The 43,811-nt window shown below is 53.3% G+C and carries 36 protein-coding genes and 1 tRNA gene; 21 read left to right on the forward strand and 16 right to left on the reverse strand.

What is annotated here, in order from left to right:
• The 5 genes from IKB43_09815 to IKB43_09835 all read left to right on the forward strand — a co-directional run.
• Window positions 1-1,843, forward strand: a 1,843-nt coding sequence (locus IKB43_09815; GenBank protein ID MBR2470420.1) for a HAMP domain-containing histidine kinase, incomplete at its 5' end; no start/stop codon positions are given.
• A 1-nt stretch (window position 1,844) separates the two neighbouring features.
• Window positions 1,845-2,552: a response regulator transcription factor gene (locus IKB43_09820; GenBank protein MBR2470421.1), complete on the forward strand. Its 708-nt coding sequence runs from the start codon at window positions 1,845-1,847 to the stop codon at window positions 2,550-2,552.
• A gap of 41 nt (window positions 2,553-2,593) precedes the next feature.
• On the forward strand, window positions 2,594-5,131 hold the full coding sequence (locus IKB43_09825; protein MBR2470422.1) for a PQQ-like beta-propeller repeat protein: 2,538 nt from the start codon (window positions 2,594-2,596) through the stop codon (window positions 5,129-5,131).
• Window positions 5,132-5,245: 114 nt separating this feature from the next.
• Window positions 5,246-7,015 (forward strand): ABC transporter substrate-binding protein, encoded by a 1,770-nt coding sequence (locus IKB43_09830; GenBank protein ID MBR2470423.1) that lies wholly within the window; start codon window positions 5,246-5,248, stop codon window positions 7,013-7,015.
• An 80-nt stretch (window positions 7,016-7,095) separates the two neighbouring features.
• Window positions 7,096-7,899, forward strand: coding sequence for a CDP-alcohol phosphatidyltransferase family protein (locus IKB43_09835; GenBank protein ID MBR2470424.1), 804 nt, complete (start codon window positions 7,096-7,098; stop codon window positions 7,897-7,899).
• Window positions 7,900-7,918: 19 nt separating this feature from the next.
• On the opposite strand, the gene mpaA is transcribed toward IKB43_09835, so the two are convergent.
• The 3 genes from mpaA to ruvC form a co-directional block, all read right to left on the reverse strand.
• A complete protein-coding gene (gene mpaA / locus IKB43_09840) occupies window positions 7,919-8,611 on the reverse strand; it encodes a murein tripeptide amidase MpaA (protein ID MBR2470425.1) in 693 nt (230 codons plus the stop codon).
• A gap of 212 nt (window positions 8,612-8,823) precedes the next feature.
• Window positions 8,824-9,495, reverse strand: a complete 672-nt coding sequence (locus IKB43_09845) for a M15 family metallopeptidase (protein ID MBR2470426.1) — start codon at window positions 9,493-9,495, stop codon at window positions 8,824-8,826.
• Window positions 9,495-10,061, reverse strand: a complete 567-nt coding sequence (gene ruvC / locus IKB43_09850; protein ID MBR2470427.1) for a crossover junction endodeoxyribonuclease RuvC — start codon at window positions 10,059-10,061, stop codon at window positions 9,495-9,497. Before ruvC ends, IKB43_09845 begins: the two co-directional genes overlap by 1 nt.
• 79 nt (window positions 10,062-10,140) lie before the next feature.
• On the opposite strand from ruvC, the gene IKB43_09855 reads away from it, so the two are divergent.
• From IKB43_09855 to nth, 8 genes are read left to right on the forward strand one after another with little or no spacing between them, the layout of a single operon-like run.
• Window positions 10,141-12,024, forward strand: a complete 1,884-nt coding sequence (locus IKB43_09855; protein ID MBR2470428.1) for a DNA primase — start codon at window positions 10,141-10,143, stop codon at window positions 12,022-12,024.
• 10 nt (window positions 12,025-12,034) lie between these two features.
• Window positions 12,035-13,234, forward strand: a complete 1,200-nt coding sequence (locus tag IKB43_09860) for a glycosyltransferase (protein MBR2470429.1) — start codon at window positions 12,035-12,037, stop codon at window positions 13,232-13,234.
• Window positions 13,231-13,548 (forward strand): Dabb family protein, encoded by a 318-nt coding sequence (locus IKB43_09865; protein ID MBR2470430.1) that lies wholly within the window; start codon window positions 13,231-13,233, stop codon window positions 13,546-13,548. The genes IKB43_09860 and IKB43_09865 overlap by 4 nt, the downstream gene beginning before the upstream one ends.
• Before the next feature lie 31 nt (window positions 13,549-13,579).
• Window positions 13,580-14,074, forward strand: a complete 495-nt coding sequence (locus tag IKB43_09870; GenBank protein MBR2470431.1) for a hypothetical protein — start codon at window positions 13,580-13,582, stop codon at window positions 14,072-14,074.
• Between the two features lie 24 nt (window positions 14,075-14,098).
• A complete protein-coding gene (locus tag IKB43_09875) occupies window positions 14,099-15,934 on the forward strand; it encodes a UbiD family decarboxylase (protein ID MBR2470432.1) in 1,836 nt (611 codons plus the stop codon).
• An 8-nt stretch (window positions 15,935-15,942) separates the two neighbouring features.
• Window positions 15,943-17,583, forward strand: a complete 1,641-nt coding sequence (locus IKB43_09880) for a hypothetical protein (GenBank protein MBR2470433.1) — start codon at window positions 15,943-15,945, stop codon at window positions 17,581-17,583.
• A 25-nt stretch (window positions 17,584-17,608) separates the two neighbouring features.
• Complete coding sequence (cysE, locus tag IKB43_09885) at window positions 17,609-18,397, forward strand: serine O-acetyltransferase (GenBank protein MBR2470434.1); 789 nt, start codon at window positions 17,609-17,611, stop codon at window positions 18,395-18,397.
• The gene (gene nth / locus IKB43_09890) at window positions 18,397-19,056 is read left to right on the forward strand and encodes an endonuclease III (GenBank protein MBR2470435.1); all 660 of its coding nucleotides are present in this window, start codon (window positions 18,397-18,399) and stop codon (window positions 19,054-19,056) included. The genes cysE and nth overlap by 1 nt, the downstream gene beginning before the upstream one ends.
• On the opposite strand, the gene IKB43_09895 is transcribed toward nth, so the two are convergent.
• Window positions 19,046-19,549, reverse strand: coding sequence for a hypothetical protein (locus tag IKB43_09895; GenBank protein ID MBR2470436.1), 504 nt, complete (start codon window positions 19,547-19,549; stop codon window positions 19,046-19,048). The genes nth and IKB43_09895 overlap by 11 nt on opposite strands.
• Before the next feature lie 175 nt (window positions 19,550-19,724).
• Here IKB43_09895 and IKB43_09900 point away from each other — a divergent pair, with 175 nt between their 5' ends.
• Complete coding sequence (locus IKB43_09900) at window positions 19,725-20,279, forward strand: pseudouridine synthase (protein MBR2470437.1); 555 nt, start codon at window positions 19,725-19,727, stop codon at window positions 20,277-20,279.
• On the opposite strand, the gene IKB43_09905 is transcribed toward IKB43_09900, so the two are convergent.
• The gene (locus IKB43_09905; GenBank protein ID MBR2470438.1) at window positions 20,266-21,570 is read right to left on the reverse strand and encodes a PAS domain S-box protein; all 1,305 of its coding nucleotides are present in this window, start codon (window positions 21,568-21,570) and stop codon (window positions 20,266-20,268) included. The two genes, IKB43_09900 and IKB43_09905, sit on opposite strands and share 14 nt — an antisense overlap.
• Before the next feature lie 23 nt (window positions 21,571-21,593).
• A complete protein-coding gene (locus IKB43_09910) occupies window positions 21,594-22,181 on the reverse strand; it encodes a hypothetical protein (GenBank protein ID MBR2470439.1) in 588 nt (195 codons plus the stop codon).
• A gap of 124 nt (window positions 22,182-22,305) precedes the next feature.
• On the opposite strand from IKB43_09910, the gene IKB43_09915 reads away from it, so the two are divergent.
• The gene (locus IKB43_09915; protein MBR2470440.1) at window positions 22,306-24,468 is read left to right on the forward strand and encodes a glycoside hydrolase family 9 protein; all 2,163 of its coding nucleotides are present in this window, start codon (window positions 22,306-22,308) and stop codon (window positions 24,466-24,468) included.
• Window positions 24,469-24,727: 259 nt separating this feature from the next.
• On the opposite strand, the gene IKB43_09920 is transcribed toward IKB43_09915, so the two are convergent.
• A complete protein-coding gene (locus IKB43_09920) occupies window positions 24,728-26,365 on the reverse strand; it encodes a fumarate hydratase (GenBank protein MBR2470441.1) in 1,638 nt (545 codons plus the stop codon).
• A 327-nt stretch (window positions 26,366-26,692) separates the two neighbouring features.
• On the opposite strand from IKB43_09920, the gene IKB43_09925 reads away from it, so the two are divergent.
• Window positions 26,693-27,355, forward strand: a complete 663-nt coding sequence (locus tag IKB43_09925) for a hypothetical protein (protein MBR2470442.1) — start codon at window positions 26,693-26,695, stop codon at window positions 27,353-27,355.
• A gap of 369 nt (window positions 27,356-27,724) precedes the next feature.
• On the opposite strand, the gene IKB43_09930 is transcribed toward IKB43_09925, so the two are convergent.
• Both IKB43_09930 and IKB43_09935 read right to left on the reverse strand, forming a co-directional pair.
• Entirely contained in the window at window positions 27,725-30,130 is a 2,406-nt protein-coding gene (locus IKB43_09930; GenBank protein MBR2470443.1) for an RNA-binding transcriptional accessory protein, read from the reverse strand.
• 138 nt (window positions 30,131-30,268) lie between these two features.
• A complete protein-coding gene (locus IKB43_09935; GenBank protein ID MBR2470444.1) occupies window positions 30,269-31,411 on the reverse strand; it encodes a DUF3300 domain-containing protein in 1,143 nt (380 codons plus the stop codon).
• Window positions 31,412-31,784: 373 nt separating this feature from the next.
• Between IKB43_09935 and IKB43_09940 the strand changes: the two genes are divergently transcribed.
• Together IKB43_09940 and IKB43_09945 are read left to right on the forward strand one after the other, a co-directional pair.
• The gene (locus tag IKB43_09940) at window positions 31,785-32,573 is read left to right on the forward strand and encodes a PD-(D/E)XK nuclease family transposase (GenBank protein MBR2470445.1); all 789 of its coding nucleotides are present in this window, start codon (window positions 31,785-31,787) and stop codon (window positions 32,571-32,573) included.
• On the forward strand, window positions 32,554-32,823 hold the full coding sequence (locus tag IKB43_09945; GenBank protein ID MBR2470446.1) for a hypothetical protein: 270 nt from the start codon (window positions 32,554-32,556) through the stop codon (window positions 32,821-32,823). Before IKB43_09940 ends, IKB43_09945 begins: the two co-directional genes overlap by 20 nt.
• 486 nt (window positions 32,824-33,309) lie before the next feature.
• Here IKB43_09945 and IKB43_09950 read toward each other — a convergent pair whose 3' ends face one another.
• Entirely contained in the window at window positions 33,310-33,744 is a 435-nt protein-coding gene (locus tag IKB43_09950; GenBank protein MBR2470447.1) for an acyl-CoA thioesterase, read from the reverse strand.
• A gap of 181 nt (window positions 33,745-33,925) precedes the next feature.
• Between IKB43_09950 and glgB the strand changes: the two genes are divergently transcribed.
• Complete coding sequence (gene glgB, locus IKB43_09955) at window positions 33,926-36,142, forward strand: 1,4-alpha-glucan branching protein GlgB (protein MBR2470448.1); 2,217 nt, start codon at window positions 33,926-33,928, stop codon at window positions 36,140-36,142.
• Between the two features lie 143 nt (window positions 36,143-36,285).
• Here glgB and IKB43_09960 read toward each other — a convergent pair whose 3' ends face one another.
• Both IKB43_09960 and IKB43_09965 read right to left on the reverse strand, forming a co-directional pair.
• Window positions 36,286-37,209, reverse strand: coding sequence for an NTP transferase domain-containing protein (locus IKB43_09960; GenBank protein ID MBR2470449.1), 924 nt, complete (start codon window positions 37,207-37,209; stop codon window positions 36,286-36,288).
• A 216-nt stretch (window positions 37,210-37,425) separates the two neighbouring features.
• Window positions 37,426-37,498 (reverse strand) — tRNA-Lys (locus IKB43_09965).
• Between the two features lie 309 nt (window positions 37,499-37,807).
• Here IKB43_09965 and IKB43_09970 point away from each other — a divergent pair.
• Both IKB43_09970 and leuB read left to right on the forward strand, forming a co-directional pair.
• The gene (locus IKB43_09970; GenBank protein MBR2470450.1) at window positions 37,808-38,701 is read left to right on the forward strand and encodes a tyrosine recombinase; all 894 of its coding nucleotides are present in this window, start codon (window positions 37,808-37,810) and stop codon (window positions 38,699-38,701) included.
• A 248-nt stretch (window positions 38,702-38,949) separates the two neighbouring features.
• Window positions 38,950-40,041: a 3-isopropylmalate dehydrogenase gene (leuB, locus tag IKB43_09975; protein MBR2470451.1), complete on the forward strand. Its 1,092-nt coding sequence runs from the start codon at window positions 38,950-38,952 to the stop codon at window positions 40,039-40,041.
• A 176-nt stretch (window positions 40,042-40,217) separates the two neighbouring features.
• Here the strand turns inward: leuB and IKB43_09980 are convergent, their stop codons facing one another.
• The 4 genes from IKB43_09980 to IKB43_09995 all read right to left on the reverse strand — a co-directional run.
• On the reverse strand, window positions 40,218-40,955 hold the full coding sequence (locus IKB43_09980) for an SDR family oxidoreductase (protein ID MBR2470452.1): 738 nt from the start codon (window positions 40,953-40,955) through the stop codon (window positions 40,218-40,220).
• 118 nt (window positions 40,956-41,073) lie between these two features.
• Window positions 41,074-42,402: a TldD/PmbA family protein gene (locus IKB43_09985; protein ID MBR2470453.1), complete on the reverse strand. Its 1,329-nt coding sequence runs from the start codon at window positions 42,400-42,402 to the stop codon at window positions 41,074-41,076.
• A gap of 44 nt (window positions 42,403-42,446) precedes the next feature.
• Window positions 42,447-42,683: an XRE family transcriptional regulator gene (locus IKB43_09990; GenBank protein MBR2470454.1), complete on the reverse strand. Its 237-nt coding sequence runs from the start codon at window positions 42,681-42,683 to the stop codon at window positions 42,447-42,449.
• A gap of 66 nt (window positions 42,684-42,749) precedes the next feature.
• Window positions 42,750-43,811 (reverse strand): pyridoxal phosphate-dependent aminotransferase (locus tag IKB43_09995; GenBank protein MBR2470455.1); only part of this gene is annotated, 1,062 nt, incomplete at its 5' end.

Below are 43,811 nucleotides of genomic sequence, written 5' to 3' on the forward strand. Positions count from 1 at the left end.
CCAGGAAACCAAGAACGCCTCCCTGTTCTTATATGAACGTCCCAAGAGCCTGCTGGAGTACGGAAACGCAGCAAGTTTCAAAGACGTAAACGGTATCGAAGCCATATTCTTGTACAACAACGGCACACTGGTCTATCCGGACATTTCATCGAAGCTACTTGCTCACACAGAGCAGTTCTCCGATGCTAAGCCCACCCCTGCCGAAGGAACTCTGTACCAGGCCGAACAGGACAGCCGCAATTTACAAGAAGTTTTATTCTCCCGAGAAATGCTTGCAAGAAATCCTTTGCTTTCGCCAAAAGAACAGGCTCAGAACATTCTTGGAATCATCCGCATAGCCTACAAGAACAAAGATTACAACGAAGCCCTGCGACTTTTGAAAATTCTTGAAACAAGACCCAAATTGCAGGGATACCTACATTCGGACCTTACCCGTTCCATAAACTTACTTCACTTTGACATCTTGGTAAAGATGAAAAACCACCAAGAAGCTGAAGACTACTGCCTATCCGTCCTGAACCAATTTCTGCAAGAAAAGACCATCGAGGATATTCCCTCCACGAGATTCTTCTTCGAGACTGCCTTCACCCAGATTCTTTCTTTCGAAAACCTCAAGCAAGAAAAGCGTGAAGCCTTCTGGAATTTGAGAGGAAACTTCAACCGGCAGCTTAGCTATACGGAAATCCTGATGCACAACCAGGAACTTTTCCAAAATACCCTGCATAGCGAAAGCTCTGCCAAAACAGGGATCCTGTTCAAGTCCGACAGAAACGTTGACTTAATTAGGATGTCCTACCCCATGCTCTCCGGAAACCAAGTTGTCATTGCCAAGGTAGACGAAAGCGCCTACCGAAGTCGACTTATAGACAAACTGAAGGATGTTGCCCAACGATGGAAAAATGTCCCCTTCTCTATTACTGACGCAAACGATTCCGTTCTGTTGGGATCCATTCCCGACAGCGCAAGCATTATTTCGCAAACCACCTTCAGTACGGCGCAATCCTGGCAACTGAGCCTTTACGAAAAAGATGTAGGCGAAATCCGAAAAGAATCCAGGCATCGAATGCTCCTGATGTATGGCCTTTTGTTTTTCTCCCTCATTACGGTGATATTTGGCTCCTTCTTTATGCTACGTTTCTTTATTCAGGAACACAAGCTTTTGGCCATGAAGGCAAACTTCCTTTCTAGCGTTTCTCACGAATTGAAAACGCCCCTCACCTCTATCAAGATGTTCGCCGAAATGATGGCTAGAGGGCGTGTCATGAAAGTCGAAAAAGTCCAGGAATACTCTGGACTCATCAACAAGGAAGCCTCCCGACTAGAAAACCTGATTGGAGCCATCCTGAACTACACCCGCATGGAACACGGTACAGGAGCATTCAAGTGGGAAAAATTGGATTTTTCTGTATGCGCCAAGAAAGTCTTTGAAGCGGTAGAAGATATTGGCGTCGAAAAGGGACTTTCTTTCAAAACCCATTTTGACCCCAACGTATATGTCATGGGCGATTACACGGCACTTTATAGCCTAGCGCAGAATCTAATAGAAAATGCGATTAAATACACCAACGCTCCCGGCGATATTGAAATCAAGGTCTACAACGAAGACGACCGCGCCGTATTTTCAGTAATTGACACGGGCGTAGGCATTCCTTCTTCGGAACAAAAAAATATATTTAATGATTTTTACAGGGTTGGCGACGAAATGACTCGTAGCACAAAGGGCTCAGGACTTGGACTTGCCATTGTGAAACGGGTCGCAGAAACCCACAGGGCAACCATATCCCTGGTAAGTAAGCCCGGCAAGGGCTCCAACTTTACGGTAAGATTTAGAAAGGTGGATTAACATGCAACACAAAATCCTCATCGTAGAAGACGAAGAAATCATCCGGCTCGGTCTGCAAGACAATTTTGAGTTGGAAAATTACATCGTTGAGACAGCTGCCGACGGCGAAGAGGCCATTGCCAAGGCGGATTCCTTTATGCCGCACCTGGTAATCCTCGACTTGATGATTCCCAAGAAAAGCGGGTTCGAGGTCTGCCGAGTCATCCGTAAAAAGCACCCTCAAACATTCATTATCATGCTGACTGCCAAGACCGAAGAAACCAGCAAGGTGGCTGGTCTTGAAATGGGAGCTGATGACTATGTGACCAAGCCATTCTCCATCTTAGAGCTCTTGGCCCGAGTCAAAGCATTCCTCCGTAGAGTTGACACAGACGCCCCCCCTACACAAACAGCAGCGCCTTCTGATGTAGTAGATTTTGCAGACATCCACCTAGATTTCAAAAAATACGAAGCTACCAAGGGTGGAGTCCCCCTAGAAATGTCCGCCAGGGAATTTCAGATTCTCAAATACTTCTGGCTACACAAGGGCGAGGTTGTCCTCCGCGAAGATCTGTTGCAGGAAATATGGGGGTATACCACAGAGAACATGCCCTCCACGCGAACCATTGACAATCACATCGTGAACCTTCGCAAAAAACTGGAAGACGACCAAGCCAACCCCAAAATCATCCTTTCTATCAGAGGAGCAGGGTATAAGTTTGATGTGTGACGAGTAGTGAGTTATGAGTTGTGAGATACGACTGAAAACTGATGACCGAAAAAATGCTGAACCCTAGATTGGACAAAGGAAATTTCGCAATACGCATGGCAATAATGCTTGTGTGGTTGTGCGGCATTGTATCGTTTGCAAATGCTGAGAAGATGGAAGCCTCCATACAAGAGGCTTTATACCGCTTTGAAATGAAAGGGGAATTTCAAAAAGCCATTGGCATTCTGGAAAAAGTTGTCAGCGAAGGAGACCACGAAGATAAGGAGCAAGCTAGCTTTTACCTTGGAAAAATTCAAGAACTAGCGGGAAACAGGCAATCTGCCAACCTTTACTACAAGCAAAGTCTTCAAAATACGAAAGAAACAAGCAAGGCCTATTGGCTCGCCGAAAGAATTGGAGCAACTGCAAACAAACCAGAAACCATTCAAAAGAATATTCTCCGGTTAAAATCTCCCGTACAAAAAATCTTCAATGGGAACCCAACATACATTCATCTTCAAAACGGAGAGATCTATAAAATAGCAAACGATTCACTTATCAAAATTCCGACTAACATCGCAAGCGGCGCTGAAATCCTGAAAGTTAACAACGCCGGATTATGGTACGCCACACCAGAAAAAGACAGTATTCGATTTAAACCTTTCAATAACGTGCGCAAGGTCAAATCCATTGCTCTACGAAATCCAAAAGACATCGCTATTAGCGAAAATAAAGCCCTTATTCAAGGAGATTACGCCGTTGTACTCGTCAATAAAAGAGGCGAACAAGAGTTGTCCAACGATAACTTCAACGAATGTCAGATAGAAATGTACTATACCCCCACCGAACATTTTATCTTGAATTGTCCCGACAACGCACTTCATTTTTTATCAAGCGATAATCTTTCAGAATCTTTTATTATAAGCCAATATGACGCCATACAGAAAACCATCTCTATAAAAAACAACATAGTTTTCTATTCCGGAGGAAATCTTTTTTGCTACAACATTCAAAAAAGCATCGATCCCATTTGGAAAGCCGCGTTTAATTCTGTAGAAAGTATTATTCCTTTTGAGAACAATATTGTCGTGCTCGAAGCCTCTGGTCGATTATCCCTTTTAAGTATCAACACAGGCGACACTATCGCAGTATTGCGAAGTGACGCAGACCGAATTCATCCACTGGCAAAGGGGACACTCGGACTATTTACTAACGAGGGAGCCCTCATCGTAGTGGACACCTTACTTCGCCCTCTATGGAATTTTAATTTTGCCAGGCCCATCACGCAGGCCCCTATTCTTACTGACGGGAATACCTATCTAAGTTTTGACAATCAAAATTTGCAAGGAATCGCACCCTATTATTATGGGAAGTCCCCCCTAGCATCATCAATTCTTTCACAACAGGCTGCAATTCTTGCAGAAACATCCCAATGGGACAAACTCACCGCTGTACTAGATTCTCTGCTGAAACTAGAACCGGGCAATGCTGAAGGTTGGTTATTCAGGGCCCTTCAATTAGAAAATAACCAGAGTAAGGAGCAAGAAAGGCAAAAAGCCTGGTCTGAGGCCGTTAGACTTTCTGTTAGCAATCCCCAAGTAACACCTTTGATTCTCAATCGTTACAGTAAAGCCATCGGCGCAAAGTTCGTAAGCTTATTAAATGTATCTCCCAAAACAAGATACCCTCAATTTTTCGGGAGCAAAAAGAACCTATATACCATTGACCCGGCCGCAAACAGGCTTATCTGCATCAACGCCGAAAATGGAGAACTCCGTTGGACAAAGGCTTTGTCAAAAATGGACAATAGCCTCGTCATCAACAATGATGAAAAAATTCTTGTTCTTGCATCAGGCTTCAACCTAAACATTTATGAACTGAGCAAAGACGGGAAGAGGACCTCTATCCAGCTACCGGGTAAAGCCTTCAATATCTCATTGGAAAACGAAGCCATCTATATTTCAACTTGGAACGGTTTCATGATTAAGCTTACAAGACCCGATGGTAGACTTGCCTGGTCCCGAAAAATATTTGACCTACCATTTCTTTTTGCAAGAGACGATTTCCAAATTGTCGCCTCTAGCCTGGAAGGAAACATATCTCATCTTTGGGAAGGATCCGGGCAAATCAAGCTAGGTTTAGTAAAAATGCCATCAGGGATTTCTCAAATGACACATATCGATTCCACCATGATTTTCGCAACTACCAATAACAGACTACTTATCTACGATGCAAGAAATCCCAGTAACGACCCTCTGCAAATTCTAATGGAATCTCCCATTGCTTCGTTACAAGCTTTCCCCTACAAGGGGACAAATTGCGTCCTAGTGGGGCTTGCAAACCAAAGTCTACTTCTGTATACCATCTCTGGAACGCCCCTATGGAAATTCCAGGGGAAAAGTTCCATCTTTTCAAAACCTTTTGTGGAAGATGGCCTAGCCTGGCTAGACCAGGGTAACGAAGTTGTCGCCATATCCCTTTCTGATGGGAAAATAGTCCACCGTTTCAGCACGCCCGGTGGAGCAGGAACCCCCTTTATCCTGAACAAGACTCTCTTTAGCGCCTCCTCTAAAAGGTTGTTGTATGGATTTTCCCTCTAAATGGCAAAATTCAACCATTTTTACTCCGATTTAGACTGCTTTTAGCCTCAAAATAGTGGTTTTTCCTTTGAAAAAACATTACATTTCTATATGTTGTAATTGTCTTTTAGAAGGATGAAGATTTTGACATTTTTCAAGGTTTTAAGCGTCTTTGCCCTTACAGGCGTTCTGATTACTTTCTCCGGTTGCAAGACCGAAGAAAATTCAGAGGTTGTCCAGAGCCAGCAAGAATACCCAAGAAGTGAGACCCTCTATATTGGAGGGTTCGACTGGGCACCTCCGGCAACGTTCAACCCTCTGGACTACGACCCCAATTTCCCTATCGACGGGAACGTCCGCCTTATGTACGAGACCCTGGTTACCTACAACCAGCTTAATGGCGAACTGGAACCCATGCTTGCCGACAGTTTCAAGCAGACTGACGACGCCGTCATCGTTCATCTAGACGAACGGGCCAAATGGAATAACGGCGAACCGGTGTCCGTGGATGACGTTATTTTTTCCTTCTTCATTGATTCAATCCTGCCCACCCCAAGGCATGGCAACTGGAACTATATCAAGAAGATTTCTGCAGACAGCAACAACAACATTACATTCTCCTTAAATCAAGAGAATCGGAACCCCCTGATCCTTCTAAATGCCATAGCGGAAACCTCCATTCTCCCCAAAAAAGTCTTTGGTCCCATTGTCCTAAGTGCCGTAAGCAATAAAACATACGACATGGCCAAGGTTACAGCATTTAAAAACGACTCCAATCCCGTAGTTTCCGGACCATACGACTTAAAAACATTCTCCCCCGACAAGATTGTCCTGGAAAGGAATGACAATTACTGGGGCAATGTAAAGCACGGCGGCAAGAAGCCCGCCCCCAAATACATCATCCACTCCTTGTACAACGGCAACAACCACTTCAACAGTGCTATGGTCAAGGGTAACCTAGACGTATCTTCCATTTTCCTTCCCCGTATTTGGGACAAGGTTAAGGACAGTATTCGCGCCTGGAGCAGGAACGAACCGTACCACCAGCCCGGGTCCATTACTACGTTATTGATAGCCCATCATCAAAAGCCCTTTAGTGATGTTGCTTTCCGCAGAGCTCTTGCACATAGCATCAACTTCGAAAAAGTCAAGGCGCGTGCTATATCCAACTATACACCGGCCATGCAATCTGGATTTATTCTGCCCTTTGGTACAGAAAGCAAGTTCTTCAATAAAGAAGATGCCGAGAAATATGGTTACGAATTCGATTTGGACAAGGCTCGTAGCATTTTGAAGGATGCGGGCTACTCCTGGAATGCCGAAGGCGCTCTTCTAGACCCCGATGGCAGCCCCGTCCGCACCATCAAGTTGGAATGCCCCCAGGGCTGGACCGACTGGGAAGACGCCATCAAGGTCATTGCCGGAACCTTCCAGGAAATCGGCATTCCTGCCGAAGAATATTTCGTGGACTACGGCGTGTGGGACAAGGACCTGCGCTTGGGAACCTTCGACCTCGCCATGAAGACCCAGACGGCTGAGCTCTCCGCTGCAACACCCTGGACAAGATTCTCCCAGATTATGGGTCCCATCGGGCTCAAACCTGTGGGCGAGGATGCCTTTTCCAACCAGGGTCGTTTCAGCAACGACGAGGCAAATAAACTGTTGGACAAGATCCCCACTATCCGCGACGAAGCCGAACTGACACTCGCCTACCGCGAACTGAACAAAATTTTTATGGAAACCATACCGGTGCTTCCGGTCATGTACAGGCCAACCCAGTACTACCAGTTCTCCACCAAGCACTGGACCAATTTCCCCACCGAAGAGAACCCCTACGCACCGCCGCAGCACTTGATTGTTGCCGCCGGAGTGAAGGCGCTGTGGGAAATTCAGGCCGTAAAATGATTTCGGATTTCGGTTTTCGGAACTAGGATCTGTCCTGAATTAAATTTTTAGATTTGTGTTGTAAAAACAAGGAGTTGATCGTGGGAAAGTCTCGTTTTATTTTGCCGAACGCATTTACCAGCATGAATTTTTTATTGGGCGTTTTTGCCATCTGCTGGGTTACGGGAGCCTTTGATTCCTTCACCTCTACCGACACGCTCCGCATGGGCGCCTATTTCGTAATGCTCAGCATGCTTTTGGACAAGTTGGACGGCTTTGCCGCACGCCTGGTAAACGCCAGCTCTGAATTCGGCGCCCAGTTTGATAGCCTTGCCGACCTGATTGCTTTTGGGCTTGCTCCCGCCTTTTGCGTATTCTTTACCTACAAGATTTGCGCTCCCCAGTTCTTTGAGCAGAACGCGGCCCTGCTGGTGGTGACCTTCTCTATCTATGTTCTCTGTGCCGCCATGCGCCTGGCCAAGTACAACGCCTGCGATTCCGACACCTACCACCATCATTTTTCAGGACTCCCTTCCACCTTTGCTGGCGCCATCAACGCCACCCTGGTCGTGTTCCTGAAATCCAAGGGAATCTTTACCGACCCCAACTCTGCGCTGGTGTTTATCCCCGTTGTGGTGATGCTTGCCACAGGCATCCTGATGGTGAGCCCCCTGTTCTTGCCCAAGCTTCAGCCCCGCAAGAACAAAGCCTTCAACATTTTCCAAGGCGTGCTGATCGTACTCACCTACATTGCCGGATTCATGTTCATTTCCGAAAAGGTCCCCTACGTGTTGGAATACCTGCTTGTTCTCGGCGGATGCTACCTGGTCATCGGCTTTAGCGTAGGCCTTATCAACCGCAGCAAGATTATTGAAGAAGCAAAGGCTTCAAAAAGTAATGACTAGGGCTTAGGATTTTTTGATGTCACCCCGGCTGCGTGCCGGGGTATTTTTTTAGAAATTCCGCAAAGCTTAACCCGTAGCGTTCGTACAAAAGCTCCGGAGCAAGGCGTGGAAGCTCCACCGTAACGCATTCAAGATTACGTTCCTTGCACCAGGTACCAAAGCTGCCTGGAGTTTTATATCCGATATCCTTGACGTATGGAACATTGAACACCGCCTGGAGATTTTTCACAAGAGGCGTTTCTTCGGGAGCGTCAATGCAGCCGATGGGACTGTGGAGAGCCACCACCGCCTGTGGCACAAGAGTATCCACCAGTTGGATTAAAGCACTGGTTTCCGGCTCGCTTGCAGGAGCTGTCCCTGTGGAAAGTTCCATGTCCCGTTCCGCCTCCAAGATGGAGCGGGAATGCACCGGTGCAACACTCCAGTTTTCTGTCGGGAAGTTCCGGTTCAGGTCAACGCCGTTGGCGTTTCCGCGGGTTCCAAGAGTCACCCCATCGGGGTTCGCGCACAGGATAAACGCTATCGATTCCAGGTTGTCACCAAAGGCGCGCAAGGCTCTGCTCAAGAGGAATGTGGTCTCCGGTTCTTCGCCGTGGATACCCGCCATTACAAGTAAACGGCAAGCTCCCTTGCAGGGAAAATACAGGAGCGGTGCACCGAGAACGCTGGTGCCGTAGGGCTTGAATTTCAATTTGATGGAACCGGAAAGCATGGGGAGTAGTTGTGAGTTGTGAGTTGTGAGTTATGAGGTGTGAGTTGTGAGTTATGAGGTGTGGGACGTGAGGTGTGGGGTGTGAGTCGTCATCCTCACGCAGGTGAGGATCCGCTTACTGCAATCTAGCAGATCCTCGCCTTCGCGAGGATGACATCCCTCAAAGCGAAGCGACCTCAAACCCCTAGCCCCTAAATCCTAGCCCCTATCCCCTAGACAAAATACGGATAGATATATTCCTCCGCCAGTTGAGGGAGACGGGCAAGAACCACCCGCTTACAAGCCATGTCCGAACCTTCGTAAATCTTGCGGAGCGTGTCCAGCGAGAAATGCCCCAGACGCTTGCGGGAGGTAGGCAGGTGGGCGATGTGCCAGCCTTCGGGCCGAATTTTTCCGCGGCCTGGGACGAACACCCGGTCAAAGCCGAAAGCTCCGTCGGTGGCAAAACGTTCATCCAAAAACTTGTGGAAGGCGGCGAACATTCCGGAGCACTCCTCCGGCGTAAGCTGGACTTCGTAACCTTCTGGGCAGGCTCGCCCATCTACCACGTCCAGGTCTGTCCCAAGATGATGACGGCTCGCCCCCGGAAGGGCCGACCAGGTGAGAATGGCATACATCAGTTCTTCTTCGTCTTGAGGCCGTTCCATGGGAACACCTTCTGCCGAAAACAGGGGCAGTTCCCCACGGGCCTTGCGGTTCCAGATGGAAAGCTGCCGTTCAAAAGGGCGGTAGGCCGATTCTATCCGAAGTTCAAATCCTTCCGCCGCAGCCGCATCTTTTAATTTGTTCAAAAAAGGCAGGATTTCGGCATCCACAAGGTAACCGGGAGCCGCCTCTACAAGGTTCGGCTTTCCAAGTCCGTAGGGCAACAAATCTTCGGTCATTAAATTTCCACTCCCATCTTCTTGATCAGGTCTTTCCACTGCTGGACAGAGGCCTTTTTCTTGCGGACCGTAGGCCGTTTTTTCAGAGCCGCAGTCAAGGGCGGCGGATTTCCGTGGGTCCAGGCGATGGCCAGGGCGTCCGAAGCGTCCAGCGGAAGGTCGGAGCCCTGTATCCCGAGCTGTGCAAAGACCATGTGGGCCACCTGTTCCTTAGAGGCGGCACCATCGCCGGTAACGGACAGCTTGACTACCTTGGGCGGATATTCGTCAAAGGACATGCCCCGCTTGCGGCAGGCCACAAGAACCGCCCCGCGGATATGTCCGAGCACCAGGGCACTCTTGGCATTTTTGGCAAAGAACACCCCTTCCATGGCCAGGGCGTCTGGCCGGTACTGGTCCAGCAGGGATTCCAGCTTGGTGATAATCTGTAATAGACGGTCCTCCAACGACTTAGACGCCGGTGAATGGATGGTGCCGTATTCCAGCACCGAAAACCCCTTCGGATTCTTTTCTAGAAAGGCGTATCCTGTCGTAATAGAGCCCGGGTCGATGCCGAGAATAACCATAGCCAAAAAGTAGATAAAATGACCTAAAAAGTGTTCCATTCCGGGTATTTTTTATTAGATTCCTATATGGAGGCTCCCTATGCTTATCGACCAGGAAAACTCAGGCTTTGTACATGTAAAGACCCACCCCCGTCAGTTGGGAATTCCCCTCAGCCGGTGGGGCCGGAACCTGATTTCCAGTTGTCCGTTCCACGCTCCCGAAGAGACCTCCCTGTTCTTCTACGACGCCCTGGGTTACTGGCGTTACCGCTGCCTCCAGTGCGGTAGCGAAGGCGACCTGGTGGAATTCGTGATGCGGAGCCGCTTCAACGGCATGGATGAACCCGCCGCTCGGGCAGAAGCCCTGGAATTCCTGGGCGGACTCGAACAGGAACAGGACTCCAAGAAAGACGACCACCTTTTGCTCAAGGAAGTAGGTGGCGAAAAGTCCAAGGTGCTGGAATGTTTTGTCCGTTATTGCCACTGGGCCGCCTGCAAGAGCCCATCTTCCGAAGAATTTCTACAGTCCAGGGGCTGGAACATCGGTCAGGCCCAGCTCTACGGCCTGGGCTACTACAGTGGCGACCCGGAGCCCTTCTTTAGTTATTGCATGCTTTCCGGGCTGGAACGCCACCAGGTCAGTTTCTATCTGGACAACCTGGAAGCCTACCACGAACCGAGAATTACTATTCCCGCACGCAATTCCAAGGGGCTCATCCATTCTGTGTATGGCCGCCTCATGGAAGATGACGGCAAGCCCCACCCCTACGTTTCTTTTGCCTCGGGCCCAAGCGATATTCCCTTCAATATCCAACCCGAAAACAGCAACCCCATTATCGTAGAAGGTTTCTTCGATGCCCTGACTGCAGACCTGGCGGGGATTCCCGGCGTGGTTTCCACCATGTACCAGGAATTGACCCTGAGCCACCTGCTCAAGCTCAAGGCCTGCGGCGCCGATTCCGCCACCGTCATTCTCAGGCGTGAAAACAACAGGCGCGAACAGGAATACCGTATCCAGGGTTACCTGAAAATGGCCGAAGAACTGGACATGCGTTTCAAGTCCATCGTGCTGTCCAAGGACGAAACGGTAGATGTACTGGTCCGCGACAAGGGCGCCGATTACCTGCTTGACCTTATCGACAAGACCGAAGAAGACACGGTTCACACCCACCGCCGTTCCATGCTGCTCCAGGACATCAAGGAGAACTACGATGCCGCCATGGGTTGCCCTCCAGACACCTGCGTAGGCTACGCCTTGAACAATTTCCCGAAACTCACCAAGGAAATCGACGGCATCCAGTCCGGCTGTTTCTTCGTTTCGTCCAAGCCCTTTGGCCTCAAGACATCGCTCCTGTCTAGCCTTGCCCTGGACCTTATAGACAGCAACCCCATCTTGAAGATTATCTATATCGCCCTGGAAACGCCCCGCCGGCAGATTTTTGACCGCATGGTGGCCATGGAAACAGGCGAATCAATCCTTACGGTGCGTAAGCAAAACGAAGACGATGCGATTAACGGCAAGATTCTCGAAGCCACCAAAAAACTCATGAATCTGGTCCGTACCAACCGTCTAGAAATCTGGGAAGACTACCCCACCTTCGACAACAACGAGATGATGAGCATTTTGAAAGAAGAGCGGAAACAGAATTCCGACCTCATCGTGATGATTGACGGTCTGGACCACTTGAAGATAGACGGACGACTTGAGCTTGACGACATTCACGAGCGCAGGTCCTTCGTGATGCTGGACCTGTACAAGAGCCTGGACATTCCCCTGTTCCTTGGCGGAGAACTGATACCCACCGAAGAAGGCTTTGAAGGCCCGAGGCCCTACCTGCGTGATTCCGACGCCATCTACTGGCTGGATTCCCAGAACAAGACCCTCACCCTGTCCGTGAATTCCAACAGGCTGGGCGTAAGCCACAAGTACAACTGCCCCATCTTCATCGACCCCATGTCCAACAAGATGCAAGAAGCGGAATAGTCTGCGTTCCATGCCGCAAGCGCCCTTCACCATCGTCGATTTCAACAACTTCTGGAGTCCGTCTGGAGGCGGTGTTCGGCGTTATCACCTGCAAAAGATGGCGTTCTACGAAAACCGCCAGGATGTACTGAGCGTATTCGTGATGCCCGACAGCCGCACCTTCACCGAAAAAAGAGGAACGGGGCTCATTATCGAGCATGTTGATGCCTACCGATTCCCCGGAAACTGGGAATACCGCTTTATCTGGAAGCAAAAGCAGATTCGCCCAATCCTGAAAAAGTACATGCCCCAGGTCATCGAGGTGGGTTCTCCCTACATTTTGCCAACTGTAGTCCGCAGGGCTGCCAAGAGGATTTGCCCTGAAGCCATACTCCTCAGTTTCTGGCACGCCGACTTCCCTGTCACCTATGTGGGTCGCCCTGTTGCAAACAAACTAGGCCGTTTTTTCGGTAGCATTGCCGAGCGGGTCGCCTTCTGGTACGCCCGACAGGAATTCAGGAAGTTCGACGGAATTCAGGTCTCTTGCAAGGAGGTGATGGACCGACTGGAAAAGCGCCACCTCCCCCACAGCCACTGGATTCCCCTGGGTTGCGACATCCAGATGTTTTCGCCCTCCAAGCGGGACGAGGCCCTGGTGGCCGACTTCAAGAGCGGAAACCCCGACAGGCTTACCATATTTTTCCCTCACCGGTTTTGCGAAGAAAAAGGCATTGAACTTTTGCTTGGAGCCTACGACGAACTGACGGAGCGGCTAGGCGTCGAGCCGGAAATCATCTTGGCGGGCACGGGGCCGTATCTGCCCCAAGTTAAAGAGGCTGTACAAAAGTACAAGCACATCCGCTATGTAGGCTTTATCAAGTCCATCGACGAAATGGCCCGTCACTACGCCAGCGTAGACATGGGGCTTGCCCTTTCGGGCTGGGAAACCTTCGGGCTTTCTATCCTGGAAAGCATGGCCAGCGGAAATGCCCAGATTGGAGCCTCTACCGGAGCCGCCTTTGAACACGTGACGGAATCGGGAGCGGGCAAAATTCTTCAGGAGCGCACCCCACATGCCCTGGCAGAGGCCATCGTGGAGCTGTACCGCTCCGATATGCAGGCCATGAAACAAAAGGCCCGAGCCTACGCCGAGAAATTCAGCTGGAACGACTGTTTTGGGCGTCAGCTCGACCTATACCGAAAACTTTATCAAGCAAAGAGGAACTCATGATCAGACACATCGTATTCTGGAAACTGAAGGCCGAAGCCGAAGGCGCCACCGCCAAGGAAAACGGCCAAAAGATGGTGGACGCCTTCCACGCCCTGGAAGGTAAAATTCCCGGTCTCGTGAGCATCGAATCTGGACTGAACTTCGGCAAGGCCGAACTCGGTAATGGCGACGTGGAATACGACATTGCCCTGGACACCACCTTCCGCACCAAGGAAGCCCTCGATTTCTATCAAGGCCACCCGGAACACCAAGCTATCGTCGCCTTCGTGAAGAAGGTAGTCACCGAACGCCGGGCGGTAGATTTCGAGTTCTAGAGAGTCGTTCTTTTTACTACATTTTTCACGTATGGTCCAACTGAGTCAAACATCCTGGCAAGAGTTCTCCCTGAAGAACGTTCTGGAGACGCTGCAATACGCCCCGATGAACCTGACCATAGGTAAGAACCCCCAGTTGCACTACACCTTCCCCAAAAATCTTGAACCGGGCGCCACGGTGCGCTACAACCTCCAGTGGGGGTTCAAGACCTTGAAGTGGACCGGCATTGTCAGTTCCGTCAAAGAAAACAAGATTACCGTGCGTCTTGGCGAAGGTCCCTTCCGTGGGTTCACCGCAAAGCACAGCTTTGTTGACGAAGGGAATATGACCGCCTGCTACGACGAGATGAGTTTCCAGGGGTTCACGGATATTCCCGAAGAAGTTTTCGCCGAGATTATCGACAAGGCAAACATCGTGTACGGCATCTATTCCCGCAAGGACACCCGCGACGTGATGCTGGCCTACGAAGCCCAGAAAAAGACCCAGTCCATCGAGGCCCTGGACCAGAGCGCTACTGCAGGTTAAGGCCCTCAAAACCTGGGGATTTCCATGTACGCCACTCTAGAACAAGCCCTGCTTGATTTGGAAAGAGCAGGGCTTTTGAAACGCATCCACGACGAGGTGGATCCGAACCTGGAAATGGCCGAAATGGCACGAATCGCCTTTGAAAAGGGCGGGCCAGCCCTGCTGTTTGAGAATGTGAAAGGCAGCAAGTTCCCGGCGGTGGCAAACCTTTACGGCACGCAGCAGCGCATGGACTTCCTGTTCCGGGACACCCTGGAATGTACCAAGGCCGCCGTGCTGTTCAAGTCGAATCCCGTAGATTTTTTCAAGCACCCCCACCTCGGGAACCTGATACTGGCGGCAAAAGCCGGACTCCACAGTTTGCCCGTTCAAAACGGAAGCTTGGCCGACTTCGAAGAATGCTCCCTGCAAGACTTGCCGCAAATCAAGTGCGCCCCCGATGACGGCGGAGCATTCCTTACATTACCCCAAGTGGCAAGCCGCCCAGGCAAAAGCGCAAGCGTCATGACCACGAACTTGGGCATGTACCGTATCCAGATTTCCGGCAACGAATACAGCCCCGACGAATGCGGACTCCATTACCAGATCAAGCGGGACATCGCCAGGCATCACCAGAAAGCGATAGAAGAAGGCCGCCCGCTAAAGGTCAGCATTTTCTTGGGAGGGCCGCCGGCACACACCATCGCCGCCATCATGCCCATGCCCGAGAACCTGTCGGAACTGCTTTTCGCTGGGATGCTCTCCGGCCGAAGGTTCCGCTATTTTGTCCATAACGGTTACTTCGTTTCTAGCGACGCGGACTTCTGCATCTTGGGAGAGATGGCGCCGGACTTGAAACCGGAAGGCCCCTTCGCAGACCATGTGGGTTATTACTCCGGAAAGCACCTGTTCCCCTATCTGAAGGTAAAGAAGGTCCTCTGCAAAAAGAACGCCATCTACCCCTTTACCGTAGTAGGCCGCCCGCCGCAAGAAGACACCCTTTTCGGGAATTTCATCCACAAGGTGACAAAGCCCATGGTGCCTGCCTCTTTGCCGGGAGTCCACGCCGTACATGCCGTAGATGCGGCGGGCGTGCACCCGCTTTGCCTCGCCCTTGGCTCGGAAAGTTTCAGGCCTTACGTAAAGCCCGAAGAACGGGAGCCCATGGAGCTTTTGAAGACGGCAAACGCCCTGCTAGGATTTAACCAGGTGAGCCTTACCAAGTACCTGATGATTGCCGCCAAAGAGGACAATCCAAAGCTGGACGTGAACAAGATCCCGGAGTTTTTCGGCCACGTTCTAGAACGAATGCGCACGGACAGGGATTTGCACTTTCAGACAGAAACTACCACGGACACGCTGGACTACACGGGCAGCTCCTTAAATCACGGCTCCAAGCTGGTCATTGCCGCCGCAGGGCCCAAGATTCGCGACCTGCGAAACGATACCGCCGACCTGCAGAGCCTACATCTGCCAGCTGCCTTTACCGATGCCAAAATTGTAATGCCTGGAGTCGTTGTGCTGAAATGGAACAGCGGCATGGCGGAATCCTTCAAGAGCGGACTTGCCGCTTTGCGGGATTCCCTTGCGAAATGGAATTTCCGCGAGAACTACCCATGGGTAAGCGTCGTAGATGACACCTCTACATTGGGCATAGATAATCCGCAAGCCAACCTTCAAGATTTCTTGTGGCTGACCTTTACCCGGTCAGATCCGGCCCGAGATTTATACGGTCTGAACGAGCGTTACGTCCACAAGCACTGGGCCTGCGAGGCCCCCCTGATCGTGGACGCCCGAATCAAGCCCCACCACCAGAAAGCCATTACCTTCGACAAAGCCGTCAGGGAATCGGCCCTAAAAAAACTGCAGGGCATTTTGTAGGAGCAACCGTGTCCAGGACTTTGCGCAACATTTTGAATGTTTGGACAATCCTAGCAACGACGCTGGCCGTTTCTGCCTTTGCCCACGGGCGGTGCGGCACCATGCAGGCAGTAGAAAGTTGGATAGAGAACAAGGGAAAGGTCACGACTGCAGCAACAACCACGCAGGGTTCCTGCGAAGTCGAGGATTACTACGACTCCGTCTATTCCAAGACCACCTCCCATTTCCAGATTTTCTATGTACTGAACGGGCCTCATGCCGCTACGGAAAAATTCGTAGACAGCCTGGCCGTCAACCTGGAAAAAGCCTGGAACCTGCATGTTACAAAAAATAAAATGTTGGTTCCAAAAGGCAGGGACACCACCGTCCATTACCAAAAGCCCGTTAAGTCCGGACTCTACGGAGTCGAAGTCTTGGAGCTGAACCTTGTCCGCAATCCCAAAACCATTCACGGCAGCTCCGGTTTTTGCGAAGAATGCTTTGCCGTCACGAATTTCTCCGGCAGAAACAACTGGCAGACTTCGGAGCTTATGATTGACAACGATTTTATGGTCGTTGACTTGTTCAATCCCGAATACGCCAGCCTGGATGTAGGCGGAAAGAAATGCAAATACTGGAAATCCACAAAGCCGATTATCCATGCCACCGAAAAATATTCCTACGCCGAAAAATGGGACAAGGCCATCCGCGTCACGGCATTCCACGAACTGTACCACGCCATCCAGGTCCGCTACCTGAGCCCTTACGAGCACATGAATTTCTGGTTCGAGGCGTCTGCCACTGGCATGGAAGAGGTGGGGGCCCCCGAAGTGAACGACTATGTCCGTTATATTCCAGAGTTCCTGGATCAGACCGGAACCCCGATTGACCAAAATACGGCCATCTACGGAGCCTCCCTCTTTTTCCTGTACCTTCACAACCGTGTAGATTCCCTCTTTGACAAATCCATCTGGGAAAACTTCTCCAAAAATCCTGAAGGTTCTTTCCGGCAACAGTACGCAAGCGCTGTCGAGGCCCGCAAGAAGAATCCGCAAGACGTTTTTCAAGACTTTGCGGAGCGCCTCGCCTATTCCGGCAAGAACAGCAAGGCCGTAGATTCCAGCGCCTGGTTTTCTGCGGATCAGCCTCTCTGGAAAACGGTTCCCTACATTTATAGCACCGAAGGATTCAGGCCCGATTCCTCCATATTCTCCTACAATTACTACGGAGCCGGTTTCCCGAATCTTGAAAACTATGCCGGCAAGGCTTCTGTGCTGCTGTTCAAGGACGGCCATGCCAGCCTGCGGAAAATCTCTAGCATAAACACCCTGGATTCACTGCGAACCGAAAGCTTCGCCGCCGATTCCATCATCTGGATTTTCAGCCGTTTCGAGAATCCCTCTCCCCTGCCCGGGAAGCTTGCCTCAAAACCCCTGCGGGCCTACCCCACCCCCTGGCGGCACGGGAACCTTTGTTTTGCTCCACTGCCTCTGGACAAGAAATTCATCGAAATCCGTAACCGCAGGGGCGACCTGATTTTCCGGGAAAAATATAACAGCGAGACCCACTGCCTAGACGAAAGCTTTATAAAATCAAAGATGGTTCCCGGTGTTTACCGCTATAGGGCGGGCTCCAGCGGCAAAACCAAGGATTTAATGATTATCTATTAATGCCTAATTTCTAAATTTGAACGCGATGACTATAGACGAAATCGAAAAGGAACTGCGGAAAGACGCACAGGAACTTGTAAAGCGGGAACCCCTTTCCCGCCTGATGCTAGAAGAACAAATCCTGAGCCGCAAGAATTTTGCGGAAATGCTTTCGGTAACGCTTGCCTGTCAGCTGGCAGGAGAAGTCATTGACCGGGCTGAACTGGAAAAGATTTTCAACGAACTGTACGTCAAGCATCCGGAACTTTTGGACGATGCCGTACACGATTTGCGGGCCACCGTACTTCGCGACCCCGCCTGCACCGGATATCTGGAACCGCTTCTTCTTTTCAAGGGTTTTCAGGGTCTACAAGCCTACCGCGTAGCACATGTGCTCTGGGAAGAAGACCGGCAGTTCCCGGCCAAGATGCTCCAGAACATCATCAGCCGCAAGTTCGGTATGGATTTTCACCCGGCGGCAAAGATTGGCCACGGAATTCTCGTGGACCACGCCACCAATATCGTCATCGGTGAAACCGCTGTAGTCGGGAACAACGTGAGCTTTTTGCATGGAGTGACCCTGGGCGGAACCGGCAACGAAGTCGGAGACCGACACCCGAAAATCGGGAACGGCGTGATGCTTGGAGCCCACGCACAGCTTTTAGGGAACATCCACATCGGCGACTGCGCAAAGATTGGCGCCGGAGCGGTAGTGCTGACCGACGTGCCGCCTCACACCACTTACGCAGGGGTCCCTGCCGTAGAAGTAGGCCACCCCGACGACGAAACGCCCAGCTTCAACATGCAGCAGGACTTTACCCGGGACTGCAGGTAGTGGCCAGAACAAAGTCGGACAAGATCAAGTTTATCGGGGAAAAGCTGGACGAACTTTTCCCGAACCCGCCCATTCCGCTGGATTTCAAAAGCCCATACACGTTACTGGTGGCGGTAGTGCTCAGCGCCCAGTGTACCGACGTACGGGTAAACCAGGTAACCAAGGTTCTTTTCAAGGAAGCCAGCACTCCTTCCGCCATGGTCAAGCTGGGCGTAAAACGCATCGCCGAAATCATCAAGCCCTGCGGATTTTTCAACACCAAGAGCGTAAACATTTTCAACCTGTCCAAGACCCTGGTAGAAAAATACAAGGGGAAAGTCCCCTGCACCTTCGAAGAACTGGAAGCCCTGCCCGGCGTAGGCCACAAGACCGCAAGCGTGGTCATGAGCCACGCCTACAAGATTCCCGCATTCCCGGTGGATACGCATATCCACCGTCTGGCAGAGCGCTGGGGACTAAGCGACGGCAGTAGCGTTGAACAAACCGAAAAAGACCTGAAGAAAATCTTCCCCGAAAACGAATGGGAAAAACGCCACCTGCAGATTATCTACTACGGACGAACCTATTGCAAGGCCCGTGGCCACAAGGTGGAAAACTGCCCTATATGTGCGACCATTCGTGCTAAATTCGGAAACAGTGTCGCAAAAGCTAAAACTTGAAGTTTCTAATCCATTCTCGCTGGTGGAATACGGACACACCTGCCTGAGCTAGCTTGCGGGCGATTTTTTTGCCGGCGTCGGTGGCCATCTTTTCTTCCATGGGATAAATCCCGACACGGCCCAAGTCCAGACGGTCTGCGTCAAAGCAGGTATCTACGGTAATATCTCCGGTTTGCCGCTCCGTGGTATGGAGACGACAAGCCCTGCGGAGTTTTTCTAGTCGATCAGCGTCTAGTTCAAGCCTTTTTTCTGCAATACAACGGTCTATAAACTCCACCGCACGAGGGCCATGTTCTCCATCGTAGGCATCGTCCATTCGCCTGCAGTCATGGAACAGGGCAAAAAGCCGAACCACCGTAATGTCCGCCCCCGTCTTGGAAGCCAGCAACAGCCCATTGAACTCCACCTGATGCCAATGTTCCAGCCCATGGTAAGCGGAATCGTACAGGCGTTCCGCAAAGGCGTAGTCAAGAAGTCCGGTAAAGTCAAGCATGGGTTAGGGGTTAGGATTTAGGGGCTAGGATCTAGGGGTTAGAATCTAGGGGCTAGGATCTAGGGAGATGTAAAGTGTGAGATTAGTAATGAGTTTTCAGTTATGAGTTGTGAGGCTTAGGGTTCGGGGTTCGAGGCTTGTGTAGGTTCCATAAATTTACCTACATTTCTGTCAAATGTCCACCGTTATCCTTTTCAACAAGCCCTACGGAGTGCTGAGCCAGTTCACTCCCGAGGCCGGCCACCCCGCCCTGGACACCTTCGGATTCCCGGCCGGTGTTTATGCGGCTGGCAGGCTGGACCACGACAGCGAAGGGGCCCTGCTCCTGACGGACAACGGCAAACTCATCAAGAAACTTCTAGATCCGGAATTCGAACACCCCCGGACCTACCTAGCCCAGGTCGACGGGCAAATTACCGAAGAGGCCATCGGGCAACTACAAAAGGGCGTCACCATCAAGGGATACCGTACCAAGCCCTGCAAGGCCGAAATTGCCACCGAGCCGGACTGGCTCTGGCCTCGCAACCCGCCGGTGCGGTTTCGGGCAAACATACCCACCAGCTGGGTGCAGCTGACTCTTATCGAGGGCAAGAACCGTCAGGTGCGGCATATGACCGCCGACGTCGGGTTTCCGACGCTCCGATTAATCCGTATAAAAATCGGAAACATCGCCCTTGGTGATTTACAACCCGGACAGTGGCGAAAAATCACGACTCCTATTCTAAGGTAACCTTTTCCCAGGCCTTACTTTCCTTGAAAAGTCCAAGGATTTCCCCGTCCAAGTCACCCGCTTTCACCATGCTTTCCAAAATGGAAAATGCCTTTTCTATAGGCATTGGCCTCTTGTAAGGGCGGTCCTTTGCCGTCAGGGCTTCAAAAATATCCAAGATGGTCAATAGGCGGACTTCTTTTGGAATCTGCTCGCCGCTCAAATGGTACGGATAGCCCCGTCCACTTAAAAGTTCATGATGTTCAGAGGCCCATATCGGCACGTGACAATATTCGTTAGGGAACTGAATTTGGTCAAGGATTCTCCCGGTCACAACCGCATGGCTCTGGATAACGGCACGTTCCCTGTCATTCAGCGTTCCTTTTCGGATAGAAAGATTTTCAATTTCTTCTTCCGTTAAAATAGGCTTTTCTTCGCCGCTTTCATCACGGTACTTTTCCACCATGATTTTTTTCAGAAGTTCCAGTTTTTCATCGGGAACAAACTCTGCACGATTGATGCGACGAATTTCGTCCAAAGCAACATCCCGATCCTTCTTGCGGGCTTCCTTTTCTTCGGCGGTAATTTCTCCGCGGTATACGGCAATTTCATCCAGCAGGGAAATCTTGACAAACCGGTCCTCGATTACCTTCATCTGGGCGCCCAGTTTACTTTCTTTGTCCATGATTTCTAGAGGCACGGCAAGCTTACCTACATCGTGAAGCCAGACACTCATGAGAAAACTGCGGCGACGAGATTCCTCAAATTTCCAAGGATGGTCCGTCTTGTCCAACCAGTCCAAAAAACTTTCAGCAATCTGGACCATGTTACGGGTATGGTTTGCCGTATAAGAAGATCGTTCGTCGATAGCCTGAGAAAGAGTCCGGACTACGGAGTCCAACAACCGTTGGGTCTGTTCTGCGGCGCGAGCCCTCTGCTCTACAAATTCCGTCACATCTCCAATCACCACAATGACCCCAACCTTCTTCCCATTTTCACGAAGAATGGAGGCAATCATGTGCAATTGGATGATTTTTCCATTGGCACAGTATGGAACAAGGCCTTCATGTACAGCGCCATCCTTGTCATAAATAGCATCCATAATGGTCTGGTTGAACTCGTCATTGAGTTCAGACTCAAAGAAGGCGGACACCACGGACTTGCCTTCTAGCTGGTCCCTTGTTTTTTTGAGAATCATCTCTGTGGCGTTGTTCACATAGCTGATGACACCTTCGCAATTGACGGCAATCACCCCTTCCATCATGTCCTTGACGATGATGTCACTAATTTGTGAATGAATTTTTCCTTCCATAACCAGACCCGACTCACTTTAAGCTAAAAGGCCTTTTTTACCACGATGTCTACTAGTCCACCCTGCAGGGCCACCACCACGTCATCGGCCAGATTTGCCACAATGGACTTTTCCAGTTCGTCCCAAGTTTCACCCTTAGCCTTTTTAGCGCCTTCACGGTAAGCATTCAGGGTCCACAGAGGGTCGGCAAGGCTGACCACCGAGGGTGTTCCCGGGATATAGAAAGTTTCGGACATACTGGCGCTTCTTTCGTAATCAACCAACATAAACTCAGCAGCCAGGCGAATTTTGGCCATAATACCTACGGCAGCGGCATTGGTCTTGGATGTCGAAACATCCAACAACTTTTCACGGCGTTCCGCGGTCAGGAGTTGGTTCGGGCGCAAGGTCACATGAAGTTCAAAACTCTTACCTTCGCTTTCTACCCAGAACTTGCCTTCTGAAAAACGAAGCAGTGCCGGAAGCATTTCCACTAACTCTTCGGCCAGCAGGCGAAGACGGTAGGTTTCCTTCTTGTCCAGTTCCCTATAGGCGGCAGACTTGGCCGTTTCTTTTAGTATGGTTTTAAGGTCGGTGGCATTGACGGAAAGCTCGCAAACATCGGATTTCATGGGAACCCTCTCTAATATAAAACAACACCTTAAAAATAACATTCCTCAAAAGAAAAACAATTCATTTTTCATACACAACGGGCAAATCGGGAATTTTTGTTTATATTCCCTTATGGAGGTGTATATGGGTTTTTCAAAAAACAGCTACTTTAGTCGCTTTTGGCGTTACTTTATCCTGGCCGGGGTTTCTTTTTCCTTTGCCCAAGATGTTTTCATCACGGTGGACCAGTTCGGTTACCGCCCCTCGGCAAAGAAGGTTGCCGTGCTCCGGTCCCCAGAAAAAGGCTTTGACGCCTCCCTTTCCTACACCCCCGGATCCACCATGGAAGTGGTAGATTCTGCTACATCGAAGGTGGTATTTTCAGGCGCCCCCGTCGCCTTTCAAGAAGGAGCCATCGACACGGCCTCGGGCGACAAAATCTGGTGGTTCGACTTTTCCAGTGTCACTACGCCCGGCACCTACTATGTGCGGGACAAGTCAGACAACCTTAAGCAATCCTTCTATTTTCGTATCAAGGAAGACGTTTACAACGACATTTTGAAGGCCGCCATGCGCATGATGTTCTACCAGCGGGTCGGCATGGCAAAAGAGGCCAAGTACGCAGGCAAGGAATGGGCAGATGCCATCAACCACGATCAGGACAAGCACGCCCGCCTGTTTACAGATAGCACGAATGCCTCTACCGAACGAGATGTAAGCGGAGGCTGGTTCGATGCTGGCGACTTCAACAAGTACACCATCTGGAACGGCAACTATATCGAGATGCTCTTGCGAGCCTATCTAGAAAAACCAAGGGCCTTTACCGACGACTACAACATCCCCGAATCCGGGAACGGCATCCCCGATATCCTGGACGAGGTCAAGTGGGGCATGGATCACCTGCTCCGCATGCAGAATACAGACGGTTCCGTCCTCTCTGTCGTCGACGAAGATCACGTCTCGCCGCCCTCGGCCGCAAAAGGGCGAAGCTACTACGGAGCGCCCAACGCCATGTCGGCCTACTCCGCCGCCAAGGCTTTCGCCCTGGGTTCAATCGTTGCCGACAAGCGTGGGAATACCACCTATGCTGCCACACTGAAAGATGCCGCCCAACGCGCATTCAAATGGGCAGAGGCTCACCCGGATTCCATGTTCTACAACAACAAAGCCGAATATGGAACCAAGGACCTGGCTGCAGGCCAACAAGAAATCGACACCAACTATGTAACAGGAGCACGCTTCGTAGTAAAAGTAGCCGCAGACTTTGCCATGTACGAAATGACCGAAGACCCCAAGTACCTAAAGCGTTTCGAAGGCGCAACCGACAGTCTACCCCTAATGCGCCAGTACGGCAGCTGGGCCCTGGACCAATACCGCATCGCCCACGACCTACTCTACCTGCTTTACCTGGGGTATAAAGACGCCAACGCAGAAACAAAGAGTCTTGTACAAGAGCGTTTCGTGTCGGTATTCAAGGCTAGCAACTACATCGTCGATGGATTAGGCAAGGACGGTTACCGGGCCTACATTCGGGACTACAACTGGGGTTCCAACTCTGCCAAGGCATCGAGCGGACTTCTCTACGAAAAAATGGAGAACCACGATGCCGCCGAAGACTACCTGCACTACCTGCACGGCGTAAACCCCTTCGGCATGGTGTACCTTTCCAACATGGGCATCTATGGGGCAGAAAAAAGCGTCACCGCCTTTTACCATGGCTGGTTTAATGACGAAAATCCTGCGCCCGGATACCTGGTAGGAGGCGCCAACTCCCGCTACACCTGGGCGGATTGCTGCAAGCAATACGATGCCGACCATACGGCAAAAGGCTGTGGAAGCGCAAGCAACAACGCCCTCTGCTATGCGATTTCTATCCCTGTAGGGGAACCCCACGAAAAGATGTACAGCAACATCAACAGTGGCTGGCCCATCGACTCCTGGGAACTCACGGAACCGAGTCTCGGCTACCAGACCTACTACATCCGCTTGATTTCCCATTTCGTTCAAGAAAAGGGCGTGGACATCGGCGAAAAATTTCCAAGCGCCATCAAGAAGCCCGTAATGACATCGAAAAGCCATTCTGCTTTCGACGTCACTTCCATACACAATGCTCTTCTGATAAGCTCGCCGCAAGAAGCCCCCATCAACATCTGCATTTTCAACATGCAGGGCAACAAGGTAAAAACAGTACAAGTAAGCATCCGCGGGACTCAAAAAGTATCGCTTGAAGCACTACCTCAAGGCTACTACATCGCCCGCATCACTAACGGGAATGCCACAAAGAGCATTCTTATCGCCATTAGGTAACACTTAAGCGTTTTGTTATGACAAAAATCCCGCCGGTTATTCCGACGGGATTTTTCTTTTGGCCAGGTTCCTTCGGCCTCTGGCCTCAGGATGACAATTCGGGATTAGAGCAAGTCCTTAGAGAAGATCCTTAAAGAAATCGTTGCCCTAATGAGACTCCGTATTTGGCTACCGCTAAAAAAACATACGATGCCAAATACTCCGCGCTACTACGGCTCGTTAAGACGAGCCGCATCCGCTTGGCGCAAGGGCAACGTCCTTAGAGAAGATCCTTAAAGAAATCGTTGCCCTTGTCATCCACCAGGATGAACGCCGGGAAATCCTTGATGGTAATCTTCCTTATGGCTTCCATGCCCAGTTCCGGGAAGGCCACGATGTCGTTGCTCAAAATGTTCTGTTCGGCAAGGATAGCCGCCGGGCCGCCGATGGAGCCCAGATAGAAGCCGCCGTATTTGTGGCAAGCGTCGGTCACGTCCTGGCTGCGGTTGCCCTTCGCCACCATAATCATGGAAGCACCCTTGCTCTGGAAGCGCATCACGTAGGGATCCATGCGGCCGGCGGTCGTGGGTCCGAAGCTTCCGGTGGGCATGCCTTCCGGAGTCTTGGCAGGGCCGGCGTAGTAAATCGGGTGGTTGCTCACCACTTCGAGCACGGTCTTCTCGATATCGGTAAGGGCCTCGCCCTTTTCCTGCTTGTCGAAGATTTCGGCAATCTTCGCGTGAGCCATGTCGCGGGCCACAATCATGGTGCCCTTCAGGTTCAGGCGGGTCTTCACCGGATACTTGGTAAGCTCGGCAAGCACGTCCTTCATGGGACGGTCAAGGTCAATTTCTACCGCCGGGGCCATGTTCACGGCATCGCCCTTGGGCAGGTACTGTTCCGGATGGTGTTCCATCTTCTCGAGCCAGAGGCCGTTCTCGTCGATCTTCGCCTTGATGTTGCGGTCTGCAGAGCAAGAGACACCGATGGAGACCGGGCAGCTTGCCGCATGGCGCGGGCAGCGGATCACGCGCACATCGTGCACAAAATACTTGCCACCGAACTGGGCGCCAATGCCCGTCTTCTGGCAGATGTGCAGAACCTTTTCTTCCATCTCCACGTCGCGGAACATGCGTCCGCCTTCGGAACCCGTAGTCGGAAGGTCGTCCAGGTAGCCGCAGCTGGCCAGTTTCACTGTGTGGGTGTTCATTTCGGCAGAAGTTCCACCAATCACAATGGCCAGGTGGTACGGGGGGCATGCCGCCGTACCGAGGGTTTTTACTTTGTCCGAAATAAACTTCTCAAGAGACTTGGGGTTGAGGAGCGCCTTGGTCATGGGCCAGTAGTAAGTCTTGTTGGCAGAGCCGCCGCCCTTGGCGACGAACAGGAACTTGAGGTCCGCGCCCTCTTCGGCGTGGATGTCAATCTGGGCGGGCAAGTTGCAGGCCGTGTTCTTCTCCTCGTACATGGTGAGGGGGGCAATCTGGCTGTAGCGCAGGTTCTTGCCGGTGTAGGCGTTGTAAATACCTTCAGAAATCGCCTTCGCGTCGTCGGCGCCGGTCCAGACCTGCTGGCCCTTGTGGCAAATACAGATGGCAGTGCCGGTGTCCTGGCAGAACGGGAGGATTCCCTTGGCGGCCACGCAGGCGTTCTTCAAAAGCGTGAGGGCCACGAACTTGTCGTTGTCCGATGCCTCCGGGTCCTGCAAAATCTTTGCCACCTTCTGGGTGTGGGCCGGGCGGAGCCGAAAACTCACTTCCTCGAACGCCGCCTGGGCAATCTTGGTCAGCGCCTCGGGGGCGACCTTCAAAATCTTCTTGCCTTCGAACTCGGCGACAGAAATGCCGTCCTTGCCGAGGTTCACGTATTCAGTCTTGTCTTCGCCGTGCTGCACGGTCGCTTCGTATTTGAATGCCATAGTAGTTTAGGGGTTAGGGGTTAGGATCTAGGGGTTAGCGGTTACGGGGAAAGCCTTCCCCTCGGTGGCACGTTGTTGCCACCTACCCTTTCTAGCGGGCTTCAATCGCCAGCCCGCAACGCCTGGCTTACAGTTCATATATTACAAGATAAAATTTCCATGCCCAAGTGGAGCGTTTTCGGCTTTTTTAGGCCGCAATAATCAGCAAAAAAGCGACAAAAGGATAAAAAAAGCGGACAAAATGATTTTTTTTGAAAAAAAGTGAGCAAATCGGACAAAGAAGTGCTATTTTTAGAGCGTTAAAGTTTAAACATAGAGAGGATTACTATGAAGATTAAGAATCTGTTGCTGGCAACCATGCTGGCTTCTGCCGTTGCCTTTGCAGCTGATGCCGCAAAGCCTGCCGCCGCAGCCCCCGCTGCCGCTCCCGCAAAGACCGAAGCCGCAGCACCGGCTGCTGCTCCTGCCCCGGCTGCTGAAGCCGCTGCTCCCGCAGCTGCTGCCCCTGCTGAAGCCGCACCGGCACCCGCTGCCGAAGCTGCTCCTGCTGCCGCTCCTGCTGAAGCCGCTGCCGCTCCTGCCGCAGCCCCTGCTGATTCTGCTGCTCAGCCTGCTCCCGCTGCCGCACCCGCCGAAGCCGCTGCCGCCCCTGCTGATTCTGCCGCTCAGCCTGCTGAAGCAGCCGCTCCCGCCGACTCCGCTGCCGCCGCTCCGGCTGAAGCCGTAGCCGCCGCAGATACCGCCAAGGCCGACTCCGCCGAAGTGCTGGAAGCCAAGACCGAAGAAGCTCCGGTTGACAGCGCCGCCCTCGCCCAGTCCGAAGCCGACAAGAAGGCCGCCGAAGAAACCGCCAAGGCCGAGGCCGCCGCTCAGCCCGCCGAAGCAAGCGCTTCTGCCAAGTCCTCCATCATGGAAAACCCCTGGGAATTCCTGATCGTGTCTGCCGCCTTCGTGGCATCCGTGCTGGTGATTATCTTCACCGGGGACTGATACTGACCGCTCGTTCGTCTTTTTGAGCGAAGTTCCTCCGGAATCTCACTCGCTCTCGCAACCGCCCCAGTTTAATAACTGGGGCTTTGTTGCTCACCGAAGCGACAGTTCTAGTTTTATCTAAGGATTAAAAAGCCTGACCTTAGGTCGGGCTTTTTTTGTTTGCTGTCATGCCCGCGAATGCGGGCATCTCCGATACTTCGGGCTTACTTCGCCTTGGCACTCCTACGGAGTGCAAGCTCCCCGCCTCGGTCACTGGAGCAAGTTACTTTGATGCCTTCGGCATCCGCCCGCTACGGTTCAGGGATGACGAAAACCCTGTTTTCTCATCCCTGCCCCTCGCAGGCACTTGCTCCTGCGACACTCGGCTTATTTCGCTTTTTTCATAATCTGCTTGAGCATGGAGTTGAGCTTGCCGATCTGGACGGGGGCGGCGGGCTTTTTCGGCTGCTGGCCCGGGCGTTCCTTACCGGCAATCTTGTTCTTCAAGTCAGCGATGGTAGCGTGGCCCTGGATGCCCCCCTGGGGGCGTCCGCCGCGGTTATCGCGGCCGCGGCCACCGAAACCGCCCTTTGGTCCGCCGACACGCTGGCCGCGAGGGCCACTCACGCCCGCACCGGCAACACCGTCGGTAGATTCCTGCTTCATGGAAAGGCTGATACGCTTCTGGTTTGCATCTACGGCCACCACGCGGACCTTCACGATGTCGCCCACCGTCAAGGCCTCCTTGGCGTCGGCAATGAACTTGTCGCTGATTTCGGACACGTGCACCAGGCCGTCCTGATGGACACCGATATCCACGAAGGCACCGAAGTTCGCCACATTGGTCACCACGCCTTCCATCCAGCTTCCCGTCACCAGGTCGTTGATGGTCTTGATGCGGTCATCGAACTTGGCGTAACGGAATTCCTTACGGGGGTCGCGGCTGGGCTTCTGGAGTTCCTTCAGAATGTCGTCCAGGGTAGCCTTGCCCACCTCGTCGGAGAGGAACTCTTCCAGGTTGATGGCCTTCACCGCTTCGGCGTTGCCCACCATGTCCTTCACGGAGACTCCGGCCTTTTCGGCCATCTTCTCCACCAGGGCGTAGTTTTCGGGGTGCACGGCGGAATCGTCCAGCGGGTTTTCCGCGCCGGGGATACGCATAAAACCTGCGGCCTGTTCAAAAGCCTTGGGGCCAAAGCCCTTCACGTTCTTCAGGGATTCGCGGCTGGCGTAAGCACCGTTTTCTTCGCGATACTTCACTATGGCTTCGGAAAGGGTGCTGCTCAGGCCTGCCACGTGGGAAAGGAGCGGAGCAGAAGCGCTGTTCACATCCACGCCCACCATGTTCACGCAGCTTTCCACCACTTCGTCCAGGCGCTTCTTCAGTTCGCGCTGGTTCACGTCGTGCTGGTACTGGCCCACACCAATGGACTGGGGGTCCACCTTCACCAGTTCAGCCAGGGGGTCCTGCAGACGACGACCAATGGAAATGGCTCCACGGGTGGTCACGTCCTCTTTCGGGAATTCCTGGATGGCAATCATGCTGGCGCTATAGACAGAAGCACCGGCCTCGCTCACAATGACGCGGGGCGGAACCTTGCCCTTGAACTTCAGGGCCATCTCGCCACAGAAGGCGTCGGTCTCGCGGCTTGCGGTACCGTTACCGATGGCAATCAGGTCAATCTTGTACTTGTCGATAAGCTGCATCAGGTAGACGCAGGCGCCGGCCTTGTCGTTCTTGGGTTCGTGGGGGTAAATCACGCCATGGTCCATGAACTTGCCGTTCTCGTCCAGAACAGCCACCTTGCAACCGGTACGGAAACCAGGGTCCAGGGCGAGTACCGCCTTGTGGCCAGCGGGGGCGGCCAGCAAAACGTCTTGCAGGTTCTTGCTGAACACCTTGAAGGCCTCCTCTTCGGCGGCGTCCTTCAAAAGCAGGCGCACTTCGCTTTCCATGCTGGGCTGCAACAGGCGTTCCCAGGCGTCCTGGCACATGTCTTCCAGGTAGGGCTTCCATACGGAATCCTTCTTGATGACCTGGGACTTCAGGTAGCCCACCAACTCCTCGGTAGGCACTTCGATAGAAAGGCGGAGCACCTTTTCCTTTTCGCCGCGGCGGAGCGCCAGCATACGGTGGCTCGGAATCTTGGAAACGGGTTCGCTGAAGTCGTAGTAGTCCTTGAACTTGGTCTCCTGCTTTTCGAAATCCTTCTTGACCTTGCTAACCATGACGCCCTTCTTTTCCATCTGGGCGCGGAGGTACTGGCGGAATTCAGTATTGTCGGCCACTTCTTCGGCCAAGATGTCGGCTGCACCCTTGAGGGCGGCCTTCGGGTCGGCCAGGCCCTTTTCTTCGGAGAGGTAGATGCGGGCGATTTCTTCGGCGGTATTGCTGGTGTCTTCCTGTTCCCACATCAGGCGGGCGAGCGGTTCCAGGCCAAGTTCCTTGGCGATGGTGGCGCGGGTACGCTTCTTGGGCTTGTAGGGGGCGTAAATGTCTTCCAACAGGGTCTTGTCCTTGCAGGCCTCGATCTGGGCCTTCAGTTCGGGGGTAAGCTTGCCCTGTTCCTCGATGCTCTTGAGGATTGTCTCCTTGCGGTCGGTCAATTCCTGCAGGTAGTCGCGACGGTGGCTGATGTCGCGGAGTTCAATTTCGTTCAGGGTTCCCGTCTGGTCCTTGCGGTAACGGGCGATAAAGGGGATAGTGCCCCCCTGGTCCATGAGTTCCAGGGCCTTGGCCACGCGCCAAGTTTCAAGTTTCAGCTCTTCAGCAATAATGGCAGAAAAATCCATAATTCATTTTCCGATTGGAGGGTCCTAGTCTTCCGAAAAGGCCCTAAGTTAAACGACCCGGCGGCGTCTGCCGCAGGGCACCCTCGCGGGTCTGTTGAATATAGTAAAAGGTCACCTCAAAAAGGGAATTTTTAGGCTCTAATGGCGGCCAGAAGGTCTCGGTTTCGGGGCCGAGGTGGTGCGGGACCTGGGAGCCGGCTGGCTGATGGAGCCGCCCTGGTTCCTGGAATCGTAACGACGGTTGTCGTAGCGTCTGGAATCGTCGTCACTGTCCACGTAACGGGTCGGGAGCCTTTCCGGTTCAATACCGCCCGGGCCCGGAGCTGGCCGCCTTGCCGCAGGGGCCGAAGGGCTAGCCGCAGGGTAAGACTGGGGAGCAGGCGCCGTCATCACACGGGTGGCAGGTGCAGGAGCTACGCGTGTAGCCGGAGCAGGAACCGTCGACATTCTGGCTCCAGAGGGGGCCGGTGCCACCCGTACCGCAGGAGCGGGAGCCACACGGCTGGCGGGCGCCGGAGCGGGCCTTCTCGGAGGCGGGCTGTTAAAGTGGTGGGGCGGACGGTAGCGCCTCGGGTGCCGGGGAATCGGCCGATGGGCATACCAGCGGGTATCCCGTACGTAGATGACGCGGGGGCCCCAGTCTATCCAGCAGGAACCCCAACCCCACTCGCCGAACCAGGTGCCCAGCCACACGCCGGAACCGTAATAGACACGGGTGTAGCCGTCATAACGCACGTAATAGACCACGCGGGGGTTATAGACCGGCACGTAAACGTATTCCTTCTGCACTGGGTAGATGGTGATGTTGTCGCCGGTCTCCACCTTCACCTGTTCATTTGTCTTCAAGTGTCCGTAGTCGTAGGCCTTCTGGCGCATGCGCTGCACCGCCTCCATCACGTCTTCTTTCTGGTTGGTGACGGCATCGCCCAGCTGGTCAGTCCAAGTGCGGTACTTGCTCATCATGGAAAGCACCGACGGGAACGGCAAAAGCGCCTGCACGCTGGGGTCATAGGGCAGGTTCGCCTCCTCGATGGCATTGGCGAGGGTCTCCCCCTTCAGGTTCTTGTGGGATTCCGCCCACAGGGCGGCGGGGGCAATCTGATTTCCGTAGGTAGAAGCGTCCAGCACCTGCACCAGCAGCGGGTCAGGGTAAAGGGCGATGTTTGCCACCAGGGTATCCAGCTCCGAAGTAGAGTAGTTGGCCTGGGCAAAGCCCGAAACACCAAGGCAAAGGACCAGCGCGGCCATCACATTCAGCAATCTTGAAAACAACCTGTCCACGGGAACCTCCTTTGCTGTTCTCGTTAAATATACAAATTTCGTTTCTATTTCTTGAACCTCCATCACACAACAACCCCTAACGCCGTTTTTTTATATATTTACCCATATAGCAGTCAGTCCCGCTGACAGCGATAAATTCCGGGCGGGTAGTTCAACTCTCTGCTTGACGCCGTCCTCCCTTTGCAGGCGCGACATGCCCGCGATTCGAGGACAGGAACCCTATGGGGAGGCCGGCCCCTGGCGATCAACGTAGAGCACCCCCACGTTTTGTGGGATTCCCAATCTGTCATCAACAGGTTTGTGGACCGGTGTTCTGCGTTTCTACACACATGCTCCTGTTTGCAAACCACAAAATTTTCACAGGAGTTCTCAAATGACTATCAAGCCTTTTGACGATCTGGACATTACGGACCCGATTATGTTCGGGCTCGTATTCAGCAACACCCATATTGCCAAGCCCTTTATCGAGCACCTGCTCGGCATCGAAATCGACCACCTCGAAACCCCAACCCCAGAAGCCGTGCTGAGCTATGATGCGGAGCACAAGGGCGTCCGCTACGATGTATTCGCACGGGAAACAAACGAAAACGGAGAAACGATTCGCTCTTTTGACTTGGAGATGCAGATGGTCGACACCAAGGAACTCCCACAACGAGCACGGTATTACCAGAGCGTATGCGATGGCGTTGCACTCTCGAAGGGAGATTTCTACACCAGCCTCAGGGAACAGCATGTCATATTTCTGTGCCCAATGGACATTTTTAACCACGGATATCCCGTTTACCACTTCGAGAACCGAGCCCGAGAGAATCCCGACATCACTTTGGGGGATCTTTCTTATAAGAATTTTTATATATTTACAAGGTACGAGCAGTTTAAGGATTCGGTCGTCAGGGCGTACATGAAATACTTTGCGACCAGGCGTGCGGACTCCAACGAAACCCAAAACATCAACAGCCAAGTCGCCTTCTACAAGACCGACACATTCATAAGGAACAAATACATGACTTACGAATACGATCTCCACGAAAGCAAAGAAGCGGGAAAGTGGGAAATGGTGGACGCAATGCTCGCTAATGATATCCCCGTTGAAAAAATCGCTACTATTTCCGGTTTTTCCAAAGAAGATATTCTCAAGCGCAGTGCTGCTTCAGCAAAGTAATATTCTCAAGCCGAAAACCATCAACAGCCAAGTCGCCTTCTACAAAACCGATACATTCATAAGGAACAAATACATGACTTACGAATATGATCTCCACGAAAGCAAGGAAGCGGGAAGAGCCGAAGGAAAAGCCGAGGGGATGACCGAAAAAGCCCGCGAAATGGCGCGAGGGTTGCGTGATGACGGAGTTTCCCTGGAAATCATTTCCCGTCGTTCGGGGCTTTCCATCGAAGAAATCAAAGCCCTCTAACCAAGGCTATTTCAACCCCATTTTAAAAAGCGACCTCCGGATGGAAGTCGCTTTTTGCAATGAAGTCTAGTGAATTTACAGACTCACAACCGCCAGCTCCGCACGGGCAGTTTTTTTGAGGGGTGGAGCAGATTATTCGGCCTGTGGGCCTCAGATTATTCTAGATGGCGGGTCCCTTCGACTGCGCTCAGGGCAGGCTCTGCCCGCCATGACGTTGACGTGTGCCTTACGGGGTTTTACAGAAACCCACGCGGCTCAACCACGCCATTTCGCACAAGTGCGCTTGGCGTGGCGCTCGCCTTACGGGGTTTTACAGAAACCCTTGCGGCTCGGTAAAACCATTTCATGCAAGCACGATTGGTTTTACGCTCGCCTTACGGGGTTTTAGGGGCGGAGCCCCTAGGAGAGGGGGTAGGCAAAGACTCAAGGAGATCCCCGACCAAGTCGGGGATGACATGAGGCTGGAGCGAGGGGGGAGGCTTCCCCCTATGCCCCTTCTACATACAACTTCTTCATCTCGTCGGAAATGGCCATAGGGCGGCCGCGGTTCAGGTCCACCAGCACCCACTGGGTCTCGGATTCGAAAATCACCTTGCCGTCGGACACCCGCTCGAACTTGCACTTTCGAATGGTGGCCACCTTGCCGTAAGCCGCCACCCAGGTGGTGCCCTTGATTTCGTCGCCCAGGAACGCCTGGTTCTTGTATTCGATGTGCTGCACGTGGATCATCCAGCCGGCGCCAAGGCTTCTCATGAGGGCGGTGCCGCCTACCGATTCGGAGTGGGCGATGGCGATGTCCTGGATCCACTGCACGGACCACACGTTGTTGAAATGGTGGTTGTCGTCAATCATCTCCGGCGTCACCTTGAACACCTGGGTAAACTGCATGGGGTTCACCGTCTCTTCCATCGCAATGGCCATAACGCCTCCGTTTTTTGGTTGTAAAGATAATAAAGGTTCGGGGCACGGGGTTTCGGGTTCAGAGTTAAAAAGAACCCTCACCGGATTACTCGTTTAGTTCGGAATGACGCCACACGGCCCGACACATTTATACCTGTTTTTCCCGTTAATGTTATATTTACAACGAATAAAAGGAGTTTTTATGGATTGGAACGATTTTACCACGCTGACCCGCGACCAGATGCTGCCCATTTGGGATTTTTACTGCAGTGACCCCTTCTCGGTGCTGGGCATCCACCCGCTGGAAACCGACAAGGGCATCAAGACAGTCATCCGCACCTACCAGCCCCAGGCGTCCTTTGTGCGGGGCGAGTCCTGCGACGGCGAGGTGGAATTCGACTTCGTGAAACTGGGCGACACCGGTTTTTACGAAGCCATCCTGGACATGGAATTCGAGCCCTTCTTCTACAACCTGATTATCAAGCAGGAGGGCGGCATCGAATACACCCTCACCGACCCCTACGCCTTCCAGCCCGTGCTCTCCGAATTCGACCGGCACCTGATTTCTACCGGCACCCACTACGAACTCTACCGCAAGCTGGGCGCGAACCTGGTGGAACACCAGGGCTTCAAGGGAGTGCAGTTCGCCGTCTGGGCCCCCAACGCCCGCGCCGTTTCTGTCGTCGGCAGTTTCAATAGTTGGGACGGACGCCGCCACCAGATGCGCATGCTGGGCAGCTCCGGCATCTGGGAAATTTTCATCCCGAACATCGGCGAAAACGAACTATACCGTTTCGAAATCCACGGCGCCGACGGCAACCTCCACGTGAAGGTGGACCCGCTGGCAAAACTCTCCGAAGTGCGTCCGGCCACCGCCTCCATCACCACCCACCTGGACGGCTACGAATGGGGCGACGAACTCTACATGAAGACCCACTGGGCCACCAAGGTCTTCGGAAGCCCCATGAACATCTACGAGGTGCATGCCGGCTCCTGGAGGCGCGACCCGGCGAACCCCGACCGCTTCCTCAACTGGGACGAACTTTCCGAACGCCTCATCCCCTACCTCAAAGAGATGGGCTACACCCACGTGGAATTCTTGCCGCTGGCGGAACACCCGCTGGACGAATCCTGGGGCTACCAGGTGACGGGCTACTACTCCCCCACCAGCCGCTACGGCACGCCCGACCAGTTCCGCCACTTTGTGGACCTGTGCCACCAGAACGAAATCGGCGTGATTCTCGACTGGGTTCCGGCACACTTCCCCAAAGACGCCCACGCCCTTGGCCGCTTTGACGGCACCGCCTGCTACGAGCATGCCGACCCGCGCCAAGGCGAACACCCCCACTGGGGCACCTACATCTTCAACCTGGGCCGCAACGAAGTCAAGAACTTCCTCATTGCAAACGCCATGTACTGGCTCAAGGAATTCCACTGCGACGGTCTCCGCGTAGATGCCGTGGCATCCATGCTCTACCTGGACTACGGCAAGGGCCCGGGCGAATGGGTGCCCAACAAGGACGGCGGCAACATCAACTACGACACCATCGAGTTCCTGAAACACCTGAACAGCATCATGGGCCGCCTCACGCCTCATGCCATCCTCATTGCCGAAGAATCCACCAGCTTCCCCAGCATCACCCGTCCGCCGGAGCAGGGGGGCTTAGGCTTCCACTACAAGTGGAACATGGGCTGGATGAACGACTTCCTGAGTTACATCCAGCACGAGCCCATCCACCGCAAGTACCACCACAACCAGCTGACCTTCAGCATGGTGTACGCCTACAGCGAAAACTTCATCCAGGTGTTCAGCCACGACGAGGTGGTCCACGGCAAGGGCTCCATGCTTGGCAAGATGCCCGGCGACAACTGGCAGAAATTTGCAAACCTCCGCCTCACCTACGCCTTCCAGTACGCCCACCCGGGCAAGGTGCTGAACTTCATGGGCAACGAGTTCGGGCAGTTCCGGGAATGGAACGAGAAGCAGTCCCTGGACTGGCACCTGATTACCTGGGATAGCCACGGAAAACTGCTGCAGATGGTGAAGGTGCTGAACCACCTGTACAAGGAAAACTCGCCCTTCTGGGAAATCGACCACTACCACACCGGATTCGAATGGATCTGGTGCGACGACGCCGACAACTCCATCGTTTCCTTTGTCCGCAAGGACGACCACGGGAACCAGATTCTCTGCGTGTTCAACTTCACGCCGGTGGTCCGCAACGACTACCGCCTGGGCGCACCCACCCGCGGCGCCTGGAAAGAAATCTTCAACACCGACGCCGACATGTTCGGCGGCTCCAACGTGGGTAACCTGGGCGAAGTCTGGACCCAGGACATCCCGTGGCAGAACAGGCAGTGGAGCCTCAACATCAAGCTCCCGCCCCTGGCCGCGGTGTTCTTCCTGCTGGAGAGGTAATTCGGAGTTCGGAGTTCGAAATTGTTTTTTAGAATACAACTCTGAAATCCGAATTCAAAAACCTGAAATAAAAAGGGGAAAGCTTTCCCCTGGTTCGCACTTCGTTGCTCTCCACCCCTTCGTTCGCCGGGGGCAGCCCGTCTTTATCTATGGAGTATGGTATCCTGGATGGAGCCGTACTTCACCTGGACGCGATCCCACAGGATGGCGTTCTTGATGGAGCAGTTCTTCAGCACGCAGCCATCGCCTACGGCCACGTTGGGCCCGATCTTGCAGTTCTCGATAACCACGTCTTTTCCGATATGGCAAGGACCTTCGATTGTGGTTCCCGGGAAAGACGCTTCCTTGGAGTTGTCGTTCCGGTTCAAAACGTCGGCGTTAGTAGCGAGCAAGGTTTCAATCAGGCCGCAGTCCAACCACTTCTTGACCGGAGCTGTATGGAACTTGCAGCCCTTCTGGAGCATCATCTCCAGGGCGTCGGTCAGCTGGAACTCGTCCTTGGTACGGACGTCGTTGTCCATCAGGTACTTCAGGGATTCCTTCAGGACCTTCACGTCCTTGATAAAGTAAATGCCCACAATGGCCTCGTCGGAGACGAACTCCTGAGGCTTTTCCACCAGTTTCTGGATAGAGCCGGTTCCGTCGGTCACGGCCACGCCAAAGCGGGAGGGGTCCTTCACCTTGAAGGTGTACAGCACGTTTTCCGTCTCGTTCTTCAAAATAGACAGATCCGCCTCGAACAGCGTGTCGCCCAAGATAATCAGCATGGGCTCGTCGTCGTTCACGAAAGGCAGCGCCAGGGAAATAGCCTCTCCCAGCCCCTGGGGGTTCTCCTGACGGACGGTGCGGGTCTTGCCCCAGCATTCCCTATCCTTGAGGAAGGCGTCCATCTGGTCGGCCTTGTAGCCCGTAATAAAAATTGTCTCGGAGGGCTCCAGCGGGAGGGAGTCCTCTACAATCCAGTCTATAATCGTCTTGCCCGCGACGGGCAGCAAACACTTGGGGCGGTCTTCGGTATATGGACGGAGCCTCACTCCGCTACCGGCAACCGGCAGTACAATCTTCATAAAAAATCCTTGACACAAAAACTTTGCCGCGGTCAGCGGCAAAGGTGCATATAAGAAAAATATACATAAAAAAGGAGAAATAGACCTCACCCCAAAGCCATTTCGCAAGGAAATGCGATTAAGCGCACATCAATTCACCTGGAAGGTCGATTTTGTGGAATAAGTCCGCCTCAAATACAAAAAAAATGCCGAAATCTTGCGAATTTCGGCATTTCGTGGATGATGCAGGGGTCGAACCTGCGACCCGCTGATTAAGAGTCAGCTGCTCTACCAACTGAGCTAATCATCCATTGTCGCTTGGACGGGGTCAATTATAGAAAAGGGCGGTGCCGCTGTCAAGGGCTGAAAAAGCATTTTTTCAAAAAAATTTTTTCCAAAGCGATACGGCATGCGGTAATAGGGAAAGCGTTGTCAGTCATCGGTTTTCAGCTATGAGTTCTCAGTCATAGAAGAAGCAAGCCATGTTGAAAATCAGTAGTCAAACGTTACTCACGACTCAAAACTCACTACTCACAACACTCTACCTCATCTCTTTTTACACGATAATCCCTATCCCCTAGATCCTAAATCCTAGCCTCTATTAGCTATATTCCCCTCCATGAGCCTCAACACGAACCGCATGGACGCCTACCTGGCCTTCTTGGGAGTGGAACGGAACCTTTCGCCCAAGACCATCCAGAGCTACCAGGAAGACCTGCGGCATTTTATCGCCTGGCTAGACGAGGACGGCATCGACCTGAAAGAACTCACCCCCCAGAAACTGGACGAATTCCTGACTCTTACCGCAAGCCGCGCGGAATACTCCCCCACCTCCGTAGCGAGGCATTTTTCTAGCCTGCGGGGGTTCCTCAAGTACATGCAGAACCAGGGCGAGTACAACTTCAGCACGGAATCCATGCTGGAGCGTCCGAAACTCGGACACTACCTGCCGGAATACCTTACCCGCGAAGAAGTGGACAGCGTTTTCGAAAGTGCTGCCAACGGCAAGAACCCGCTGAGGGATACCGCCCTCTTCGAGCTCATGTACAGTGCAGGACTCCGTATTTCGGAAGCCCTGGGCATCAAGCTTTCGCAGCTGGACCTGGACAACGAGTGGCTCACGCCTATCGGTAAGGGCAACAAGCAGCGCCTGATTCCCCTGGGCAGCAAAGCAAAAGAAAATTTGAGGGCGTGGATCGAAGATGGCCGACCCCTCACCCACCCGACTACAGACAACATAATCCTAAACAAAAACGGCAAGCCCATGAGTCGCATGGGAGCCTGGAAAATTGTGCAACAGCACACGGCCCACCTGACCAAGCAGGTGTCGCCCCACACCTTCCGCCACAGCTTTGCCACCCACTGCCTGGAAGCGGGTATGGACCTGCGCGTTTTGCAAGAACTGCTAGGCCACGCCGACATCAGCACCACGCAAATTTATACGCATATCGACAAGGAATTCATCAAGCAAGAACATAGGCAGTTCCACCCGAGAGAAATGAGCGGGAAGTAAGCGGGGTATTAGGGGTGTCCCCTAGGAGAAGGGGTAGCGGAAGACTTGCCCTGGACCCTATCGCTGCTGTCATTCTGGAGCGTAGCGATAGAATCCAGGATGACAGAGGGGCAAGGCTGGAGCGACCTTTGGACACTTAGCGCTTTAGCGCTTAGTGTACATGGCCACCTTTAGGTGGTGCGGAAGGCTTTCCCCTTTGGGGATATTTTGCTACATTTACCCGCGTTCAAATTCAACAAGGATTAACAATGAGCAAGAATTACAAGATTGCAGTGCTTCCGGGCGACGGTATAGGCCCCGAAGTGATGAAAGAAGCTGTCCGCGTGCTGGACGTGGTTTCCAAGAAGTTCGGCTTCGACGTGAACGCCGAATGGGCAAACGTGGGTGGTGCCGCCTATGACGAAAGCGGTTCTCCGCTTCCAGAAAGCACCCTCAAGCTGGGCGAAGCTTCTGACTGTATTCTTTTCGGTTCCGTGGGTGGCCCGAAGTGGGAACACCTCCCCCCGAACCTGCAGCCGGAACGCGGCGCACTGCTGCCGCTCCGTAAGCACTTCAAGCTTTTCTGCAACCTCCGCCCGGCCCGTGTCTATAAGGAACTCGCAGGCGCTTGCCCGCTCCGCGCTGACATCGTCGGTGACGGTTTCAACATCCTCACCGTCCGCGAACTGACGGGTGACGTTTACTTTGGCCAGCCGAAGGGCCGCGAAGGCGTTCCGGGTTCCAAGGAAGAAATCGGCTTTGACACCATGAAGTACAGCCGCTACGAAGTCGAACGCATTGCTCGCTTCGCTTTCGACGCCGCTATGCTCCGCAACAAGAAGGTTGCCTCCATCGACAAGGCCAACGTGCTCACCACGAGCGTGCTCTGGCGCGAAGTCGTGAACGAAGTCATCAAGGACTACCCGGAACTGACTCTCGAACACCTCTACGTGGACAACGCTGCCATGCAGCTCCTGAAGCGCCCGCGTGAATTCGACGTGCTCCTCTGCCCGAACCTCTTCGGCGACATCCTTACCGACGAATGCGCTATGCTCACCGGTTCCATGGGCCTCCTCCCGTCCGCTTCTATCGCCGAAGGTTCCTTCGGTCTGTACGAACCGGCCGGTGGTTCCGCTCCGGATATCGCAGGCAAGGGTATCGCAAACCCGCTGGCCCAGATCCTCTCCGTGGCTTTGATGCTTCGCTACACCTTCAAGGAAGAAGAAGCAGCCAAGGCTATCGAAGCGGCTTGCGAAAAGGTCATCGCCCAGGGCTTCCGCACTGGCGACATCTACCAGGAAGGCTGCACCAAGGTCGGTACAGTTGGAATGGGCGACGCTATAATTGCCGCTTTGGCTTAATGCTGGAGCTACATCTCCGGTACGCCAAAGCTCTCGCCAACACGGCTCGTTAAGACGAGCCGCTTATGGCTCACGGATTGCCGCTTTGGCTTAATGCAGGCACCGCACAAGCGTACAGAAAAGGCGTCCCGGTATCGGGAAGCCTTCTTTCTTCAAGGAGAATCTGTAGAAGAAACTTATGCTTCGACGGTCTTGCCCTTTTCGACAGCGTCGGCGAGGGTCATGCCCGTAAATTCCTGGGCGCTGAACCAGCGGCCGCTCTTCTTGTCGTCGAGCATCACGGAGACCATGGAGCCGGGAATCACGCTTTCGGGAGCGTTGGGGGCGTTGGGGCCGCCAAGGTCCGTGCGGAGCCAACCCGGGTCCATCACGTTCATCATCACGTCGGTGCCGTTGAGCTTGCAGGCAAAATCCTTCACGAACTTGGTAAGGGCGGCCTTGGCACAGGCGTAACCCATCAGTTCCGGCTCGTTGGCGATACCGCTGGTGGTAAGCTGCATGCGGCCAAAACCACGCTTGATCATGCCCGGCAAAAAGTGATAGGCAATCTTGATGGGCGCAAAGAAGTTCACCGCCATGGCATGGTGGAAATCGTCCATGGTGTTGGTAAGGTAGTCGGTAAAGTAGTGGCTCATGAGACCCGCGTTGTTGAACACCAGGTCCACCTGCACACCCCAGCTGTCGATTTCAGCAAGGGCGGCGTCGATTTCGGCCTCGTTTTCCAGGTTGCAGCCCACGGCACGACCTTCCACGCCGAGTTTCTTGATTTCGGCCAGCACCGGTTCGGCATGGGCCTTGTCGCGACCCTGCAAGATGATATTTGCACCCAATTTCGCCATCTCGATGGCAGTCAGGCGACCGACCCCGCGGCAACCGCCGGTAATCAGGCACCATTTTCCCTTTACGTCAATCATGTTTTATCCTTTGCGGCACAGGGCCGCGAATCGGTTACTTAAACAAGATACACTTTTTCAAGCCCCGGGAACAAGTTTTTGCAGGGAAAAAGTGTTTACGGGTGTAAAGAGGGTCGGTCTAGCAGCTTACCGACAGGGACTGTACGGCCAGCGCAGGCACCTTGGTGCTGGAAAAGTCGTCGTAGTAGGCGTTTCCGCAGGCCACCACTTCTTGGATGATGTCGAAATAGTTCCCGCTCAGGGTCACGCTATCTACGGGGTGGACAATCAGGCCGTTTTCGCACCAGAAACCGTGGGCACCAATGCTCAGTTCCCCGCTCACCGAATTGCAGCCGGAATTTCCTTCCAGCCGAGCCACCAGCAGGCAGCTGGGGAAAAGTTTCAGCAGTTCTTCCGTAGATTTTTCGCCACAGGGAACGTACATGTTGTAGAAGGACGTGGACATCTTTGTGCCCAGGTCGCGAACGCCGTTTCCGGTGGACTTGCAGCCCGCCTTGGCGGCGGTTTCCAGATTGTAGAGGCCCTGGCCAAAAACGCCCCCGTCGATGACCTTCACCAGCTGGGTAGGCACGCCTTCGGAATCGTAGGGGAAATGATGGCTGAACAGGTCTCCGGAACCTACGCTCCAAAGGGAGAGGCAACCCGACGCAATCTTCGAGCCTTCCTTGCCCGAAAGCCTGGAAAGGCCTTTCTGCATGGAATCTGCCAGGTAGGGCTGACTGTACATCCGCATGAACCGGCCAGAAATCCGCTCCGACAGGACCACGGGAATCTTGCCGCCCTCGATCTTCTTTGCGCCGAACAGTTCCGTAGAGTATCCCGCCGCACGGGTGGCGATTCCGTCTACGTCGATTTCGTTCCAGTTGCGGGTGGACTTGGTAAAACTGCCCAACTTCTTGACGCCGTCACGACATGCAACCGCCCCTACCCCGACTGAAACGGAATTGGAGCGGGTCCTGTAAAAAACGCCCTTGCTGTTTGCCACGTAGTCTTCGCTGTTGGAAAGGTCCGCCCCTAGGTAAGGGATGTTCTCGATTTCCTTGGACTTGGCGAAGGTCGCCTTTTCCAAATCGATGCAGACATCCTTCATTTCGGACAGGCCGATTTTTTCCAGGGCCGGATTGTAGTCCTCGTCTGGCTGCGGCAAGGCGCCCGGTCCAGGTAAATCCACGTTGATTTCATCGGTCCATTGGGTATGGCAAAGGGCGTCTTTCAGGGTCTGCTCCAGGGCGTCTGCCGTAAGGCGCTCCGTATGGGCGTAGCCCGGACGACCATTCTTGATGACGCGGATTCCCACACCTACGGAATCGGAAATTTCCGTATTCTGGACCTGCCCCTGGAAAAGGGAAAGGCCTTCGGAATGGGACCTGGAGGCAAGCACGTCGAACTGTTCCGCCTGGCCCTTGGCCTTGTCGTTGATGTAAGAAATGGCGTCTTCGAGAGTCATAGTTTTGAAAGTTACTAGTTAATAGTTATAGATGATAGTTCGTCCTACGGATTAGAAGCTTTCCTTGCCAGCATTTTCCAGTAGGCGGCGGGGCTCCCGGTCACCGACTCCAAAGAAGAAGCCAATTCCGCCGTAATGGGCGCCTCCCCCGCAATCAATTTTTCCAGAAGGTCTTCCGAAACGCCAAGACGGCGGGCAAATTCCGCCTTGTCCATCTTGAGCCATTCCATGCCCTCGATAATCGCCTGACCCGGAGTGGGAACGCCATGTCTTGAGCCCATATTCTCTTAGCCTCAGAAATCTTTTCTAGGAATCAATATAAAAAATGGCGTGACCAGAAATAAACGTCAAGAACAAATCCGCTTGAGTCCTTCCGCAAAAACGGACGGTTCCTGCAGCAGGCTAATCACAATCCAGCCGTCTTCGTCAAAATCGAAGAAGAATCCCGGCTGCACCAGCACGTGCTTTTCCTTGAGCAGGCGAAGGGTGAGTTCTTCATCGTCGCCACCCAGGCGGATAACCGCATACCAGCCGCCAAGAATTTCAGGGCAGTATTTGGAGGGGAACTTTTCCCGCAAGGCCGCAAGGTTTTGCCGTAGGCGTTCGCTGATTTGAGCCCCGTAGGCAGCAGACTGTTTCAGCATGGGGGCCGCCAATGCCTGTGCCGGTGCAGAAACGCTCAGGTAGGCATCCGCCACATATTCCAGAGTCTCGTGGATAGATTCCCGCATGGCTTCGGGAGCATAGACCGCCATCCAGCCCAGCTTCACCTGGGGGCTCCCGCAAATCTTGCTGAGGCCGTTAAGCCAGACGATGGGACATTTCGGCGGAGCTGGATCCTTCGACTTCGCTGCGCTCCGCTCAGGATGACAAGAAACATACTCCCATGACCGTCGCACATTTTCAGAAAAACGATAGTCCCCGAAAACTTCGTCCACCACCAGGACCAGGTTCCGCTCTTCGCAAAAGCGAACCACCTCGTTCCATTCGGTGCGGGACACGGAATGCCCCGTGGGGTTGTGGGGGCAGACCAGCAGCAAGATTTTCGCATTGGCCGGGGCGCTTAAAAGGCTGTCGGTGTCCAGCACAAAACGGAAATCGCCACACCGTTCCTTTCCCGCTTTCTCCCGTCTCAACTTCAAGAAATACGGATAGCACTCCAGGTTTTCCAGTTCCGCCAACGTGTCCAGCAGGGGGTAGCCCGGGACCGGCGTCAATATGGCGTCGCCGGGATTGCAGAAGGCCTTGAAAAGTATGGAGTAGGCTTCGCTGGTGCTAGCCGTCAAAATAATCTGCCCGGGCGTGAAATTCCCGCCACGGCTGCGGTAGTACTCCGCCACCGCCTCTCGGGCCTTGAGCGTTCCCGCCGGATTCACATCCCACAGGTTGAACTCCTGCTTCACGGCATC

The organism is Fibrobacter sp. (assembly GCA_017503015.1).
GTDB lineage: Bacteria > Fibrobacterota > Fibrobacteria > Fibrobacterales > Fibrobacteraceae > Fibrobacter.

Coding starts and splice junctions, on each gene's coding strand:
- IKB43_09970 (MBR2470450.1), top strand. CDS start 37,808: ATGAGCCTCAACACGAACCGCATGGACGCCTACCTGGCCTTCTTGGGA.
- IKB43_09925 (MBR2470442.1), top strand. CDS start 26,693: ATGAAGATTAAGAATCTGTTGCTGGCAACCATGCTGGCTTCTGCCGTT.
- IKB43_09900 (MBR2470437.1), top strand. CDS start 19,725: ATGTCCACCGTTATCCTTTTCAACAAGCCCTACGGAGTGCTGAGCCAG.
- cysE (MBR2470434.1), top strand. CDS start 17,609: ATGACTATAGACGAAATCGAAAAGGAACTGCGGAAAGACGCACAGGAA.
- leuB (MBR2470451.1), top strand. CDS start 38,950: ATGAGCAAGAATTACAAGATTGCAGTGCTTCCGGGCGACGGTATAGGC.
- glgB (MBR2470448.1), top strand. CDS start 33,926: ATGGATTGGAACGATTTTACCACGCTGACCCGCGACCAGATGCTGCCC.
- IKB43_09910 (MBR2470439.1), bottom strand. CDS start 22,181: ATGAAATCCGATGTTTGCGAGCTTTCCGTCAATGCCACCGACCTTAAA.
- IKB43_09940 (MBR2470445.1), top strand. CDS start 31,785: ATGACTATCAAGCCTTTTGACGATCTGGACATTACGGACCCGATTATG.
- ruvC (MBR2470427.1), bottom strand. CDS start 10,061: ATGGTTATTCTCGGCATCGACCCGGGCTCTATTACGACAGGATACGCC.
- mpaA (MBR2470425.1), bottom strand. CDS start 8,611: ATGCTTTCCGGTTCCATCAAATTGAAATTCAAGCCCTACGGCACCAGC.
- IKB43_09905 (MBR2470438.1), bottom strand. CDS start 21,570: ATGGAAGGAAAAATTCATTCACAAATTAGTGACATCATCGTCAAGGAC.
- IKB43_09980 (MBR2470452.1), bottom strand. CDS start 40,955: ATGATTGACGTAAAGGGAAAATGGTGCCTGATTACCGGCGGTTGCCGC.
- IKB43_09920 (MBR2470441.1), bottom strand. CDS start 26,365: ATGGCATTCAAATACGAAGCGACCGTGCAGCACGGCGAAGACAAGACT.
- IKB43_09950 (MBR2470447.1), bottom strand. CDS start 33,744: ATGGCCATTGCGATGGAAGAGACGGTGAACCCCATGCAGTTTACCCAG.
- IKB43_09990 (MBR2470454.1), bottom strand. CDS start 42,683: ATGGGCTCAAGACATGGCGTTCCCACTCCGGGTCAGGCGATTATCGAG.
- IKB43_09985 (MBR2470453.1), bottom strand. CDS start 42,402: ATGACTCTCGAAGACGCCATTTCTTACATCAACGACAAGGCCAAGGGC.
- IKB43_09870 (MBR2470431.1), top strand. CDS start 13,580: ATGGTCCAACTGAGTCAAACATCCTGGCAAGAGTTCTCCCTGAAGAAC.
- IKB43_09825 (MBR2470422.1), top strand. CDS start 2,594: ATGACCGAAAAAATGCTGAACCCTAGATTGGACAAAGGAAATTTCGCA.
- IKB43_09875 (MBR2470432.1), top strand. CDS start 14,099: ATGTACGCCACTCTAGAACAAGCCCTGCTTGATTTGGAAAGAGCAGGG.
- IKB43_09865 (MBR2470430.1), top strand. CDS start 13,231: ATGATCAGACACATCGTATTCTGGAAACTGAAGGCCGAAGCCGAAGGC.
- IKB43_09960 (MBR2470449.1), bottom strand. CDS start 37,209: ATGAAGATTGTACTGCCGGTTGCCGGTAGCGGAGTGAGGCTCCGTCCA.
- IKB43_09830 (MBR2470423.1), top strand. CDS start 5,246: ATGAAGATTTTGACATTTTTCAAGGTTTTAAGCGTCTTTGCCCTTACA.
- IKB43_09915 (MBR2470440.1), top strand. CDS start 22,306: ATGGGTTTTTCAAAAAACAGCTACTTTAGTCGCTTTTGGCGTTACTTT.
- IKB43_09820 (MBR2470421.1), top strand. CDS start 1,845: ATGCAACACAAAATCCTCATCGTAGAAGACGAAGAAATCATCCGGCTC.
- IKB43_09930 (MBR2470443.1), bottom strand. CDS start 30,130: ATGGATTTTTCTGCCATTATTGCTGAAGAGCTGAAACTTGAAACTTGG.
- IKB43_09845 (MBR2470426.1), bottom strand. CDS start 9,495: ATGACCGAAGATTTGTTGCCCTACGGACTTGGAAAGCCGAACCTTGTA.
- IKB43_09855 (MBR2470428.1), top strand. CDS start 10,141: ATGCTTATCGACCAGGAAAACTCAGGCTTTGTACATGTAAAGACCCAC.
- IKB43_09895 (MBR2470436.1), bottom strand. CDS start 19,549: ATGCTTGACTTTACCGGACTTCTTGACTACGCCTTTGCGGAACGCCTG.
- IKB43_09860 (MBR2470429.1), top strand. CDS start 12,035: ATGCCGCAAGCGCCCTTCACCATCGTCGATTTCAACAACTTCTGGAGT.